Source organism: Acinetobacter tandoii DSM 14970 = CIP 107469 (genome assembly GCF_000400735.1).
Classification (GTDB): Bacteria; Pseudomonadota; Gammaproteobacteria; order Pseudomonadales; family Moraxellaceae; genus Acinetobacter; species Acinetobacter tandoii.
On sequence record NZ_KE007367.1, the window covers coordinates 11,146 to 67,682 of the forward strand.

The 56,537-nt window shown below is 39.9% G+C and carries 64 protein-coding genes and 1 pseudogene (1 of these 65 running past the window's edge); 38 read left to right on the forward strand and 27 right to left on the reverse strand.

Annotation, left to right across the window (positions count from 1 at the left end):
- The first annotated feature begins 133 nt into the window (after window positions 1–133).
- The 8 genes from I593_RS09450 to I593_RS20840 all read left to right on the forward strand — a co-directional run bounded on the left by I593_RS09450 (window position 134) and on the right by I593_RS20840 (window position 3,661).
- Window positions 134–451 (forward strand): head-tail connector protein, encoded by a 318-nt coding sequence (locus tag I593_RS09450; protein ID WP_016167340.1) that lies wholly within the window; start codon window positions 134–136, stop codon window positions 449–451.
- Window positions 448–780, forward strand: coding sequence for a phage head closure protein (locus I593_RS09455; protein ID WP_026440993.1), 333 nt, complete (start codon window positions 448–450; stop codon window positions 778–780). Before I593_RS09450 ends, I593_RS09455 begins: the two co-directional genes overlap by 4 nt.
- 3 nt (window positions 781–783) lie before the next feature.
- A complete protein-coding gene (locus I593_RS09460) occupies window positions 784–1,242 on the forward strand; it encodes an HK97-gp10 family putative phage morphogenesis protein (protein ID WP_016167342.1) in 459 nt (152 codons plus the stop codon).
- Complete coding sequence (locus I593_RS09465; protein WP_016167343.1) at window positions 1,239–1,610, forward strand: DUF3168 domain-containing protein; 372 nt, start codon at window positions 1,239–1,241, stop codon at window positions 1,608–1,610. The genes I593_RS09460 and I593_RS09465 overlap by 4 nt, the downstream gene beginning before the upstream one ends.
- 201 nt (window positions 1,611–1,811) lie before the next feature.
- Window positions 1,812–2,342, forward strand: coding sequence for an antA/AntB antirepressor family protein (locus tag I593_RS09470; protein ID WP_016167344.1), 531 nt, complete (start codon window positions 1,812–1,814; stop codon window positions 2,340–2,342).
- A gap of 106 nt (window positions 2,343–2,448) precedes the next feature.
- Window positions 2,449–2,916: a phage tail tube protein gene (locus I593_RS09475; protein WP_016167345.1), complete on the forward strand. Its 468-nt coding sequence runs from the start codon at window positions 2,449–2,451 to the stop codon at window positions 2,914–2,916.
- A complete protein-coding gene (locus I593_RS09480; RefSeq protein ID WP_016167346.1) occupies window positions 2,916–3,446 on the forward strand; it encodes a phage tail assembly chaperone family protein, TAC in 531 nt (176 codons plus the stop codon). Before I593_RS09475 ends, I593_RS09480 begins: the two co-directional genes overlap by 1 nt.
- 17 nt (window positions 3,447–3,463) lie before the next feature.
- Complete coding sequence (locus I593_RS20840; protein WP_081401261.1) at window positions 3,464–3,661, forward strand: hypothetical protein; 198 nt, start codon at window positions 3,464–3,466, stop codon at window positions 3,659–3,661.
- Between the two features lie 6 nt (window positions 3,662–3,667).
- Here the strand turns inward: I593_RS20840 and I593_RS09485 are convergent, their stop codons facing one another.
- The gene (locus I593_RS09485) at window positions 3,668–4,081 is read right to left on the reverse strand and encodes an Arc family DNA-binding protein (protein ID WP_026440992.1); all 414 of its coding nucleotides are present in this window, start codon (window positions 4,079–4,081) and stop codon (window positions 3,668–3,670) included.
- Window positions 4,082–4,197: 116 nt separating this feature from the next.
- On the opposite strand from I593_RS09485, the gene I593_RS20645 reads away from it, so the two are divergent.
- From I593_RS20645 to I593_RS21090, 16 genes and pseudogenes are all read left to right on the forward strand, one after another.
- Window positions 4,198–4,356 (forward strand): hypothetical protein, encoded by a 159-nt coding sequence (locus I593_RS20645; RefSeq protein ID WP_016167348.1) that lies wholly within the window; start codon window positions 4,198–4,200, stop codon window positions 4,354–4,356.
- Window positions 4,353–5,344, forward strand: a pseudogene (locus tag I593_RS19785) (KilA-N domain-containing protein). Before I593_RS20645 ends, I593_RS19785 begins: the two are co-directional and overlap by 4 nt.
- A gap of 89 nt (window positions 5,345–5,433) precedes the next feature.
- Window positions 5,434–5,850, forward strand: coding sequence for a hypothetical protein (locus I593_RS09495; protein ID WP_016167350.1), 417 nt, complete (start codon window positions 5,434–5,436; stop codon window positions 5,848–5,850).
- Window positions 5,851–5,932: 82 nt separating this feature from the next.
- Window positions 5,933–6,460, forward strand: coding sequence for a hypothetical protein (locus I593_RS09500; protein ID WP_016167351.1), 528 nt, complete (start codon window positions 5,933–5,935; stop codon window positions 6,458–6,460).
- A gap of 60 nt (window positions 6,461–6,520) precedes the next feature.
- The gene (locus I593_RS19790) at window positions 6,521–10,081 is read left to right on the forward strand and encodes a transglycosylase SLT domain-containing protein (protein ID WP_016167352.1); all 3,561 of its coding nucleotides are present in this window, start codon (window positions 6,521–6,523) and stop codon (window positions 10,079–10,081) included.
- 24 nt (window positions 10,082–10,105) lie between these two features.
- Window positions 10,106–11,314 (forward strand): hypothetical protein, encoded by a 1,209-nt coding sequence (locus I593_RS09510; RefSeq protein WP_016167353.1) that lies wholly within the window; start codon window positions 10,106–10,108, stop codon window positions 11,312–11,314.
- A complete protein-coding gene (locus I593_RS09515) occupies window positions 11,311–12,228 on the forward strand; it encodes a phage BR0599 family protein (RefSeq protein ID WP_016167354.1) in 918 nt (305 codons plus the stop codon). Before I593_RS09510 ends, I593_RS09515 begins: the two co-directional genes overlap by 4 nt.
- Before the next feature lie 10 nt (window positions 12,229–12,238).
- Entirely contained in the window at window positions 12,239–12,484 is a 246-nt protein-coding gene (locus I593_RS09520; RefSeq protein WP_016167355.1) for a hypothetical protein, read from the forward strand.
- 11 nt (window positions 12,485–12,495) lie between these two features.
- Complete coding sequence (locus I593_RS09525) at window positions 12,496–12,675, forward strand: hypothetical protein (protein ID WP_228130576.1); 180 nt, start codon at window positions 12,496–12,498, stop codon at window positions 12,673–12,675.
- The gene (locus tag I593_RS09530) at window positions 12,659–15,391 is read left to right on the forward strand and encodes a phage tail protein (RefSeq protein ID WP_016167357.1); all 2,733 of its coding nucleotides are present in this window, start codon (window positions 12,659–12,661) and stop codon (window positions 15,389–15,391) included. The genes I593_RS09525 and I593_RS09530 overlap by 17 nt, the downstream gene beginning before the upstream one ends.
- The gene (locus tag I593_RS09535) at window positions 15,388–16,371 is read left to right on the forward strand and encodes a fibronectin type III domain-containing protein (protein ID WP_016167358.1); all 984 of its coding nucleotides are present in this window, start codon (window positions 15,388–15,390) and stop codon (window positions 16,369–16,371) included. Before I593_RS09530 ends, I593_RS09535 begins: the two co-directional genes overlap by 4 nt.
- Window positions 16,372–16,448: 77 nt before the next feature.
- Complete coding sequence (locus tag I593_RS09540; protein ID WP_026440989.1) at window positions 16,449–16,724, forward strand: hypothetical protein; 276 nt, start codon at window positions 16,449–16,451, stop codon at window positions 16,722–16,724.
- Window positions 16,711–17,214, forward strand: a complete 504-nt coding sequence (locus I593_RS09545; protein WP_016167360.1) for a lysozyme — start codon at window positions 16,711–16,713, stop codon at window positions 17,212–17,214. The genes I593_RS09540 and I593_RS09545 overlap by 14 nt, the downstream gene beginning before the upstream one ends.
- A complete protein-coding gene (locus I593_RS09550; RefSeq protein WP_016167361.1) occupies window positions 17,215–17,532 on the forward strand; it encodes a ubiquitination-like system serine protease family protein in 318 nt (105 codons plus the stop codon). It abuts the gene before it with no gap.
- The gene (locus I593_RS09555) at window positions 17,532–17,948 is read left to right on the forward strand and encodes a hypothetical protein (protein WP_016167362.1); all 417 of its coding nucleotides are present in this window, start codon (window positions 17,532–17,534) and stop codon (window positions 17,946–17,948) included. The genes I593_RS09550 and I593_RS09555 overlap by 1 nt, the downstream gene beginning before the upstream one ends.
- A gap of 4 nt (window positions 17,949–17,952) precedes the next feature.
- Window positions 17,953–18,096, forward strand: a complete 144-nt coding sequence (locus I593_RS21090) for a hypothetical protein (protein WP_457911966.1) — start codon at window positions 17,953–17,955, stop codon at window positions 18,094–18,096.
- Window positions 18,097–18,110: 14 nt separating this feature from the next.
- On the opposite strand, the gene I593_RS09565 is transcribed toward I593_RS21090, so the two are convergent.
- Genes I593_RS09565 through I593_RS09580 form a run of 5 tightly spaced genes read right to left on the reverse strand, consistent with a single transcriptional unit; the run spans window position 18,111 to window position 19,399 of the window.
- The gene (locus I593_RS09565; RefSeq protein ID WP_016167363.1) at window positions 18,111–18,335 is read right to left on the reverse strand and encodes a hypothetical protein; all 225 of its coding nucleotides are present in this window, start codon (window positions 18,333–18,335) and stop codon (window positions 18,111–18,113) included.
- Between the two features lie 50 nt (window positions 18,336–18,385).
- Entirely contained in the window at window positions 18,386–18,610 is a 225-nt protein-coding gene (locus I593_RS09570; protein WP_016167364.1) for a hypothetical protein, read from the reverse strand.
- A gap of 4 nt (window positions 18,611–18,614) precedes the next feature.
- On the reverse strand, window positions 18,615–19,004 hold the full coding sequence (locus tag I593_RS09575; protein WP_016167365.1) for a YkvA family protein: 390 nt from the start codon (window positions 19,002–19,004) through the stop codon (window positions 18,615–18,617).
- Window positions 19,004–19,129 carry a hypothetical protein gene (locus tag I593_RS20985; protein WP_016167366.1) on the reverse strand — a complete coding sequence of 42 codons (126 nt, stop codon included), beginning with the start codon at window positions 19,127–19,129 and terminating at the stop codon, window positions 19,004–19,006. The genes I593_RS09575 and I593_RS20985 overlap by 1 nt, the downstream gene beginning before the upstream one ends.
- A gap of 3 nt (window positions 19,130–19,132) precedes the next feature.
- Window positions 19,133–19,399 (reverse strand): phage protein NinX family protein, encoded by a 267-nt coding sequence (locus I593_RS09580; RefSeq protein ID WP_016167367.1) that lies wholly within the window; start codon window positions 19,397–19,399, stop codon window positions 19,133–19,135.
- Between the two features lie 589 nt (window positions 19,400–19,988).
- On the opposite strand from I593_RS09580, the gene I593_RS09585 reads away from it, so the two are divergent.
- On the forward strand, window positions 19,989–20,561 hold the full coding sequence (locus I593_RS09585) for a hypothetical protein (protein WP_016167368.1): 573 nt from the start codon (window positions 19,989–19,991) through the stop codon (window positions 20,559–20,561).
- 117 nt (window positions 20,562–20,678) lie between these two features.
- On the opposite strand, the gene I593_RS09590 is transcribed toward I593_RS09585, so the two are convergent.
- The 4 genes from I593_RS09590 to I593_RS09605 form a co-directional block, all read right to left on the reverse strand.
- Window positions 20,679–22,022 carry an amidohydrolase gene (locus I593_RS09590; RefSeq protein ID WP_016167369.1) on the reverse strand — a complete coding sequence of 448 codons (1,344 nt, stop codon included), beginning with the start codon at window positions 22,020–22,022 and terminating at the stop codon, window positions 20,679–20,681.
- A gap of 203 nt (window positions 22,023–22,225) precedes the next feature.
- On the reverse strand, window positions 22,226–23,227 hold the full coding sequence (ruvB, locus tag I593_RS09595) for a Holliday junction branch migration DNA helicase RuvB (protein ID WP_016167370.1): 1,002 nt from the start codon (window positions 23,225–23,227) through the stop codon (window positions 22,226–22,228).
- A gap of 285 nt (window positions 23,228–23,512) precedes the next feature.
- Window positions 23,513–24,115, reverse strand: a complete 603-nt coding sequence (gene ruvA, locus I593_RS09600; RefSeq protein ID WP_016167371.1) for a Holliday junction branch migration protein RuvA — start codon at window positions 24,113–24,115, stop codon at window positions 23,513–23,515.
- 109 nt (window positions 24,116–24,224) lie between these two features.
- A complete protein-coding gene (locus I593_RS09605) occupies window positions 24,225–25,562 on the reverse strand; it encodes a deoxyguanosinetriphosphate triphosphohydrolase (protein ID WP_016167372.1) in 1,338 nt (445 codons plus the stop codon).
- Between the two features lie 425 nt (window positions 25,563–25,987).
- Here I593_RS09605 and purL point away from each other — a divergent pair, with 425 nt between their 5' ends.
- The gene (gene purL / locus I593_RS09610; protein ID WP_016167373.1) at window positions 25,988–29,821 is read left to right on the forward strand and encodes a phosphoribosylformylglycinamidine synthase; all 3,834 of its coding nucleotides are present in this window, start codon (window positions 25,988–25,990) and stop codon (window positions 29,819–29,821) included.
- Between the two features lie 94 nt (window positions 29,822–29,915).
- On the forward strand, window positions 29,916–30,569 hold the full coding sequence (locus tag I593_RS09615) for a hypothetical protein (RefSeq protein WP_016167374.1): 654 nt from the start codon (window positions 29,916–29,918) through the stop codon (window positions 30,567–30,569).
- 37 nt (window positions 30,570–30,606) lie between these two features.
- On the opposite strand, the gene I593_RS09620 is transcribed toward I593_RS09615, so the two are convergent.
- On the reverse strand, window positions 30,607–31,476 hold the full coding sequence (locus I593_RS09620) for an alpha/beta hydrolase (RefSeq protein WP_016167375.1): 870 nt from the start codon (window positions 31,474–31,476) through the stop codon (window positions 30,607–30,609).
- A gap of 192 nt (window positions 31,477–31,668) precedes the next feature.
- Here I593_RS09620 and I593_RS20990 point away from each other — a divergent pair, with 192 nt between their 5' ends.
- Complete coding sequence (locus I593_RS20990; protein ID WP_016167376.1) at window positions 31,669–31,794, forward strand: KGW motif small protein; 126 nt, start codon at window positions 31,669–31,671, stop codon at window positions 31,792–31,794.
- A 53-nt stretch (window positions 31,795–31,847) separates the two neighbouring features.
- Here the strand turns inward: I593_RS20990 and I593_RS09625 are convergent, their stop codons facing one another.
- The 5 genes from I593_RS09625 to I593_RS09645 all read right to left on the reverse strand — a co-directional run bounded on the left by I593_RS09625 (window position 31,848) and on the right by I593_RS09645 (window position 36,048).
- Window positions 31,848–32,237: a carboxymuconolactone decarboxylase family protein gene (locus I593_RS09625; RefSeq protein ID WP_016167377.1), complete on the reverse strand. Its 390-nt coding sequence runs from the start codon at window positions 32,235–32,237 to the stop codon at window positions 31,848–31,850.
- An 83-nt stretch (window positions 32,238–32,320) separates the two neighbouring features.
- A complete protein-coding gene (locus I593_RS09630; protein ID WP_016167378.1) occupies window positions 32,321–33,502 on the reverse strand; it encodes a thiolase family protein in 1,182 nt (393 codons plus the stop codon).
- A gap of 81 nt (window positions 33,503–33,583) precedes the next feature.
- Window positions 33,584–34,240, reverse strand: a complete 657-nt coding sequence (locus I593_RS09635; RefSeq protein WP_016167379.1) for a CoA transferase subunit B — start codon at window positions 34,238–34,240, stop codon at window positions 33,584–33,586.
- Between the two features lie 2 nt (window positions 34,241–34,242).
- Window positions 34,243–34,944 (reverse strand): CoA transferase subunit A, encoded by a 702-nt coding sequence (locus tag I593_RS09640; RefSeq protein ID WP_016167380.1) that lies wholly within the window; start codon window positions 34,942–34,944, stop codon window positions 34,243–34,245.
- Window positions 34,945–35,154: 210 nt separating this feature from the next.
- Entirely contained in the window at window positions 35,155–36,048 is an 894-nt protein-coding gene (locus I593_RS09645) for a LysR family transcriptional regulator (RefSeq protein WP_026440987.1), read from the reverse strand.
- Window positions 36,049–36,549: 501 nt separating this feature from the next.
- On the opposite strand from I593_RS09645, the gene I593_RS09650 reads away from it, so the two are divergent.
- A complete protein-coding gene (locus I593_RS09650) occupies window positions 36,550–37,977 on the forward strand; it encodes a GntP family permease (RefSeq protein ID WP_016167382.1) in 1,428 nt (475 codons plus the stop codon).
- Window positions 37,978–38,035: 58 nt separating this feature from the next.
- Entirely contained in the window at window positions 38,036–38,821 is a 786-nt protein-coding gene (locus I593_RS09655; RefSeq protein WP_016167383.1) for a 3-hydroxybutyrate dehydrogenase, read from the forward strand.
- Between the two features lie 140 nt (window positions 38,822–38,961).
- On the opposite strand, the gene I593_RS09660 is transcribed toward I593_RS09655, so the two are convergent.
- Both I593_RS09660 and I593_RS09665 read right to left on the reverse strand, forming a co-directional pair.
- Window positions 38,962–39,249, reverse strand: coding sequence for a hypothetical protein (locus I593_RS09660; protein WP_016167384.1), 288 nt, complete (start codon window positions 39,247–39,249; stop codon window positions 38,962–38,964).
- A gap of 449 nt (window positions 39,250–39,698) precedes the next feature.
- Complete coding sequence (locus tag I593_RS09665) at window positions 39,699–40,931, reverse strand: acetamidase/formamidase family protein (RefSeq protein ID WP_016167385.1); 1,233 nt, start codon at window positions 40,929–40,931, stop codon at window positions 39,699–39,701.
- 362 nt (window positions 40,932–41,293) lie between these two features.
- Here I593_RS09665 and I593_RS09670 point away from each other — a divergent pair, with 362 nt between their 5' ends.
- Entirely contained in the window at window positions 41,294–41,551 is a 258-nt protein-coding gene (locus I593_RS09670) for a hypothetical protein (RefSeq protein ID WP_016167386.1), read from the forward strand.
- A gap of 83 nt (window positions 41,552–41,634) precedes the next feature.
- Here I593_RS09670 and lipA read toward each other — a convergent pair whose 3' ends face one another.
- Window positions 41,635–42,648, reverse strand: coding sequence for a lipoyl synthase (lipA, locus tag I593_RS09675; protein ID WP_016167387.1), 1,014 nt, complete (start codon window positions 42,646–42,648; stop codon window positions 41,635–41,637).
- Between the two features lie 195 nt (window positions 42,649–42,843).
- Here lipA and sthA point away from each other — a divergent pair, with 195 nt between their 5' ends.
- On the forward strand, window positions 42,844–44,259 hold the full coding sequence (gene sthA, locus I593_RS09680) for a Si-specific NAD(P)(+) transhydrogenase (RefSeq protein ID WP_016167388.1): 1,416 nt from the start codon (window positions 42,844–42,846) through the stop codon (window positions 44,257–44,259).
- A gap of 75 nt (window positions 44,260–44,334) precedes the next feature.
- Here sthA and I593_RS09685 read toward each other — a convergent pair whose 3' ends face one another.
- The 6 genes from I593_RS09685 to map form a co-directional block, all read right to left on the reverse strand.
- Window positions 44,335–45,291: a TauD/TfdA dioxygenase family protein gene (locus tag I593_RS09685; RefSeq protein ID WP_016167389.1), complete on the reverse strand. Its 957-nt coding sequence runs from the start codon at window positions 45,289–45,291 to the stop codon at window positions 44,335–44,337.
- 107 nt (window positions 45,292–45,398) lie between these two features.
- Window positions 45,399–45,536 (reverse strand): hypothetical protein, encoded by a 138-nt coding sequence (locus I593_RS20650; protein ID WP_016167390.1) that lies wholly within the window; start codon window positions 45,534–45,536, stop codon window positions 45,399–45,401.
- Window positions 45,529–46,743, reverse strand: coding sequence for an MFS transporter (locus I593_RS09695; RefSeq protein ID WP_016167391.1), 1,215 nt, complete (start codon window positions 46,741–46,743; stop codon window positions 45,529–45,531). The genes I593_RS20650 and I593_RS09695 overlap by 8 nt, the downstream gene beginning before the upstream one ends.
- A gap of 371 nt (window positions 46,744–47,114) precedes the next feature.
- The gene (locus I593_RS09700) at window positions 47,115–48,461 is read right to left on the reverse strand and encodes an MFS transporter (RefSeq protein WP_016167392.1); all 1,347 of its coding nucleotides are present in this window, start codon (window positions 48,459–48,461) and stop codon (window positions 47,115–47,117) included.
- Between the two features lie 429 nt (window positions 48,462–48,890).
- Window positions 48,891–49,961, reverse strand: coding sequence for an OmpW/AlkL family protein (locus I593_RS09705; RefSeq protein WP_016167393.1), 1,071 nt, complete (start codon window positions 49,959–49,961; stop codon window positions 48,891–48,893).
- A 305-nt stretch (window positions 49,962–50,266) separates the two neighbouring features.
- Window positions 50,267–51,112 (reverse strand): type I methionyl aminopeptidase, encoded by an 846-nt coding sequence (gene map, locus I593_RS09710; protein ID WP_016167394.1) that lies wholly within the window; start codon window positions 51,110–51,112, stop codon window positions 50,267–50,269.
- A 208-nt stretch (window positions 51,113–51,320) separates the two neighbouring features.
- Between map and rpsB the strand changes: the two genes are divergently transcribed.
- From rpsB to I593_RS09740, 6 genes are all read left to right on the forward strand, one after another.
- Complete coding sequence (rpsB, locus tag I593_RS09715) at window positions 51,321–52,073, forward strand: 30S ribosomal protein S2 (protein ID WP_016167395.1); 753 nt, start codon at window positions 51,321–51,323, stop codon at window positions 52,071–52,073.
- A gap of 144 nt (window positions 52,074–52,217) precedes the next feature.
- Window positions 52,218–53,093: a translation elongation factor Ts gene (gene tsf / locus I593_RS09720; RefSeq protein ID WP_016167396.1), complete on the forward strand. Its 876-nt coding sequence runs from the start codon at window positions 52,218–52,220 to the stop codon at window positions 53,091–53,093.
- A 64-nt stretch (window positions 53,094–53,157) separates the two neighbouring features.
- Window positions 53,158–53,634 carry a DUF3465 domain-containing protein gene (locus I593_RS09725; protein ID WP_026440986.1) on the forward strand — a complete coding sequence of 159 codons (477 nt, stop codon included), beginning with the start codon at window positions 53,158–53,160 and terminating at the stop codon, window positions 53,632–53,634.
- Between the two features lie 95 nt (window positions 53,635–53,729).
- A complete protein-coding gene (locus I593_RS09730) occupies window positions 53,730–54,560 on the forward strand; it encodes a helix-turn-helix transcriptional regulator (protein ID WP_016167398.1) in 831 nt (276 codons plus the stop codon).
- 176 nt (window positions 54,561–54,736) lie between these two features.
- Window positions 54,737–55,450 (forward strand): AzlC family ABC transporter permease, encoded by a 714-nt coding sequence (locus I593_RS09735; RefSeq protein WP_016167399.1) that lies wholly within the window; start codon window positions 54,737–54,739, stop codon window positions 55,448–55,450.
- Complete coding sequence (locus I593_RS09740) at window positions 55,447–55,761, forward strand: AzlD domain-containing protein (protein ID WP_016167400.1); 315 nt, start codon at window positions 55,447–55,449, stop codon at window positions 55,759–55,761. The genes I593_RS09735 and I593_RS09740 overlap by 4 nt, the downstream gene beginning before the upstream one ends.
- Window positions 55,762–55,823: 62 nt before the next feature.
- Here I593_RS09740 and I593_RS09745 read toward each other — a convergent pair whose 3' ends face one another.
- Window positions 55,824–56,279, reverse strand: a complete 456-nt coding sequence (locus I593_RS09745; RefSeq protein WP_016167401.1) for an Mpo1 family 2-hydroxy fatty acid dioxygenase — start codon at window positions 56,277–56,279, stop codon at window positions 55,824–55,826.
- 180 nt (window positions 56,280–56,459) lie between these two features.
- A protein-coding gene (locus I593_RS09750) for an amidohydrolase (protein WP_016167402.1) crosses the window boundary here: on the reverse strand, window positions 56,460–56,537 show its 3' end. 1,701 nt of this gene lie beyond the right edge of the window; 78 of the gene's 1,779 nt are visible here — the last part of the coding sequence; its start codon lies beyond the right edge, outside the window; its stop codon occupies window positions 56,460–56,462.

The window sequence follows — 56,537 nt, forward strand, 5'->3', positions numbered from 1 at the left end:
GAGCAGCCAGAGCAGCCAGAGCAGCCAGAGCAGCCAGAGCAGCCAGAGCAGCCAGAGCAGCCAGAGCAGCCAGAGCAGCCAGAGCAGCCAGAGCAAAAACCAAAAGCTAAACGTGGTGCAAAGGGTAAAGTAGATGAGCCAATTTCTGACGCTGGAACAGGTGAAGCTGAATCTTAAAGTTGATCATGATGAAGAAGACGATTTAATCCTTTCTTTAATCAGAGCAGCTTTTGATGCCTTTGAACAGGAAACCAACCGCAAGCTTTATGAAGTTGGAGCAGTAATTCCAGAAGATGTACTAAATGGAATGATTGTCACTGATTCAATTATTCAAGGTGCCCATATGTTGATTGGGCACTGGTATAAGAATCGGGAATCGGTTGGCACAGGTACTGAACTTCCAATGGCAACTGCTTGGCTTTGGAAAAAGCATCGATGGGTGAACACATGACATTAGCAGCAGGTGATCTATGCCACCGAGTCACGATCCAAAATAAAACCAGCACTTACGATGAAAACAACTACGAAACAGATCCAATCTGGACTGACTTCAAAAAGCTTTGGGCTAAGGTTGAGTTTTTATCAGTTAAAGACTCAATTAATGCCAAGGCTGCTGGTTCACAAACTACAGCACGCTTAAAACTACGTAAACGTAGTGATATCACCACGGAAATGCGCGTGCTTTGGGATGGATACACCTTTCAGATTGTTTCGCCGCCTAAGCCTGACAATGAGAACGGTAAGATCTACATGACGTTGGAGCTTGCAGTAATGGAGTAGGCTATGGTTGTTGAGGTTGAAATAACGGGGATGGGTGAAATTGAGCGAAAGCTCAGAGCCTTGGCTAATCCACGTTTAGCAAAAAATGCTGCAAGGCGTTCAGCGCGTAAAGCTATGGCAATTGTCCGTGATGCAGCACGTATGAATGCTAAAGGTATCGACAACAGGCTCACTGACGAAAAGATTTGGAAAAATATCGCAATTGCAGCAGGTAAATCGCGTGATGCGAACACAATTATGATGCGTGTAGGCGTGAGAGGCGGTGCATCATTTTCAAATCCAAATCCACCAAGTCTAAGTGGTGGCGATACTCGACATTGGCGCTGGATAGAGTTTGGATCGGCGCATAATCCACCTGTACCATTCATGCGACCCGCTTTAGAAAACAATATTCAGGCTGTGACTGATTCATTTGCACAAAACTTTAGTGCTGAACTCGATAAGGAACTTGCAAAACTATGAATATTCTCCCTGTAGTTCCAACGCTAAGAGCAGATCCAAATGTCACAGCGTTATTGGGAAATAATCCTTTAAAAGTTTTTGAAGATATTGCTCCCACTGGTACTGCATTTCCTTATGCAGTTTGGTCGGTTGTGACTGCAAATCCTGAAAACAACTTGGACTGTGCAGCAAATATTGATCATGTGTCTTTCCAGATTGTTGTTTATGACAGCAATCAAAAGCGAGCTTACGATATTCGAGCAGCCATTCGTACTTCGCTTGAACCATATTGTTATGTGACTAGTATTCACCCCAACCATTTTGAGCGAATTCTCGATACCAATGTTTTTGGACGTGGGTTTGATGCGAATTGGTGGTTGGATCGATAGATATTCAAAATAGGAAAACTGGACAAATCGCTATTTTTTTCGATGAAAGAATAAGCCTTACAGAAATGTAGGGCTTTTTTAATGCCCGCAATTTGGGCAAACCACTGGCTAGGTTGATCCCCGAAAGGAAGATGGTCGTTTCGACTATTCATTGCATCTTCTTGCCAGTGTTTTTTTTTAATGAGTAGTCGGAGCAGATCAATGAATGCAGCAGTAAAGATTGAAGGTGGAACTCCGTTTATAGAAGTAGAATTAAATGGGAAGGTTCAACTGGGTGTGAATGCGCGTGATTTACATAGAATGCTTGAAAGTAAGCAAGACTTTTCTACTTGGATAAAGCGCCGTATTGCACAGTGCGGTTTTGAAGAGAATTATGATTTTATCCTGATCCACCAAAAAGTGGAGCAGGTGTCTGGTGCAAAACATTTGGTTGAATACATTATTTCAGTAGATATGACTAAGCATCTAGGAATGATGGAGCGCAACCATAAAGGTCATGAGATTCGAAAATACTACATTGAACAAGAGGAAATGGCGCGCCACTTGAAAGATGGCATCCAATTGCAAATTGGAAAAATCACAGCTCAAGTAGAAGTCATTACTCAGTCACTATCTATTGCAGGACGCTTTCTTTCAGTTAATGGAAAGCAAACAAAACCAGCATTATTAAAAGAACTGGATGAGCTAATTAATCAGGCTCAACCAAGTTTGGATTTTGAGGGTGGAATTTGAAATGCGACCCTTTTAAATTCCGCATCTCAAATGCTGAAATTAGAAGTTTAAAACCAATGCCACCTTCGGGTGGCTTTTTTATGCCTAAAAAGAGGAGTAGCTACTCATGGCACGTATTAAAGCGCAACGTACGCAAGTATTTGCTGTTATCGCAGGTGCAGTTGTACGCTTCAGTTGCCCTAAAGCATTTACTTTTGGAGATGATTCCTTTTCTAAGATTGATGCAACTTGCTTGGATTCTGACACGAAGGATTATGAGCGCGGTTTACGAGATCCTGGTGAAGGTTCCATTCAGATTGACCTAGATGATGAAAACGCAAGCCATTTACAGCTTATCGCGTTAGCTGATTCTGGTGAAAAGGTTGAGTGGTATGTTGGTTCCAGTCATAACCAAACACCGCCAACTTATGATGTTACGACAGGTATTGATCTACCTGAAACACGAATTTGGTGGTCTTTCCAAGGCTACTTAAACCCAGCAGCACCAACCGTTGAACAGGACTCATTAATTGGTTATACCTTCACCTTGGTACGTACATCCGCTGTCATCACAACCCCGCGAGTGATTCCATAATGGCTAAAACAAATCTTAAAGCCCTTCGAAAAGTTACCCAAAGTGGTGCGCCAATTGAGCGAACAGTAACATGGAAGGTATTTGCTACAGAAGAGAACCTTGAAGACCTTAAAGAGCTTACGAGTAAATCGGAGATGACTGTCGGTGATGAAGTTGAACTTGAAGGACAGGTCTTTATTAAGCGACTTTCATTCATTGCTCAGCAAGAAGTAGCAAAGGCTTTTGAATGGGATGTCGTGACAAACCCAGATGGCCCAGTGTTAAAAGAAATCAATGGTAGTCGTTTGGTCGCTTCACGTTTGATTGGTTCGATTTGTGAAGATGGGAAAGGAACGCCGTTTTTCACTTCACTTACTGATGTATATACTTCTGATCCAAAGTTCATTGATGCGGTATATCAAGAAGCTGACAAGGTGAACAACTTTACGGGAAAGTCACCGAAGAAGAATTCGAGCGAAATGAATTCTGGTGCGAACTTGTCCTCAACGGAATCGGTGGAAGTACCATCGAAGAAGCGCAAGCAAACATAAACAATGCTGAACTAAACATTTGGAGAGCCTACCGTAAAAAGTATGGCTCTTTATTTTTTGGGCGTAGGCTCGAACATGCTTTTGGTAACTGGACAGCGCATTACACTAGCTTGAAGATTCACAAGGAAGTAGATCCTTATGACTTCATGCCAAATGAACAGCGTAAGGAAATATCTCTTGAAGAATATATGGAAGCTAATTTTGGTACTGGGTGAAGCACCTTAGGGTGCTTTATTGCTTTCAGGGATATCTAAAAATTGCAAAGATTTATATGTCTCCGCGTTGCTCTTTTTCAATCTATGCATTTCTGCTTTCAATACTTTATTCACTTGAAGTCGATGCTCTAAAAATTGAATCATTTCAGGGTTTTTTGTTTTTGAAAGTGAATCCTCGATTTGAGATATAGCTTCATCGTAATTGCTTTCCAAGCCAGCACAATATGTTGCAAGAAACATATGTAGATTTTTTTCAAAAAAATCGTGGTCGTAATTCTTTTTTTCAAAAGATTCTTCTAAGCGAGCAATAATTTCAGCATTAATTGAGCGGTTCTGCTCTTTGGCGGAATTCATTACCTTGTCCCTTAGGTCTTCAGGCCATCGCAATTTATATTGAGGCTCTTTCTGGTTTTCGCTCATTTGGAGTGATTACACCTTAAAGTTGATAAATTTATAATAAAGTACCTCTATGATGTTGACAATGACATAAGAGAGGTACATTATAAAACGTACCTAAATGATGTTAAGGAGATACCATGAGAGTACAACGAGGTCAGCAATACAAAATGCGGTTTTTAGACAACAAAGACCATGAAAAGCTAAAACTGAAAGGTGAGCAGGAAGATCGGTCGATTAATTATTTAATTAATCAAGCCATTAAAGAGTTTTTAAATAAAGAGAGTGCGAAAGCATGAAATCAACAGACAACAAAAAAGCCCCTAACTATCTTGGCGGATACGGAGCTTGATTGATGTCAAATCACAGTGAGCATTTAACATGTCTAATTTAACACAAAATTTCTTAAACCCAAACAATCAGCCTTTAGTTATTGGTGAATTTACTATTCGTCAAGATGATGAAGGGCGTTATTGCTTGAATGATTTCCATAAAGCGAGCGGTGGTCTGGATAAGCACTCGCCATTCCGTTTTATGCGTATAGAACAAACTAAGGAACTTATTGAGGAAATTGAGAAATATACTCAAACACCAGAAATGGTGCTTGGTGAAAATTCTCAAACCTCAAATATGAGGAGTGCTGCAAAAGTTATCCATGGTGGTAACAATCGAGGTACTTACGTTGTCAAAGAGCTTGTCTATTCATACGCCATGTGGATTTCTGCAAAATTCCATTTAATGGTGATTCGTGCATACGACTCATTGGTGATGCAATGGAAAATTAATGATCGCCAATCCATCTCACCAGAACAGTGTGGAATTTTATACAACATTGTGCATACACGCGCAGGTGGCAATCAAAGCCTAATCAAACAAATGTGGAGTCGTTTAAAAAACCATTTTAAATATTCTGCAAGCTATCGTGAGTTACGTGCGATTCATTTTGAAGATGCTAAACACTACTTAGAGGTAATGGACTTAAAGGGTAATACTGGAAAGCATGAATCTAAAACCCCATCATCTTCGAACCGCTTGGAAGACCTTGCCTACAATGTTTCTATGAATATGCTATGGGCGAGTGGTTGGTGGCTATGCTACCGAGATGCTATTCAATTGCTTAATCCTCAAATGTTTTCTGAAATAGAAGATCGCTTTAAAAGTGGGTCTACTTATGCATGCCTAATACTAGGTGGAGAAAAAAGCAAAGAAACAAATGCACGTATTGCAGGGGTTTTTCCATTTAACGTACCAGTACGAGACCGTTGCGCATTGTTGCGGTATAAGTGAAAAACATTATTAAGACAGCCTCCTTCGGGAGGTTTCTTTTTGACCAAATAATTAGTATCTTACCCTTGCTTATAAAAAGGGGTAACTTCATGAAAAAATTATTAGTTTTGGCAGCAGTTGGGCTTGGGTTGTCATTAAGTGGCTGTGCGGTGCGAGTTGCGGATTTAACTGTAGCAAGTACGAAGAACTACAATTTAAACTCTAATCAGTTTGTGAAAGGTGAGCGAGTTTCCGCGGATGACTCAGTTCCAGTTATTTTATTCCCGCTTGGCATTCCTGATATGAAAACAGCTATGGACAAGGCAATTGAAAAAAATAACTGTTCAGTAGCTTTAACTGATGTGGTCATTACTAGTCTTAATTATGCATTTTTAGTTGGTAAAATTGGGTATCGTGTTGAAGGGAATCAAGTTATCGATACCAATCAACCTAATTGTGGAAAAAGTAGAAATTTAGCTGATTTGAGCAATGAACGACCTTTGATTTTATCAAAGCCAGCATCATAAGAAGAGCAACCGCCTACATGGCGGTTTCTTTTTGACCGAAGAATTAGTATGTTGTCTTGAATTATAAAAATTGAGGGCAATCATGCAGAAAATTTTAATACTTGTGCTGTCTCTATTGAACACTGTAACTTTTGCAAATGAAATATATGCAATAAAAGATGAGACTGGGGCGACATATTTCTCAGCCAATCCACCCAAAGATCCAAATCACACAATAGAAAAAGTCGAGTCGTATAAATCTTCTCCACTATTGGATTGGAATATTAATTGTACTAAAGATAAATTTAATGGAAAGAAAATTTGTTCATTATCAAAGTATCACAGTGATTTGATGGTCAATATTATTAATGGAAAATACAGTGTTTATATTGGAAGGGATCATTATCCAAATTCACAAAGTGCAATAAAGATTGATGAAAATACACCAATTTATGGGGATGAAGGGTTAAGTCAAACACCTCAAAAAGCTATTGAGCAAATGAAAAAAGGTAAGGTCGCTTATACCCGATACAAAGAATGGCCATATGAATACAACCAAGACGGTGAAACCGATTTAACAGGTTTTTCTGAAAAATTTAGTGAAATGTTAGAGAATTACAAGAAGCTCTAACCAACCTATAAACACCCAAACCTCGCAATAGCGGGGTTTTTTATTGCCTGAGGAAAAGTTATGGCAGCAGCTTCACTGGGCAGACTAACCCTAGATTTAGTCGCAAAAATTGGTAACTTCATTGAGCCAATGACAAAGGCAGAGCGCCAAGCGCAAAAATCAGGTAAAGGAATTGCAGATAGCTTTAATGTGGCAACATTGGCAGCAACTGCATTTGGGGCTGTTGTAGCAGGCATGTCTATTGGTGGTTTAGTAGCTTTTGCGGATCAAACCATCCAAACAGGAAGTGAAATAAAGAAATTTTCACAATTAGCAAATACTTCTTTTCGTGACTTTCAATACTACGCAAAAGGCGCTGAAACTGCAGGTATCTCAATGGAGTCCTTTGCGGACAAAATGAAAGACATGCAGGATCGTATTGGAGATTTTCAACAAACAGGTGGTGGACCATTAGCGGATTTCTTTACTAATATTGCACCATTGGTTGGGGTAACTATTCAACAATTCCAGAAACTATCAGGACCTCAGGCGCTACAGCTTTACTATGACTCCCTTAAGAAAGTTGGAGCCACTCAGAATGACATGAAGTTTTATATGGAGGCGATCATTTCTGATTCCTCTTTGCTTCTGCCATTATTAGAAAATGGTGGTGCAGGGTTTAAGAAATGGGGGGATGCTGCTGAACGTGCAAACGCAATTCTGTCAGATGAAATGGTTCAAAGCCTTGCATTAGCAAAAGAGAATGTACAGCTATTAAATTTACAATGGGAAGGTTTGCAAGCCACTTTTGTGAATGCTGTCGTGCCAGTGGTTCAAACTGTCTCAGACAACATGGGAGATATTAAGGCAGTAGCAGTTGCTGTTGCAGCTGCTATGGCGGTAAAGCTTGTGCCTACGGTGATTGCTACCAGTATTCAGTTAGCACAATTAACCGCATTTTCAGTCCGTGCAGGAATAGGCTTGGTTGGATTGTCTGGATCAATGGGCGCGCTGAGTGGAGCAATGGCTTTTCTTGGTGGTCCCGCTGGATTAGCGATGTTGGCTTTACAAGGTTTGGCTGCTGGGGCTGCATTCTTATACATGAAGAAATCTAGTGATTCATTAGACCCTTCTTTGAGCACCCAAGGCAAATCCATTGCTGATTTAACAGCAGAATATGAAAAGTTAGATGCCACACAAAAGCGTGTACTTACACGAAAAGCAACTGATGAACTTAATGAAGCCAATAAAGTTTATCGGGAACAAAAGAATGAGTTATTAGGGCTTATTGATGCTGTAACACGTAATTCACAAGTTTCTGAAAAAGAGCGAGGTGTGGCTGCGCAACTTTTTGAACAGTATCGACAAGGTAAAATTAGTTCTAACGATTTGGCTACTGCCGTAAATAGCTTGGCTACTGTAAGCGATGCTGCGAAATCAAGTATTGATAGAAAGGCAGAGGCTGTTAGCAAAGAGTCAGATGCTGTCAATAATGCTAAGTCAATTCTCAATGTCTATAGCGGGAAGGTTAAAGAAAACACCAAGACCAATCGAGAAAATGCAAGATCGATATCAGAACAAGCCAGTGCATTATCAACACTTACTCAAAAGCAGCGAGAAGCCCTAAAGGATATTCAGGATCAAGTTGCTAAAGCTAATTATATTGATGCGAATATGGCCGCAGGATGGAGTCGAGAAAAGGCTGAATACTATGCAGATTATCGTCAAAATGCTGGATTAAGTTTTACTGGCGCATCTTTATCTGAATTAGAGAAGAAGCAAGTTGAAGCGGGTTATAAGCTTGAACAGCAAACCAAGGCACGGGAAGAGTCTGAAAAGAAAATTGAAGAGGCTAAGCGAAAACAGATTGAGCAAAGCCAAAAGCAATATTCTTATAGCGCTTCTGAGCTGAAGATGCTGCAAAAAGTGGCTGAAATTAATGCCAAGTTTGGATTGGATAAAATAGGCTCTAAATACGGTATTCCTGAGAATATGCTTGCGGCTGTCATGGCCCAAGAATCAAAAGGGAATATCAATGCTAAAAGCCAAACTGGTGCAATTGGACCATTTCAGACAACGAGTATCTATAGAAAACAACATGGTCTTTCAGTAAGTGACTCTTATGACGTATCAAAAGCGGCTGAAGCAGCTGCTAAAGATTTAGCTTCTTCTTATAAAATATTCGGAAATTGGACTGATGCTGTAACAGCTTACAATGCTGGTGTTAATGGAACTCAAAGCCTACTAGCAAAAGGTTTTACTGGATCAGCGGCAAAAACCAAGGAGGCACTAGAGTATGCAGGAAAGGTTGATAAATGGTTAGTTGGTCTCAGCGGATCTTCTGAAAAAGGATCTAGTCTATTAACAAAAGATGCTGCGACAGGATTAAAAGCATGGGGGGATTACTGGGCTGAAATCGAGGCAATCAAGGCTGAATCGCTGGAGCGCCAAAAGTCTGTTACACAAACCTACTTCACTGCAGAAGAGCAAATGGCCGAAGACAATAAGGAGAAGTTACGCCTTATTAACGAAGCATTTGCAGGCGATAAAACTGCTATCGAGAAGTACACAAAACTTCAGCAGCTAGCCTATCAACAGGATGTTGAAAACTATCGCCGTGCCCAAAAGGAAAAGTTTGATGCCTCAAAAAATGACTTACTTGGACAATTGGCCAATGCTGAAGATGCAATTTCTCTATTTGGTGTTGCAAGCAAGTACGGCAAGAACTCACTTCAATATCAGAATGCAAGTTTAGGTATTACTTCCAAGCAGGCTAAAGCTGCTGAATTTGATCGCTATACAAATAGCGTTAATCAAATTGGGAATGAATATGGTGCACCTGATGAAGTTGAAAAGCGCTATGAGCTAATTGAGTTAGCCAAAAAACTTCATCTTGAAAACATGAAGATGATGGATGCGGAGTATTTTGCTAGCGCCAAGCAAATGTCTTTGGATCAATATCAGCAACAGCTTGATATGTGGCAAGGGCTACTAGCCAACGGTCAAAACACCTTTTCCCAACTTACACAAGCTGTTCAAAGTAGTGCAGGGGAGCAATCTACCGCTTACCAAATCATGTTTGCGGGGCAACAAGCCTTCTCGGTTGCTTCATCAATGATGGCTGCTTGGACTGCATACACTCAGGCGTTTGCAGATCCAAGTGCTATGACTCTACCTCAGAAGTTTGCAGGCGGTATGGCTGTAATGGCTGCTTTGGCACCCGCCCTGGCAACTATTTCATCCATAGCAATTGAAGGATTTGCTGACGGTGGCTTCACTGGTTACGGTGGTAAATATGATGTTGCAGGTTTGGTTCACCGTGGTGAAGGTGTCTTGACCCAAGAGGAAATTGCAGCATTGGGTGGTCCAGCAGGATTCTTTGCATTACGCCAGTCTATTAAAAATGGATTTGCAGATGGTGGATTGGCTTTGGATGCACCAAAAGTTCTGAATATGCAAAATCCGAAAATGAGCGGATATATACAGCAGGCTCAACAATCATCACAAGCAAACGTTAATCTAAATCCAAACTTTGTGATTGTGGATGAGCGTCAGAATTTAAGTGATTATCTATTTAACCCAGATGGAACCAAAGCCTTTGTGAAATTCTTTAAACGTAATCGTGCAGCCTTGGGTGTATAACCTGATGCTTTTTTTGAGGACAAAATGAAAATACAAACGTCATATGGTGAGGTGCATGTATTAACAAATTGCCCTCTGCTTGAATCCACAGAACGGCTTGAGTTCTTAACTGAAGTGCATGAAGCCTTTGATGGTAGTGAAGAGCGTAATGCATTACGTGATGCACCGCGTCAGATCCTCAGTTTTAAGTATGTGCAAATGCAGAAAGTCATGGGTGATCTATTCCATATGCTGTATGCAAATTTGCGTAAGTATTGGGGCATACCGCTGCGACAGGTGAAACGAAGCATTCCCGATATTGCCGATGATGATTTCATTATCCTGGACACTACACCCACTCAAACCGACTTAAAAGTCGGTTTTGCTTTTATAGAGAGTAGTGAAGGTATCCAGGTGGTCGAAATTACCGAGATCGGGCGCTATATCATCACCCAAGAGGAAATCCGAGATCCTGAAACCAATGAAGTGATTCAGCCTATAGAAACTGAATATCAAGACGGCTTTCGACTTTCAGCAAATATCACGGTAACCAATGCTGTGATGATGCCTTTGCGGATCTGCATTATTGATGGCGATGCCTCAATCAATGCAGGTGGCTTCTGGTCCAATGCTTCAATGGTCTTTCGTGTGATTGCTGATGATTTACCAGAACATGATGGCGATGTGCCAACGCAGTACTTGGGCGATGATATTTACTTCAATCCTTTGGTTTTGGATGGTGATTCTTTAGAGATGACCTTGACCCAGCAGCAAAGCATTGTGGATGGCACGATTGGTGGATTTCAGCAATTTACCCATCATGCCAAGCCACGTTACATGAAGCCTTTTAAGTCAGTACTGAAAGACTGGTCAGAATTTCATGAATACCGACGTTTTCTGTTTCGACGCATGGGACGTTTAAAAGCATTTTGGATGCCGTTGTATGAAAAGCACATCCACATTGCAAACACAGGCATGGTTTATAACGTCCTGAATACTGATACAGCGTATTTCTTGGAAGCGGATCGAAAGCATTTAGCCATTAAGATCAATGATGTTTGGACAGCGCATGCCATTACTGCCAGAACAGCAACGACTTTGACAGTTTCACCCGCTTTGAATCTGCCTGTGAGCGATATTCAAAAGGTCTGTTATTTAGGTCTACATCGCTTTGATGCTGACCAAGTTGAATTTCAGTTTTTAGGTGCAGGAATCACACAAGTCACGGTGCCAATAACGGAGCTATCTTCATGAAAACACGTGTCGAACTGTATCAGCTTAAGCATGGGGATAAGACTTGGAATTTTACCAGTGCACGTAAAACTGTGACTCACAACAGTATTGAATATTTACCAGTTCGCGGCTTACAGCGTACTGTGATTGAAGATGAAAGCATTGATAAATGTGATACCGAAGTGACTTTTCCGCAAATTAATTTGCTTAATGCAGATGGGGATGATCTGAAAGCTGTATTCATTAACAAGATATTCTATGGCGGGGTAACGATCACCATTTTAGAGCTGTTGAATGATGAAACACTTGTACTGCATAAAGGTCGAGTAACACAGCCAAAGTTTGATGAATCTGCAGATACGATGACTTTGGTCTGTGAGACTGGGGAGTCTTACTTAAACCGCAATATTCTAACGCGGAAGTTTCAGGCCACATGCCCAAATTCAATTTATGACCGCTTCTGTGGTCTTTCTTTTGAACAATGGTCCTTTGATGTGACCGTTACTGCGATTAGCGGTTTGAATATCACATTCACAGTGAACCCGACTCAAGTTGTCGATGAGAATGGCGACCTCGTGTTTGAACAAGTACCTGTACTTGATGGTGAGGGTAACCCAGTTCTGGATGGTGAAGGCAATCCGACATATGAAAATGGTGATCCAGTGATGGAAACAAAGACTTATGCAGACGGCTATCTGTATCTTGGCTTGCTGGTCAAAGATGGTGTGCATACGCTGTTGACCACAGGGTCTGGAATTGGTGCAAAACTCTTTCGGCAGTATGTCGGGTTGCAAGTAGGTGATGTGGTGCGTGTTGCACCTGGTTGCGATCAATCCTTGAAAACCTGCCATGAGAAATTTGCCAATAATTTACGGTTTGCTGGGCATCCATTTATTCCGAATAGCAACCCAATTTATACGCAATTAATTAAATGAGGAGAGTCAAATGGTTATTGCACCTTGGGTAATTTACGCCATGCTTGCGTTGATGGTGGCTACGGCAGCATATAGCTACTACACCATGCGCAAAATGCAAAAGAAAAATAAGCAAGAGGCTAATCAACTGGATGGAACGATTGCAGATGAAGGCACTTCATTTTCTGACATTGCAGGCAGTCCGCACATGTATGGCAACATGACGCATATTTGGGGGCAGCGAACTACGCCAATTAAATCCAAGTCAGGTAAGTAATGAAAATCTATATGTCTGATTTACGCAAAACCCAGATGTGTGCTCGCGGATCGCGGGCATTTTTTTTGTCCAAAGGTTGGGATTGGAAAGACTTTCTAGAAAATGGAATTGATCTCGAAATTGTCGAGCAGACCAATGATGCAATGGCGCAGCAAGTTGTGGAGTATGTAAAAAATGGGCGGGAGCAGTAAGCAAGTCACAGGCTATCAATACTTTGCCAATTTTCTTTTGTTTATTGGTAATCCGATTGAAAAATTGCTGGGCATTAATTTTGATAAGCGTGGATGGGCGATCCCATTACTTGATGATCAGGGTAATCCGCTGGATGTTGGAATGATCAATAAACCAAATTTATTTGGGGAAAATGAGGGCGGTGTTACTGGGCAAATCCATGCACGTTATGGCACAGCCAATCCTATGCCAGTCTCTTTTTATACAGATTATCTTGCTGAAAATGACTTACCACCATTGGCTTATCCGTTTCAATCCTATCTTGCATTTGAAGATTTTTATCTAGGCAATTCAGGCTACATGAAAGAAATGTTGCTTTGGCCAAAGCGAATTCACATTAAGAATGATTACGGCCTGCAATGGTATGACGCTAAAGCAGAAGTTCCAGATTTAACCAATATTGTAGATTATCAAAATAACTTTGAAATCAATAATGATGTGCCATATCAACCTTTTACTTACTATTTTGCTGATCTTGAAATTGGATATTTGAGAGATGAATTATTTAGGGGATTACCTTTAAGTGATGGTTCAGGTTCAAACGATGCCCAAGGCGATGTGAGTAACTATAAGCAATCTATTTTGAATCGCGTGCAAGGCTCTGGATTTTTACAATTCGAGTTTATAAAAGTAAGCTATTTGATTACGTATCACACAGTTGAAATGGATACCAATTTTCCGCCTGGACTCGAGATTTTTGAACATACAGAAGAAGATGTAAGTAGTGAATATCCAAATACTTCTGGATTTAAAGCAAGACGGGTGACCTATATTTGTCGTTCATCTGCGACTGATATTGGTTTAGATATGCATGGGAAATATGGTTTTGATGGTCGCTTTAAGTTTAATTATGATTTTGTGATCAATAATCTAGATAACCATCAAACCCCAATTTATGCCAATTCTGGTGACATCAATCCGATCCATAAAATCCGTGAGATCCTGACCGACGATACAGCAATGAATAAGCCTGAACATAATGTCAATGTTGCTAATTTCGTTAAAGCTGCTGATCGAGTTTGGGATGAAGGTTTGGGAATTTCATGGGCGATTACTGAAAAATCATGCATTGATGCCATTAATGAATTGTGTTCGCACATTGAAGCGGGGATTCGAGTCAATCGTCAAACAGGCTTATATGAAATGGTACTGTTTCGTGACGACTGGTTTAAAGAAGATGAAATTCACACACTTGCTGAAAGTAAGATTAAATCTATCTCATTTGAAGTCCAAAATGCAGATGATGTTGTGAATCAACTCAATGTGAGTTATTACGATCGCAATAATATTAAAAATGCATCATTTTCAATTTCTGAAAATGCATCCATCAAAAATATGCAAGGTCGGGTCAATGCTGAGAGTTCAGATTTTCCATATTTTATGAATCAGCGTAATGCTGCAGTCGTAGCGCAATGGAAGCTCAAACAATTCACAACACCGTGTTGGAAAGGTTCTTTTACGACTGGCCATAATCAGGCACGTAAGTGGAACCGCTATGACATCGTAAAATTGAATTGGTCCAGAAAAGGCATTGCTGATCTGCCGGTACGGATTATGAATATTAATCTGGGTGATGGGATAGACAATACAGTCAGTATTGATTTTGTTGAAGTTGTACCATTTTCTGATGAATTAACATCTAGTGTGGTCATTGATGACAAGATTGATGTGACACCATTGCCACCGCAACCCATTTTATTTAAAGCTTTTGAGTTATCGTATTTTGAAGCTGTACAAGCTCATGGGCAACGTACAGTAGATGATGAGTTAGCTTTTAATCCATATTCTGGCTATGTTGCTGTCGTAGCACAACGTTCTCAAAATAACTCATTGAATGCTCAAATGCATACAGATGCTGGCACTGGATATGAAAATTCAGCAGTAATTCAGTACTGTGAAACAGCTCAACTTGATCAATCAATAGACAGACTTGCATCATCATTTATTGTCAAAAAAGTTGGAGACTTGGCTTCTGTTCGAATTGGAAGTCAAATCTTTATAAACAATGAAATTATGGTGTTTCAAGGTTTTGATGCAGCATCTAAGTTATTAACAGTAAAGCGCGGTGCGTTGGATACAATCCCGAAAATCCATGCTGATAATAGTGTTTTATTCTTTGCTGATGATTTTGTTGCTGTAGATTCGACTGAGTATGCCTTGGGAGAAGCCATTGATGTAAAAGCATTGAGTACGACACCAAGTGGCATTTTAGATTTATCTGGCTCTGATACTCAAACAGTCACTATACATTCACGTGCTATACGACCATACCCACCAGCAAATGTGAAAATTAATGGTCAATATTTCCCAATAGAAATTGAGACGGATCTAATTTTGACATGGGTGGACCGAAATCGATCACAACAAACAGGTGGTGAAATTCTTGGTTGGTTTGAGAGTGGAGTTGCGATAGAGGCAAATACACAGACCTATTTAACCTTGATTGAGTTAGATGAAGCCAATCTGGTTCTTGCAAGTAATGCCGTCAATGTAACAGGGTCGAGCAGTTATACACTGCCAATGTCCTCGATGCAGCCAGCCACGAGATCGGTGCAAATTGTTTTAAAAACAACGAGAGAGGGATATGACTCGTACCAATATTTCAATCATATTGTTGAGCTTTCTACTTTCTTCAGTGCCCCTTATAACTTAACTGCGATAGTGAATGAAATATGAGTAAAAAAGTTGATTTAAGTTGGCATGTCGATGGTCTAGTTCATAGCTTCAATTACTATAGATATGAAATTTCTACGCCTATAAATGGACTTCCACCTCCAATTGTTACAGGGATAACTGAAACAAGTTATTCAGACTCAACAATTGAGGAGAATAAAAACTATTTCTTTAGGATTGGAGCTGTTCGAGGTAGTAATGAAAAGATTAGTTCGGAGTCAACGTTTACAACAGTCGATTGGTTAAAGAATTGGATATTATCAAATGCATCAGTAGGTGATGCATGGATAGTAAAAGATGCCATACTTGATGGTAGCGGCAATGTATTATCGATACCAAGTAAGGCAGGAAAAGAAGCTGCAATGCTGGTTACATCTTCAACCAAGCCACCAAAAACAGGTAACCATCTAACCAGTGCAAATTCAGTATTAAAGCTGAATGATACAAACAAAACAAAGTGGAGATTTTTACACGAGAGGGATAAAAATAAATACATTGTTTTGGCGATAAAAGTAACAGGTCCATCAACAGCTCAAGTAATAGCTTCAACAGGAGAGCCATCAACTGCCGCGAATGTTGCATGTGCTATATATTTCGACTATAGAACAACAGTTCCTTTTAAAAATACGACATTATTTCAATGCTCAAGAAGTCTCTCATCTGGAACAACTTATACATCGAAATATTTATCTGCAGCACCACCAACATTAAATAAGAATATTGTTTTTGTAATTTCTCAAACCCCTTCTGTCACTAACAATATCCCTGTAATTAAGGAGGATTTGACATCAATTAGTAATAGAGAATTTGAAGCGAATACTATTGATTTTAATGATCCAGCTAGTGTTTTAACCTTGCTAAATTCACCTTCAGGATCAAATCCATTTGTAGGAAATTTCTATGGTGCTATGGTGGTTGATAAAATACCAAACGCAACTGATCAGCAGCTTATATTTGAATATATGAGTGGTCTTTTTGAGTAATTGAATCTTTTATACGAGCCAAAACTATGCAGGCCCCACATCGGGGCTTTTTTTATGTCAAAAATTCGGGGAATAACATGTCTGAAACAACAACTGCAGTTGCTGAAACTTCAGCAGCGATTGCAGGAAAAGTTACTACAGCAACAGGCATAGGGGTAACACTTGTGTCCTGGGCAGCAACATGGGACTGGGGGTTCTTAATTGGTGTAGGTATTGGTCTGGCAGGTTTAATTATCAGCTTTATGAACTTTTTATCGAATCGCCAATTTCAGAAGCGTAAAGATCAACGTGAGCAAGAAATACATGAACTAGAAAAGCGCAAACTTAATGGGGAGTGCAATGTCAAAGACTAAATATTGGGTGATGGGATTAGCAGCTTCGGCTGCTTTTTTTACGTCTTTAGAAGTTAAAGAGGGCTATTCAGCCAAGCCATATAAAGACAGTGGCGGGGTGGTGACCCAAGGTATTGGCTCAACCACAAAACCGAATGGCCAATCGATCAAAATGACAGATCCACCGATCACACGCAAAACTGCATTGGAATGGGCAAAAGCGCATGTGGCTCAAGATGAAATTGCATTCCGAAAATCTATGCCGGGAGTGAAATTGTCCCAAGTTGAATATGACGTGTATCTAGACTTCACCTACAACTTTGGCCAAGCCAATTGGAATCAATCTTCCATGCTTCGAAACTTGAAAGCGGGGCAGTACGTGCAAGCGTGCAAGTCACTTTTGAAGTGGAAGTATGTTGCAAAGCGAGACTGCAGTATTCGGTCCAATAATTGTTATGGCGTTTGGACTCGACAAGTTGAGCGTTATGAAAAATGCATGGGGGCGCAGTAAATGGGTGAGTTTTGGAAAAAAGTAAGTCCGTATTTAGAAAAAAGCGATAATGGTGCTTACTACTTTAAATGTCCTGGCTGCAAGTATCTGCATCCTTTTCATACCAACAAGAATGCACATCCAAATGGCAGTACATGGAACTTCAATGGCGATGTAAATAAGCCAACTTTCACGCCATCTCTTTTAGTGAATGATCATTATCCAGCCAGTCGCTGTCATCTATTTTTAACTGATGGAAAGATCCAGTTCTTGTCTGACTGCCACCATGAATTGGCTGGTCAAACAGTGGATATGATTGAGATTGAGGAGTTTGATTAATGCAAGCATTCTTAGCCAAATTTTATGAAGCCGTCATTGTTGCAATGGCGGTTTTTTTATTACTGACATTGATTGGGTTAGGTGTTCAATCGTGGCGCGCTACTCATTACAAAACCCAGCTCGATAACGCAGAACTCAAATGTAATCAGCAAAAAACCGACATTCATGCTGACTATCAAGCCAAGGCAGTTAAAGCAGCCAAAGATTATCAAGAAGCATTGGCAAAACAGCAATCTACTATCAATCAACTGAGTTCAGATTATGAATCAGAAAAAGCAAAGTACAAAGTTAAAGTCGAAACAGTCACAAAGTTTGTCGATAAAATTGTTGAGCGTGATGTTTATCGTAATGTTTGTTCCGATGATGACGGCTTGCAGTCCATCAACTCGCTTATCAAAAGTCGCAATACCAGCTAATTTGATGCAGCCATGCCCGCAGCTTAATGAAATTCAGGGAAATACTGGTAAGGATTGGATGATCTGGGGCGTGGACACAATAGCAAAGCATAATGAATGTGCATTGCAAAATGATGCTTGGATTAAGATAGGGAAAGCCCTCAAGTGAGGGCTTTAGCAAATTCAAAGAATCGGATTTTTTTTGGCCTCATCAATGTAGCTTTTTAAATGATCAGTACTTTGGAATTTCCAATTTGCATTAGCTCCAGAGATTTTGTTGTCCAAAATTTGGTTTTCGTATTCTTTGAAAATTTGATCTAAGTCATGTCCGTGCAATTTTAAAGAATTAACTAATGCTGATAAGGCAACTTCTGAAAGCTGTAATTTTGTTGGGTTTTCTAATGACATGTTTTACTCTATTAATATAAAAATTGAGATTAAATTTTATATCAACAATTTTACTCCTCTACAACCTTTGCATTCCGCCAAAACTCCCCACGCTTCATGGCCAAGTAACTTTCTGCTCTCATACGATCAATAAACGTATCAGCCAAATCAGGATCATCTACCCATGCCACACCTGTCGTCATTTGAGCCGTGATTTCAGAAGGTTCCCAATAGTCATCTTCATGAACAATAGTTTTACTTGATAAATACAAACCATTCTTTTTGATGTACCACATAGTTTCATCTCAGTGAATGATAAAAATACATCCCCAAATACGCCAATAAAAATAACCATACTAATATGATGAAACCTGCTGCCCAAAGGTTTATTGGTTTCTCAGCTAATCCTGCTGCAATCACTTTACAATCGTCTTTTATGTACTGAGGGGTAAGTTTCATCACTAGTAACAGACCTAATGGCACAATAATAATATCGTCCAAATACCCCAAGATAGGTATAAAATCTGGAATTAAATCAATTGGTGATAAAGCATAAGCAGCAATAATTAAAGCTAAAAACTTAACAAGTATTGGTGTTCGTTTATCTTTTGCGATCAACCAAACTACAATAACATCCTTTTTTATTTCTTTAGCCCATTGCTTAGATTTTTTGTATAGGATAGAGAACATTAGCTTCGCACCTCGGTCAAAACCATATAACTGTCTGAAAAGCCCAATGACCAACCTGGATACTCGTGGAACGGTTCGGCAATACTGAGTAAGAATTTGATATAGACGTAAGGCCAGTCATTCATAACTTAAATCTCATTTCCAAGCTTCTTCTCAATAAAACATTTCACCACTGCTTCTATCGCATTATCACCAACCTGTTCGGCTTCTCTACTATCAGAACGTGGGCCAACATAGAATGCATTCCATCTGGAGTATGAACGAACAATACTAATTTTCTCTTTTTCTACAAGCTTTCCGCAAAGCTCCCAATCAATTACAGGTGTAGTTTTTACTTTCATTGCGATTGCAAGAATACTGGGAAGCTGCTCAAAAGATAATTCTGATACTTTCATTGTCATTCTTATTGTATGGTTAGGTATTAGGGGTAAATATAGCAATTTTTACACGTCAAAAAAGTCAATCTTTTCTATATTTCCGATAATAATATTGCAGGAATTTTGCCAAAGTGTTGTAGGCTCTTTTACCTATGCTAATAGTTCACTCAGACTACAAGTTATAGAGTTTTAAAAAAGTAGACTTATAGTAGACCGTAAATAGACCGATTATTAATTTTAAATATTGCTTAATAGGGTTTATAATTTTCAAGATATTGTTTTAACTACATTAGTTTTTGTATTTTGTTTTTCATTATTGCTTGTTGTTGCTTGATTTTATATAAGTTGTAGAATTTGAAATTCGAATTTATTCGCCATGATAGTGTTCCATGTCTAGATTTAATATGGTGTTTCGAAGCCCGTGCTTGTCCAAAGCTGCGTAGAATAATTGCAGGTACAATGGGGCTGAGTCATGAGCTAGGTAATGCCATGAAGTTTAGCAGTTTGAAATGACCGTCCAATGGCACAAGATTTCAATCTGAAAATGGATGAGGTTAAGTTTGAATAATAAAAATGGATATTTCGATTTACATTTTTTGGGGGAAAGATGAGCCGTCGAGCCTATTTAATTTGGTTGATTGTGATTATTACAGGACTCATTTACTGGTGGAAGCCTAGTCCTACGATTGAAAATGCTAAAGATCATCAACGAGTTAGTGACACAGTTCAAACCTTTAATGGTTATACCATGACCAATTTAGCGAATTATGAGGGACAATTTCGGGTTTTATCACGGGAAAACTACCGTTCTGGACGTGAAGCAGAGCTTAGCCCTGTCGATTTTGCCTTGGGATGGGGCGCGATGGCAGATCCATCCGTTTATAAACAGCTTTCGATACGCCAAAGTAATCGCTGGTATTACTGGCGTTATGAAAATCAGCCACCGATTCCACGCCATGAAATTGAAACGCATAGTGCCAATACACATTTAATTCCTGCCAATGAAACGATTGCCAAACAATTGGCTGATGTGGATCAAGATGACTTGATTTACTTAAAAGGACATTTAGTCGAAGTAAAATCGGCAGATGGCTGGATGTGGCGTAGTTCACTGAGTCGTGAAGATACAGGCAACGGGGCATGTGAGTTAATGTTGGTGGAAGAGGTGAGGGAACTGTAAATTATTGCTTTATCTTGATCTAGACTTCGCAGGAGTGGGGTGATGATCGAACGCATTTTGAATTGAAAGGTGATCTATATAGATCACCTTTTGTCATATTATTTTAATTCGCGTTTTTCATTTAGATGCTGTCGATTGGCTTTGTATTTGATTGGCAAATTTAGGGTAGTCTTGAATAAAACGAATATGGAGTTCTACACCTGTTTTTAGGGTGGCATCATCCACGCTAAAATAAGGATTATGATTCGGAGCAGCCTGATCCATTTTTTGGGATGGAGGCGTTGCCCCTAAAAAAACAAAAAGAGAAGGCATGAGTTGACCATAATATGAAAAGTCTTCACTTGCACTCGCATTATGCGCCAGCACATGTAGTTTATCTTCACCTGCAACCTGTTTGAGTGTCGGTTGCATCAGTCTGGTTAGGGTTGGGTTGTTTGACGTGACAGGTGCATAGGCAGCAATTTCGACTTTTGCCTGTACATCATTGGCTAAAGCATTGTGCTCTAACATGATTGGAATGTTTTTTAATAGGTTCTGGCGAATGTCTTCATTGTTAGAGCGGATGGTACCCACCATATTGACTTGTTCAGGGATAACATTGCCTGTTGTTCCAGCCTGAAAACTACCAATACTAATCACGCCCATACCTTGCGTTAGATTGGATCTGCGGCTAATCAGGCTTTGTAAATTGTTAATCATTTGTGAAGCGGCATAAATTGGATCACGACCATCCCAAGGCATTGAACCATGCACTTGTTTTCCATTGACTTGAATGCGCAGGTGATCCGCGCTGTTAAGCATCACACCTTCTTTATAAAATAAGTTATTACTTGGCATTCCAGCCATCACATGCAAGCCAAAAATTACTTCTGGTTTTGGGTTTTTAAGTGCGCCATCCGTAATCATTTTACGTGAACCAATTTCAGCACCTTGCGTGAAATTATCTACGTCAGCACCACCTTCTTCGGCTGGTTGGAAAATAAACATGACCGTACCCGCCAATTTATCGCGATTTTCTGCTAAAACTTTGGCAGCACCCAGCAACATCGCCGTATGTGCATCATGTCCACAGGCATGCATGACAGGGACTTCTTTACCTTGATAAATGGCTTTCGTTTTGCTGGCAAAAGCAAGCTGCGTTTTTTCTTCTATAGGCAAGGCATCCATATCTGCGCGTAATGCCATAGTCGGACCAGATTTTTTGCCTTTCAATACGCCAATCACGCCTGTTTTAGCAAATCCCGTTTTCACTTCTATGCCATAAGATTTAAGTTGCTGCTGCACTAGTTTAGAAGTCTGAAACTCCATGTTTCCTAGTTCTGGATGCTGATGAATGTGATGACGTAACTGAATAGTTTGTGCTTCATTTTTTTCGACTGCAGTATTAATCCAATCGGCAAAACTTATGGGGCTACAAAGTAGAAGCGATGTAAAAACACAGGATAATTGGAATGGTTTCATGCAATACACAGCCTTGTGATAATTCATTATTGAGCTGTAAAACATGCCATTGTGCTGAAGATAAGGCAAAAACCCTATAGGTATATTTAATTGATTAAAAAGTATGAGTCAAAGTAATAAGAATCAAGTTAAAAGATTGAAAGGAAAATGGTCTTATCTGACTAATTAAAAAAGGGAGACTAAATCTCCCTTTTTAATTATTTTTATTTCTGTTCTGGTGGTGTCATCCCAAACTGTAAATACGCCATATTGGTGGCAATACGACCCCGCGCAGTCCGCATGACATAACCTTGTTGAATTAAATATGGCTCAATCACATCTTCTAATGTGCCTGAATCTTCAGCCATGGCAGCAGCTAAAGCTTCAATACCTGCGGGACCACCATCAAATCGCTCAAGCAGCATGCTTAAATAACGACGGTCTAGAGTATCTAAACCGTCTTTATCAACATTTAGCATATCGAGTGCACGTTGTGCCATGTCTTGCGTTACTTCGCCTGTACCTTTCACTTGGGCATAATCACGAACTCGACGTAATAATCGGTTAGCAATACGTGGTGTTCCGCGTGCGCGGCGTGCAATTTCTGCCGAGCCTTCACGGGTAATCGGTACATCCATTAAATTGGCAGAACGCGTGACAATATGGGTTAAATCGGACACCGAGTAAAATTCAAGACGTTGTACAATCCCAAAACGGTCACGTAGTGGAGACGTCAATAAGCCTGCACGTGTAGTCGCTGCGACAAGGGTAAAAGGGGGTAAATCCAATTTAATTGAGCGGGCTGCTGGACCTTCACCAATCATGATATCGAGTTGGTAATCTTCCATTGCAGGGTACAGAATTTCTTCAATTACAGGTGAAAGACGATGAATTTCATCAATGAACAGCACATCGCCTTCTTCAAGATTGGTCAGCATAGCAGCCAAATCACCTGCACGTTCTAATACAGGTCCTGAAGTCGATTTTAAGTTGCCACCCATTTCACGCGCAATAATATTGGCCAGTGTGGTTTTACCCAAACCTGGTGGACCAAAAATCAAAGTATGGTCGAGTGCTTCGGCACGACCACGCGCGGCACCAATAAAGATTTCCATTTGTTCGCGTACCACTGGTTGACCAATATAGTCATCCAGTGAGGTAGGGCGAATGGCTCGATCGATATGATCTTCGGGTTTTTCGGAACCACCGATGAGACGGTCTTGCATATATTATTTAAACTTTAAGTGAATAGGCTTCGTAGCAAAATGTCAGAAAAGAAATTGTGTACCTTGGTGCAGTATTTCCAGCTTCGAGCGAAATTCAGGCATAACCTGCGGTTCGCCTTACTTTTGTTTTGGCAAAAGTAAGCAAAACCATTGTCATTCGCAAAACTCATCGAATGAAAGTTCGTATCGACTATATCGCAGAAACATTGTTGTGCAAATGTCTCCTGATTCGAACAGTTGCGAATGACGTTTACGTGTATCGAATGACGTCTTAGAGGAAGTACTTTATTTATTCATCGACTTGAGTGCAGCACGGATGATGTCACTGGCTTCAGTAAAATCACCTTTTGCCGCATTTACGAGTTTTTGAGCTTCTAAAGGTTTATAACCCAAAGATTGTAAAGCGGCCTCGGCTTCGGCAACGGCAGAGTTGCCTGTAAATTGAATTTGTTCCACTGTAGAATTGCTTGGAACTGTACCTGTAGACATGGCTTTAAAACGGTCACGTAATTCAATCATTAGGCGTTCAGCAGTCTTTTTACCCACACCAGGGACTTTAACCAGTGTATTCACATCTTCATGTTCAACGGTATGAATCAGCATATCTACGCTTAAAGTCGAAAGAATCCCCAAAGCCATTTTGGGGCCGACACCATTCACTTTTAACAGTGTACGGAAGATGAGTTTTTCTTGCTGATGTAAAAAACCATACAATAATTGTGCATCTTCACGAACTGCCAAATGCGTCCATAACGTGACTTTTTGTCCTTTTTGTAATTGGCAAAATGTCGATAAAGGTGTGTCAATCTCATAGCCAACGCCGTTGACATTGAGCAGTACGGTCGGGGCTTCGAGGGCAAACACTTCGCCAATTAAACATCCAATCATTTTTAAAGCTTCACTATTTTAGGTGTATACGGTTGCCAGTAGGAAAGTTGTGCTTTTAAGCTTACTTATTTAAAAGTCATGTTAAAAGCATGTTTATCTTTAATATGGGTTACATCAAACCAGACTTATTGCCTTGCAATTCTTGTGAAAGATTATAGGCTTGATGATCTGAAAACTTTGAAATAATATCCAGTACTTGCATAATATTTTCATAATGATTGTTGCCAAAACGCGCACCTGAACGCTGTAAAATAGTAAACAGGCGTTGCTCCTTAAAACTTAATGTTTTATGTGGCGTCGTAAGCGGAATGAAAGCATCTAAAATATTCTGCAAACTTTGATGCGCGATAATTTCCAAACCTGCTTTTTGTGGATGTTCAAAAATCTTATCTCGAGCCAGTTCTTTGGCTCGGTTGATTCCCAACTCAATATCTTCGGCACAGTATTGTAATAGGCTGCCTTTGAGCTGTCCTGTCAGAATTTCATAATGATGTTTGGCAAAAGCTGTGGTCACTTCATCGACCAAACGTTTCATTACCCGACCACGCAATGCAGCAATTTTTTGTTGCCAAGTTGTATCCATCGAGAGTTCGGAAGGCTTGCCATAGTCCGCAATTAAGTCAAGAAAAATGGGTTCAACTTCTTCATAGCTGAGCATATTTAAAATAATGCCATCTTCTAAATCAATTAGGGCATAGCAAATATCGTCTGCAGCTTCTAATAGATAGGTCAGTGGATGACGGCAGTAACGATCTTTTGCCAATTGAATGAGTCCAAGTTGCTCTGCAATTTGCCCCAATATTTCTTTTTCAGACTGATAACAACCAAATTTAGCACGCATGCTGGCTGGGGTATTGCCTTGTTCGGCAATGGTTTTGGATAACCACGGATACTTTAGATATGCACCTAAAGTAGCGTAAGTTAAACGCATACCACCATCATTGGGATGATAGTCAATTTTAGTCAGTAAGCGTAAACCTTGCGCATTACCTTCAAATTGACGGACATCCGCTTCTTCTTCTGGAGTGAGTTTCGCCAAAAAATTGCCATGTGAAGCATCATCAAACCATTCACGAATGGCATATTCCCCTGCATGTCCAAAAGGGGGGTTGCCAATATCATGTGCTAAACATGCAGCTTGAATGATGGCACCAACATCGGCAGGAGAAATCCAGACAGGAAGTTCGTCTTTTATTTTCTCTGCTGCGAGCATGCCGAGAGAGCGGCCTATACACGATACTTCAAGTGAATGTGTGAGGCGCGTATGGATGCCATCATGTTGCGTTAGTGGGTGGACTTGGGTTTTACGGTTGAGCTGTCTAAAACTTTGCGAAAAAATAATACGATCATAATCTTTATGAAAAGGGCTTCGAGCTTGTTCTGTACTTTGTTTTTTACTACCAATCCGAACTGTGGAAAGCAGTTCTAACCAACGCATTTGTTCCATTTATTATGTTTCATAGAAGGATTGCTTAAATCATGCCAAAAAATGTTGGGTTGCACTAGAGCAGTGCGACACGATTTGTCGGTTGTAAGGTAAATAAAGTCGCGCTGAGGTTTAAATTGAAGGCTAAAAGAATGATGCAGAATCTTGAGTTGAAGTTTTGTATGTATTTTAAGCAACAATAAATATTTTTTTTGAAAAAATCTCACTATTTCAGCTTTAGTGGTCAATCTAGTTATTTATTTTTAAGTCATTTTATCTAAAAAAGCGTAATAAAACGGTTGTAAGTGAAATTCTTGCAGGATTAGGTTACATAATCAGGGTTATCCATCTAGCTGATTTGACCTTTTCACAGTAGAATATGTGACTCTCTTCAAAGTCACATTGCGGTAAAGTTCAAAAGACTTGCCCGTGGAGCCAAAATCAGCATGTTTATCGTGGCCGGTGCACCAGCACATTCTTCTTTTAAGAAAACTCAACTATTATCACGTCTAGCGTCAATTAGTTCTGTTCAATCAATAGAAAGCCAATGGGTCTATCTGTTTGACCAAGCGCTCAACGAGCAACAGCAGCAATCTGCTTTACAATTATTAAATGAAGGCGAAGTCTTCCAAATTCGTCAAGCTGCGAATGATGAAGTCCAAATTTTAGTGACGCCTCGCGTGGGTACAATTTCACCGTGGTCTTCTAAAGCGACGGATATTTTTGCCAACTGTAATACCCCGATACACCGCCTTGAACGCGGTGTTTTGTTTACTTTAAAAGGTATTTCTGAAGTATCGAATGAAGTAAAGCTGGCGTTACATGACCGCATGACTGAGAGCGTATTTAGCAGCATTGAAGATGCTACGGCATTATTTCAAGAAACTGCGCCAAAACCTTTAAATTCAATTGATATTTTGGGTCAGGGTAAACAGGCATTGGTTCAAGCCAACTCTGAATTTGGTTTTGCTTTGTCTGATGAAGAAATCGACTACTTAACTGAAGCGTTTATCAAGCTTGGTCGTAACCCGCATGACATCGAATTGATGATGTTTGCTCAAGCGAACTCTGAGCACTGTCGTCACAAAATTTTCGGTTCTGAATGGACGATTGATGGTGAAGTTCAACCATTATCATTGTTCCAAATGATTAAAAATACCTATAAAGAATCACCAACTGACGTTTTATCTGCCTATAAAGATAACGCATCAGTGATTGTGGGTTATGACACACAACGTTTCTACCCGAAAAAAGACGAAGACACAGGTCACTATACATATAAGTATAAGAGTCAAGCGGCTCACATCCTGATGAAAGTGGAAACCCACAACCACCCAACAGCGATTGCACCATTTGCAGGCGCAGCAACAGGTTCGGGCGGTGAAATTCGTGATGAAGGTGCGACAGGTCGTGGTGGTAAGCCAAAAGCAGGCTTAACAGGCTTTACTGTATCGAACTTGAATATTCCTGGTTTTGAACAACCTTGGGAAGAAAATTACGGTAAACCATCGCGCATGGCATCTCCACTTCAAATCATGATTGAAGGTCCATTGGGTGGTGCGGCGTTTAACAACGAATTTGGTCGTCCTGCCTTAAATGGTTATTTCCGTACTTTCGAACAGAATATAAACGGTGAAGTGAAAGGCTTCCATAAGCCAATCATGATTGCAGGTGGTTACGGTAATATCCGTCCTGACCATGTAGAAAAAGATGCGATTCAACCGGGCGACTTGCTTATCGTTTTAGGTGGTCCTGCGATGCTGATCGGTCTTGGTGGTGGTGCTGCATCATCTGTAGATAGCGGTACGATGGGTGAAAGCCTAGACTTCGCTTCGGTACAACGTGAAAATCCAGAAATGGAGCGCCGTTGCCAAGAAGTGATTGATACCTGCTGGCGCATGGAAAATGAAAACCCAATCGTGTCTGTACATGACGTAGGTGCGGGTGGTATTTCCAATGCCATGCCTGAATTGGTGAATGACCATGAGCTCGGCGCTATTTTAGACCTTCGTAAGATTCCTTCACTTGAACCTGGTATGTCTCCAATGGAGATTTGGTCAAACGAAGCGCAAGAACGTTATGTACTCGCAATTAAGCCTGAGTCTTTAGAATTATTTGAATCGATTTGTGCGCGTGAACGCTGCCCATTCGCTGTATTAGGCGAAGCGACAGAAGCTCGTCAATTGACTGTAAATGATCCATTGTTCGATAACAAAGCAGTGGATATGCCAATGCAAGTCATGCTTGGTGGTACACCACGTATGAGCCGTTCATACGAAACCATCGAGCGTAAGGGCGATGATTTTGATGCTGCTCAAGTGGACTTGAAAGATGCGATTTTCCGTGTATTAAAGAACCCAACAGTTGCGTCTAAATCATTCTTAATCACGATTGGTGACCGTTCAATTACAGGTATGGTTGCACGTGATCAGCTCGTAGGTCGTTGGCAGGTTCCTGTTGCTGATGCAGCAGTAACCACGACAAGTTTACAAGGTTATACAGGGGAAGCGATGGCAATGGGTGAACGTCCACCTGTGGCATTGTTAAACCCAGCAGCATCTGCACGTTTGGCAGTGGCTGAATCCATTTCAAACATCATGTGTGCCAATATCGAACAGATCAGTGACATTAAATTGTCAGCAAACTGGATGGCAGCAGCAGGGCAAAAAGGTGAAGACCAAGCCTTGTTTGAAGGTGTCAAAGCGATTGGTATGGAAATGTGTCCTGCTTTAGGTATTGCAATTCCAGTAGGTAAAGACTCACTTTCGATGCGTACCACTTGGAATGACGAAGGTCAGGACAAGTCAGTGACTTCGCCAATGAGTGGTGTGATTACCGCATTTGCACCTGTAAATGATGTACGTAAGACCTTAACGCCTGAATTGAAAAATACTGATTCTGTATTGGTTCGTATTGATTTATCTAAAGGTCAATTCCGTTTAGGTGGTTCGATCCTTGCGCAAGTCTATAAAGCGATTGGTTCAGTTACTCCAGATGTTGACAGTTTTGCGGATTTCAAAGCATTCTTTGATTTGGTACAAGACTGGAACAACCGTGGCTTAATTCAAGCTTACCATGACATTGGTGATGGTGGTTTATTGGCAACTGTTGCAGAAATGATGTTCGCTTCACGTTTAGGTGTAGCACTAGAAAATCAATCTACAGCAGCGTTGTTCGCAGAAGAAATTGGCGCAGTCCTTCAAATCAGTACTTCTGACTGGGCGACTCTTGCAGCCGAAGTTGCTGCATCAAGCTTAAAAGACGCCATTTCAGTTGTAGGTTCAGTCAATAACACAGATCAGTTAACGATCAATGGTTTGACTTTACCTCGTGTTGACTTACAACATGCTTGGGCTGAAGTATCACACCAAATTCAACGTTTACGTGATAACTCTGAAACTGCTGATCAAGAGTTTGCCTTAATCGCAGACAATTCACACCAAGGCATCATTGCACAGCCTACTTTTGATTTGAATGAGCCAGTCGAAGCGCCGTTTATTAATTTACGCCGCCCAAGTATGGTGATTTTGCGTGAACAAGGTGTCAATGGCCAAACTGAAATGGCGGCTGCATTTGACAAAGTTGGCTTTAACACAACCGATGTGCACATGAGTGATTTGCTTGCAGGTCGAGTGGATTTAAATGACTTCGAAGGCTTGGTAGCTTGTGGTGGTTTCTCTTATGGTGACGTTCTAGGTGCTGGTGGTGGTTGGGCAAAATCAGTCCTATTTAACCCACGCTTACGTGACCAGTTCGAGAAATTCTTTAACCGTCAAGAAACATTCACTTTAGGTGTGTGTAACGGTTGTCAAATGATGTCACAACTTGCGCCGTTAATTCCTGGTGCAGATGCTTGGCCACGTTTCCATCGCAATACTTCAGAAGTATTTGAAGCACGTGCAGTGAACGTTCGTATTGAAAAATCACATTCTGTATTGCTTGAAGGTATGGAAGGTTCGATTCTTCCGATTGCAGTAGCACATGGTGAAGGTCGTGTGGTGGCAACTGCGGATCAACTTGCTGCGTTAAATGCAGGCAACCAAGTGACTTTACGTTATGTAGATAGTCATGGGAACCCAACTCAGCACTATCCATTGAACCCGAACGGTTCTCCAGAAGCGATTACAGGTGTAACTTCTAAAGATGGTCGTGCAACGATTATGATGCCGCATCCAGAGCGTAATTTCCGCGCTATTCAGCATTCTTGGAAACCTGAAGAGTGGACTGAAGATGGTGCATGGTTACGTATGTTCCGTAATGCACGTAAGTTTATCGGTTAATTGAAAAATTAATCTTTGAGAATGCCACTTTTAAGTGGCATTCTTTTTTTATAAACATAAGAAATTCTAATTATCAAATATAAGAGGATCTAAATTGAAGAAAGTTATCTTATCAATGATTTCTACAGCAGTAGTATCAGGGTTTGGTATTTATTGTTTGTTAAATGGATTATTAGAAGGTGCAGAATCAGTTGTATTAATTTTAGGTGGGGTGTTTGTTGGTTTTATTGTTTATTTTTCTTCTGAAATACAGGAATTCACGATAGCCGGCAATGCTGTCAAATTTAAAGATTTAAAAAATGAAGCTGCACAGACAATTGAAGAATTAAAAGATGCTAGAACAGAATTGTTTCGTTTATTGTTACCACAGGCACTAAAATTAGATGGAAATTTAGGCGGCGGTTCAATAGTTGATGGGCGAGTAAATTACTTTATTAAATTATATGGAAAAATTAAAGAATTTAGATGCGTTGCAGATTTAAAAGATGAAATTATAAAGGTTTTGAGAGTATTAATAACATCACAATACAATAGTTTGAATTTTATACATAAGTCAGAATATCTATATCCTAGAGATAGTTTAGAAAGCTTATGGTTACCCCGAGATTTATCAATCCATTTAAAAGATGAAATGATTCAGAATTTGATAAACCCTCAAGGAAGTCAATCTAGTTATAAAACCGCTAAGGAAGATATTTTCAATGCTATTGAAGCGTATACACAGCTTTATGGTATTTATAAAAAATAGAATAAAGTCAATAATCTAATATTTGTCTACCGTAAGATTATTTAACATTTTGCTGCATAAATTGATCAACTTGACGGGTATAGTCATTATCTTGCCCCAAGTTTCGATTAATTTCGGCATGCGACAAGGGCAGAGGTAAATAGGCTGTCGATGCACCTAAAGCTTTGGCTTGTTGAATAAATGAATGTGCTTGTATACAAGGTTGATCAGGACGAATGGTGGAGCAGACCGCCAGAAAAGCAGGCGAGGAATGTTTTAACTGAACTTTGGGTGAAACCAAACGCCAGTTTTCTTTAGAAGACCCAAAAACACGATCATAAAATTGAGCATGTTGATTGGACATGATGGTTTCTATGTCATAGGCAGCACTATCTAAGGAAATCGTTGCTTTCCATGGTTTGGGAAAATTTGAAATCCATTCTGGGTGAGTAGAAAGTAAGGTGACCAAATGTGCACCAGCAGAATGCCCCATAATCATGATTTTGTGACTATCAGCTTGCCAATTTGAGGCATTCTTTTGCACAAAATTCAGTGCATCGGCAATATCTTGAGTTTGCTGTTGCACTGTGACTTTAGGAACTAAGCGATAATTCACTGAAATCACGACCCAACCTTGTTGATTCCAATAGGTCGCTTTATGCTGTATTAAGCCTTGATGAGACTTATCTCCAATACTCCAAGCTCCACCATGTACAATCATTAAAATGGGTGCAAGTTTTTGATTCGGCAGATTAGATTGTGGGAGATAGAGATCTAATTTTTGTAATGTATTGGGCCCATAAGCAATATTACGTATTGTATTTTTTGCTCGAAAAATCTCTAGATTTTGAAAAAAGTTAGCATAGCTAGTTTGCATATTAAACAATACGAGCAGACAAAAAGTAACAAGGGAAAGAGGACGTTTCATTATTATCCCAACTCTTTTTTTGTGTTGATATTTTAGCACCGCTATAGATGCAGTTGTACGACTTTAAAATCATCAGGATATAGTTTGAAAAATCTGAACGGTATAAAGCGCTAAAAAGTTGGTGTAAAATTTGCTTAATAAATAATCGAAATATGCAGTTTATTAAAATGATAATAGTGTTGGAGATAGCAAATGATAAAAACAGCAACATATCCAAATAAGATGGTGCTTAAGCAAAAGGGCTGGAAGTGGTTCGTGGTTGTGGTCAGTCTGCAATTGAGTTTAATACTCGGTTATGTCATTGCACAAAATCTGTAATGTCTAAAATAAGACATTAAGAGCCATCAAATCTGGCTCTTAATCGTTGTAAATTATGAGTTGTTATTTTGGTATTCGGTAATGACTTCTAATGCTGCGCGGAAGGCTTCTTGTGTTGCAGGCGCGCCACAATAGGGCAAGCTGTGTAGTAACACTTCCTGAATTTCTTCAACTGTCGCTCCATTGTTGAGTGCACCACGGACATGTCCTTTAAGTTCGGTGGGACTTTTGAGTGCAGTTAAAAAGGCAAGGGTAATTAGCGAGCGATATTTACGAGGTAACACACCTTCACGTTGCCAAGTCGAGCCCCAAGCATGTTCATTAATCCAATCTTGTAGCGGTTGAGTAAAAGGTACAGTATTGTCTTGAGCACGTTTGACAAAACTTTCACCCATTACTTCAGTGCGTACTTTTAATCCATTTTCATAATCTTGCTGAGACATTTGAGTCACTCTTCCTCATTAAAAAGTGATAAAAGTTTAACCTTTTATCACTTTGATCTGTATGATTTTTTAAAACTTGACAGTTAATCAACAAGTTCTACGGCAATTGCTGTTGCCTCACCACCGCCAATACAGAGTGTAGCTACGCCTTTGGTTTTACCTAAACGCTTTAATGCATAGATTAAGGTTAAAATGATGCGTGAGCCTGATGAACCCAATGGGTGACCCAATGCACATGCACCACCGTTTACATTAACTTTTTCAGGGTCTAGATTGAAAGCATCAATAGCTGCCATGGTTACAATAGCAAAGGCTTCATTGATCTCCCATAAATCTACATCTTCTATAGACCATCCCGCTTTTTTCAGGACTTTTTCAATTGCAGCCACAGGCGCAATGGTAAATTCTGAAGGATGTTGAGAGTTAGTTACTGTAGCGCGAATATGGGCCAGTGGGGTTAAACTGCGAGCTGCCGCCTGTTCAGCCGACATCACCAACATGGCAGATGCACCATCTGAAATGGAACTTGAATTGGCTGCGGTGATGGTGCCATCTTTGGCAAAGGCAGGACGTAGGTTTGGAATTTTATCAATATTGGCATGAAACGGATTTTCATCTTGTGCCACAATTACTTCACCTTTGCGGCTCGACACGGTAATTGGTGCAATTTCAGCTTGTAAAAAACCATTTTGAATAGCAGCTTGCGCACGAGTTAAAGAACGAATTGCAAACGCGTCTTGTTGCTCGCGAGTGTAGCCTTTTTTATCGGCCATTTTTTGTGCCAGAACACCCATTGAAAGTCCAGTTTCGGCATCTTCTAGACCTTCTTGGAACATGTGATCTTTAATTTCACCATGCCCCATACGGTAACCTGAACGTGCTTTTGGTAGTAAGTAAGGTGCATTACTCATGGATTCCATACCACCTGCCATGATAATTTCTGCATTACCAGCGCAAATAGCATCGGCAGCCTGCATCACAGCTTTCATACCTGAACCGCAAATTTTATTGATAGTGGTTGCACCAACATGATCAGGTACACCTGCAAGGCGCATTGCTTGGCGAGCAGGAGCTTGTTTTAAGCCCGCAGGCAAAACACAGCCCATAATGACTTCATCAATATCCTGAGCGGCAACATTTGCGCGGTTTAAAGTCTCTTGAATAACGGCTGCGCCAAGTTCAGGGGCTGAAAGACTTGATAGTGCGCCTTGAAAACTTCCCATTGCAGTTCGGCTACCAGCAACAATGACGATGTCTTTATTCATGTTTATCTCCGTGTATTTATACCTGTTCCGTTCTTGTTGAATCAAAATTAAAGCAGCCGAAGCTGCTTTAACTCATCTGATTTATGCACTTACCGTTTCTTGAACGTTATCGACAATCAATTGTACGCCAGTAACCGCTTGAATTTGTTCTAAGCTAACATCTTTCGCCAGCTCAATGAGTTTCACACCTTCAGGCGTAATGTCCATTACACCTAAATCACTGATAATACGATTGACTACACCTTGACCAGTCAGTGGTAGGGTACATTGTTCTACAATTTTGGGACTACCATCTTTAGCACAGTGTTCCATCAGCACAACGACTTTTTGCACACCAGCAACCAAGTCCATCGCACCGCCCATACCTTTAACTTTCTTGCCTGGAATCATCCAGTTGGCAAGGTCACCTTGTTCAGAAACTTCCATCGCACCCAAAATGGCAATATTCACGTGACCACCACGGATCATGGCAAAAGATTCTGAACTTGAGAAAAATGCAGCGCCTTTGCGTGCAGTTACGGTTTGTTTACCTGCATTAATCAGGTCGGCATCTACGGTTGCTTCGGTTGGAAATTCACCTATACCCAATAAACCATTTTCAGACTGTAACCAGACATTGATATTCTCTGGAATATAGTTGGCGACCAACGTCGGTAAACCAATACCAAGATTGACATAAAATCCATCTTCAAGTTCTAGTGCAGCGCGTGCAGCCATTTCATTGCGTGTCCAAGCCATGATTAAGCCTCCTGCTTAATGGTTAATTGTTCAATGCGTTTTTCAGGGGTGGCATTCAAGATAATACGATTGACATAGATGCCTGGCAAATGAATGTCATCAGGATCGAGTTCGCCAATTTCAACCACGTGTTCTACTTCAACTACGGTAAATTTACCTGCCATTGCACATTCTGGATTGAAGTTACGTGCGGTTTTACGGAAGATCAAATTACCCGCTTTATCCGCTTTGTAGGCTTTGACTAATGCAACATCTGCCGTTAATGAGTTTTCGAGAATATACGGTTTACCGTCAAAATCGCGTTGTTCTTTGCCTTCGGCAATTAGCGTGCCGACACCGGTTTGAGTAAAGAAAGCAGGAATACCTGCACCGCCAGCGCGTAATTTTTCTGCCAGTGTGCCTTGTGGGGTAAGTTCAACTTCGAGTTCACCATTTAAATATTGGCGTTCAAATTCTTTATTTTCACCGACATAAGATGAAATCATTTTTTTAATTTGTTTGGTTTGTAAGAGTTTGCCTAAACCAAAATCATCGACACCTGCATTGTTGGAAATACAAGTAAGTTCGTTAACCCCAGTTTGTTTAAGTGCTTCAATCAGCGCTTCTGGAATACCGCATAAGCCAAAACCACCGACTGCAATCGTTTGTCCATTTTTAACTACATCTTGCAATGCAAGTGTTGCACTTGAATAGAGCTTATTCATATTAACTTCTCTAAATCCCTTAGTTATCTTGAATCCATTATTAGCACTGCTTTGACAGATAATGAAGTTGAAATTTTCAAACAATTAATCAGAAAAACTCAATAATGGGGCGAAAAATAGGCAAAATTCAGCACAGTCCACGGGTTGAACACCTTGTAATGAGCTAAGCTGAATAGTTTAGAAATTGTTTTTTAATTTTAAGTATTTATTTTATATGTGTTTTTTGTAATTGTATTGCTTAAGTGTTTCAATAAACTGAGCTGTGATGTTGGAAATTTCAAAATTCTTTTTATAAATAATTCCAACAGGTTTAATCAAATCTTGATCTTGTAATTCAATCAGTACATTTTTTTCAGTATCAATAAACTGTTGGAAATGCCGTGGAATTACACTTACTCCAATGCCTAATGCAACAAAACTTGATAAAGAGCTGATTTGATGACATTCAACTTTTAAGTCCAATTGAATGTTATTTTTTTTGCAATTTTCTTCAATCAGATAGCGCACAATCGAAGGCTGTTGCAAGGTCACGAAAGGATTGGCACAGAGGTCTTTCCATGTAATTGAAGTTGTATGCGCTAATGGATGTGCTTTGGGTAATAAGGCAAGAAAATCTTCATTGAATAACGGTAAGAATTCAAGCGTATCGATTTGTTGTGGTTCGAAACATATACCGAGTTCAAAAATACCATCGAGCACATTCTCAATAATTTTTTCATTGGTAATGTCATGAATTGAAAAATTAATATTCGGGTGTAAGCCTAAGAAGTTTTGAATTACATTCGGCATGATGGCATGCGTGACAAAAGGCATAGAGGCAATATTGAGTGTCCCACGCTGTAATTTAAAACGTTGTTTGACATCTTTTTCCATATCTTCCCAATTTGCCAATAGTTTTTTGGCATAAGGAATCAGGGATTTACCCTCGAAAGTTAACTCTACACGGCGTGTGTTGCGCTTAAAAAGTTTTCCACCCAGTTCTTCTTCTAAAGTTTTAATGGTGAGGCTTAATGCAGATTGACTGAGATGAAGTTCATTCGATGCATTGGCATAGTTCAAACTGCGGGCTAGGGCTAAGAAGGCTTTTAGTTGTTTTAAAGTCATAACTAGATGCGTACCATGCGGGCTGAGTGAAATATGAGGTCTGGTTTGATTTTGATCCTTTTTCACATGAAATGCAAAAAAACAATGAAGTTACAGATAATTAAATTTATTTTAATTCTATTTTTTATAATAATTTTAAATATTATTTGGTGTTTAATTTTATTATAATAAAAGAGATTAATGAGTTTTTTAAAATAATTAATCATTTTTTTAAATATATTAAATTTTGTTTATTTTTATTTTATAAATTATTGATATTTATGTTTTAATTTTTAATTAACGATTATTTATAATATTTAAATGTTGTTTTTTGAATTTTTGGTGTTATTTTTTTAAATACTAAAAGTGGTATTAAAAAATTTTCTGCTTGTTGTTTTTATATAGAGTTTAGGATAACTCTTAATAAAATTGAGCATTTTTTCGGTCAAAAAATAAAGGTCTATCACATTGTCTAACGCAATGTGTGCGCCCTTATGTATTCTTTATCAGGGAGAAAAGAATATGTGGGATTTATTTGTCATCCTACTGTCTTTAGGTTTGTTGATGTACACAGCCTATAAGGGATTTTCGGTCATTCTCATGGCACCCCTCTGTGCCTTACTCGCGGTATTTTTAATTGCACCCAACCATGTTTTACCATTCTATTCAGGCGTATTTATGCCCAAAATGGTGAATTTCATTAAAGACTATTTTTTGGTCTTTTTATTGGGTGCAATTTTCGGCAAAGTTGTGGAAATGTCGGGGATTGCCTCCTCGATTGCAAAAACCATTGTCAGTTTAATTGGGGCTAAACGTGCAATTTTAACGGTTGTATTGTTAGGTGCAATTTTGACTTATAGTGGTGTGAGCTTGTTTGTGGTGGTGTTTGCGGTATATCCATTTGCGAATCAACTGTTCCAAGAAGCGAATATTCCAAAACGTTTAATTCCAGGCACAATTGCACTCGGTGCATTTACCTTTACCATGGATGCCCTGCCAGGCACACCACAAATTCAAAATGTGATTCCAACCACGTTCTTTGGCACCAATATTTATGCAGCGCCTTTTTTAGGGATTATTGGTGCAATTTTTGTGCTATGTATGGGGCTGCTTTATCTACAATGGCGTTGTCGTGCTGCTGAACAAGCAGGTGAGGGTTATGCAGGGTTCGCGAATGAACAAGTACAAGCTACAGATTCGACTACGACAGTAAATCTTTTAGATAGTCAAAATGGTTCTAGAGCACGTCAGGCACTGGCTTTTGTACCGCTTATTTTAGTTGCGGTCACGAACAAGTTTTTATCTACCGCAATTCCAAAATGGTATCCAAATGGCTTCGATTTTAATGCAATTGGTTTGGCCAATTACACTGTAGATGTAGCGAAAACAGGTGCAATCTGGGCGGTCGGTTTGGCATTAATTGTCGGCATAATCACTGCATTTTTATATGACTATCAGCGTGTAATTGTGCAGTTTAAAGAAGGTGTGAATACCAGTATTAGCGGTGCTTTACTTGCAGTCATGAATACCGCTTCGGAATATGGTTTTGGTGCCATTATTGCGGCATTACCAGGCTTCGCTTTGATCAGTCACGGTTTAAGTTCAACTTTTACCAATCCTTTGGTGAATGGTGCCGTGACCACGACTGTGCTGGCGGGGATTACAGGTTCGGCATCAGGTGGTATGAGTATTGCCCTGAGTGCGATGGCGGAACAATACAATGCGGCTATTCTCGCGGCAGGTATTCCACCAGAAGTCATGCACCGTGTAGTGTCTATGGCATCGGGGGGGATGGATACCTTACCGCATAATGGCGCAGTAATTACCCTACTTGCGGTGACTGGTTTAACCCACAAGCAGTCTTATAAAGATATTTTTGCTGTCACTATCATTAAAACCACTGCGGTATTTGTTGTGATTGCAGCATTTACAATTTTCGGTATTGTCTAAAATTACGTTAAGGACTAGGCCTGTGCAAGTTGCAGGCTAGATGTAAAAGGAGTAAGTCATGAGCTTGCAATTAGAAAATAAAGTTGCATTTATTACAGGTTCAGCCAGTGGCATTGGTTTAGAAATTGCCAAAAAATTTGCACAAGAAGGTGCAAAAGTTGTGATCTCCGACATGAATGCTGAAAAATGTCAGGAAACGGCTGAAGCACTAAAAGCACAAGGTTTTCAGGCACTTTCAGCCCCTTGTGATGTGACGGATGAAGCCCAGTATCAGGCAGCAATTGAATTAACGCAAAACACTTTTGGTACTTTGGATATCTTGATTAATAACGCGGGCTTTCAACACGTTGCGCCAATTGAAGAATTTCCAACATCGGTGTATCAAAAACTGGTTCAAGTGATGTTGACAGGTTCTTTTATTGGAATCAAACATGCCTTTCCAATTATGAAAGCACAGAAATCAGGTCGTATTATTAATATGGCATCGATTAATGGCTTAATTGGATTTGCGGGTAAAGCGGGTTATAACAGTGCCAAACATGGTGTGATTGGGCTAACAAAAGTTGCTGCTTTAGAATGTGCTCGTGATGGTATTACCGTAAATGCACTGTGTCCAGGTTATGTGGATACGCCATTGGTACGTGGTCAAATTGCGGATTTGGCTAAAACACGCAATGTGAGTTTGGACTCTGCACTTGAAGATGTGATTTTAGCGATGGTGCCACAAAAGCGTTTACTTCGTGTTGAAGAAATTGCTGATTATGCAATTTTCTTGGCCAGTGACAAAGGTGCTGGTATTACGGGGCAGGCTGTAGTTATGGATGGAGGATACACTGCACAATAACAATACTTATAAATTGAGAGACGACTCTATCCAGCCATAAAAGAATCGCTATTCTTTAGATGGAGTCGTCGCTTTTTTCCTTAACCAGTCGGAAACGACTGGTTCTTTTTTAGAAGGTGAGTGTCTATTCGTTTGGCTCTTTATTTTTCGCTTTTAAAAAAAAGTAAGAGTGTAGAAACGAAAGTGAGCATAAAAATAACCGGCCAAATAATCAGTAAGTCTATACGAATATCTGCTTGTGGCGTTTTGAATTGAACCCAAAATTCCCAACATGCATAAAGTAACCATAAAATTGCGGTAAGCCCTAAATATTTCGCACTACGCCGATGGCTAAAATTACGTACGATTAAATAGCCAATAAAAAATACGCAGGCAATCCCAAAAATGAAAAGAGGTTTTGCGACCAATAAATTTGTCAGAAAATTCATATCAACCTCCTATAAAACCTTCCTAGGCGCAAACTTACAGTACTTGAATGATACTTTAAGCAGGATATATTCAGATCAGAATTGAGTCGAGCATTTAAAAGACTTTGAGTTTCAGGGGTAATTAGGCTTTTCGAAACAGATCAATTCGCTCTAACTTACCTGAGATCGAAAATTGTAACTGGCTTAAATTATCTGGGCATCCTTATCGTTAAGTACGCGAAGGGTTTGAATCCTGTCATTATTGTTATCCTCTAGCTTATATAAATAGTTTATGACTTTGAGGATTTTTTAATCAATGATTTGACGTATAAATGTGGTGATGAGATGTAAACAACGGTGAATTTAAACTGGTGTAATGGGTACGAGAACCGCCTCTGTCCATTGTATTGAAACTATTTATTCAGTGAAGGCGATTGTGCAATCACCTTCATTTTCAGTTTAAGGATTCGTTATTTGTTAGGATTGGTTGGCTCAAACTCTTTAAAATCAGCTTTGCGGATTTTGGCATGAATACCTTTAGTGCGGTCAACCACTTGTGAAACTTCAAAATCTGTTGCAGCACTTAAGTAAGCATAGGCAGTCGCTTCATCAATACCATATTCTTGATGTAAAAAACGGATTGCTTCACGGGTAGATTTTTTCATCGCTTCATCTAGATCGGCATCTAAACCAGGAGTAATCCAAAACTCTGCATTTTCGGCTAAAGGTTGTTTAATTTCTTGACCTGGAATCTTGTCCTTACCTGCCTTTAATAAGGTAAATTTGAGGGTTGCACGCGCTGATGCTTCCAATGCTGTCAGTGCGACTTCACCATCACCTTGCGAGAAATGGCTATCGCCTGTGTAAAAAAGTGCACCTTTGACTTGTACTGGATAATAGGCAGTTGCACCCGCACCAAGCTCATTAATATCAATATTTCCACCATACAAGGCTGGTGGTACAGAGTGAACAGGTTCAGAAGTATTTGCAGCTACCCCCATAATGCCCATAAAAGGATAAAGCGGGAAACGAATCGCTTTACCTGATGCAGTTTTTAATACGCCTTCATATTCACCTTGAGCATTCTTTTCAATTGGGGTGAAAATTGAAACATTGCCGAAACGTTCAGGATGTTCAGCAGATGGATTATCTTGTTGAGGTGTCTTTGGAAACTCTCCGACCAATGCTCCTTTTCCATGTCGATTCGAAATTACACCATAGGGTACACGTGGTTCGACCTTAATCACCTCGACTTTTAAAATATCCCCAGGCTCAGCACCTGCAATGGCAACTGGCCCTGTAACAATGTGGGGGCCATCTTTATGGAAGTCATGTGCTAGTTTGGATTGGGTAATTTTTTTGGCTTCATCTAGAATATATTCAGACTTGACCCCTTTAGATTGGAAATATTTGTCTGCATCACGGCCTTGATCTTCAAGTAAACCTTCATGGGAGACCGTATCGAATGTGACAATACTTCCAGAATTTACCGTCAAAACTGCTTTTGCATCTCGATTAGGTAAATAACCCCAAGTAATAGTATTTAGCGTGGATGGTACATAGTAGTTGCCTTTATATGCACCCTCTTTAAGTAAGGTTGGTTTTTCAGATATTTGTTTAAGAATTTTGAAATCATCGGCATAGGTGAATGCTGAGCTCAATGTCGTTAATACAGCCAATGAAATAAGTTTAATTTTCAACATAAGTTTAACCTTTACTTAATCTATCTCCAATCTATGTATTTGATATATAGCAATCCTTATGCCAATTTTGATTTCTTAATCAATTCAATACTTCTAATAAATTATGTGAAAATTAAATTAGTTAATTTGACTTATGATGATGCAATTCATTGGAGGGTTATTTACTCATAGGTAAAATATGCTTAGTTTTAGAGCAACTTTTGAATTGGTCATATTTCTATACAATCACCTCATCATCCCAGTTTTTGAAAATAGATCATGTTAGAAATTTAAAGATAAAAATCTGTACAATTTTTCAACTTTATCTCTATTCTGTTTGCTATGATCAAAAGAAATAATTCATCAATACCAAGAGAACAAGAATGAGCTTTATTACAGCCGAACATGCCAAAATTCTTACGGCAACCGCCAAATTGGATATCAACCTCTATAAAGAGCGTTTAGCAAAATTAATTGAAGAAAGTGCTCAGCAGGGGAATACAGCAGTATTTGCTGTTTTACCTAAGCATTTGCCGCTTAGTGAAATTCGGGAGCTTTCGGCTGAATTGACCCAGTTGGGTTATCAAGTTCGTTTCGAAGTAAATGAGTTCTTTTATAGTTTTAGCGTGTACTGGATATAGCGTAATCGCTTTAATTGATGTTCATGACAATAAAAAACCCTTTAAATTATGTATTTAAAGGGTTTTTAAAATCAAAGACTTAATTAAGCTTCAATTGTTTGCACTGCAATTTTCTTTGCTGGATCTACTTTACGACGCACTGCGGGTACAGGTTCGCCATAGTATTGGCGGTCAGCAAAGTAACTTGATCGAACCATTGGTGCAGACCAGATGTTTCTAAAACCAAGTTTACGACCATGTTCGGCGTAACGCTCGAATTCTTCTGGGCTGACAAAACGGTCAATCGGTGCATGTTCTTTAGATGGCTGTAAATACTGACCGATGGTTACATAGTCTACATCATGGGCACGTAAGTCATCTAATAGTGCAATCACTTCTTCTTCAGTTTCACCAATACCAACCATCAAACCACATTTGGTTGGAACATCAGGGCAGTACTCTTTAAACATTTTCAGTAGGGTTAAAGAGTGCTGGTAGTCTGAACCTGGACGCATAGCTTTATATAAGCGTGGCACAGTTTCAATATTGTGGTTAAACACATCAGGCGGACATTCCGTCATGATGCGTAAGGCAATATCCATACGACCACGGAAGTCGGGCACCAAAATTTCGAGTAGAGTTTTCGGGCTTAAGTTACGTGCTTCTTTAATACAATCCACAAAGTGCTGAGCACCACCATCCAGTAGATCATCACGGTCTACCGAAGTAATCACAGCATATTTCAAACCTAAGTTTGCAATGGTTTCTGCCATATGGCGTGGTTCATCTGGGTCTAACGCATTTGGACGGCCATGGGCAACATCACAGAATGGACAACGACGAGTACAGATGTCACCCATAATCATAAAGGTTGCAGTACCACCGCCAAAACATTCTGGTAAATTTGGGCAGGCAGCTTCTTCACATACAGTATGTAATTTTTGTGCGCGTAAAGTTGTTTTAATGCGTTGAACTTCCTCTGGCGCTGTCATCTTGACACGAATCCAGTCTGGCTTACGAGGCACTTCAACCGTAGGTACAACTTTGACAGGAATACGTGAAACTTTTTCTGCACCACGAAGTTTGACACCCTGTTCAGGTTTACGGCTTTCAGACATATTCAACTTTTCCACTGTTTACACGGAGAGATATTTAAACATTATAACGGAATTGCACATTGATAGGGCGAAAACACTATTCATTTTCTAAATGTCGTTATCATTCAATATATGACTATGAAATACAGCAAAGTCAGCTATTTTCAGTCATAATAGAGTGAAAATAGACACAAATTTATAGAAAAGGAGCGTTGAATGGCACGTAAGAAAGAGGTCGTTAGTGGAACTTTCTTGAAATATGATGCGGTCGTTCTAGGTTCGGGCCCAGCTGGTGAAGGCGCGGCAATGAAACTTGCCAAATCTGGTAAGCGCGTTGCAATTATTGATATGCGAGAGCAACTGGGGGGAAACTGTACTCACGTTGGCACAATTCCGAGTAAGGCATTGCGTCAAACAGTATCGAGCATTATTCGCTATCAACGCGATCCAATGTTCCAAAAAGTGGGGGATTGGAAACAATTCACCATGAAACAAGTACTGCGCAATGCACATAAAGTCATTCAACAACAGGTAGAAACACATTCGCGTTTTTACGATCGTAACAAGATTGATATTTATCATGGGCGTGCTTATATCCAAGATCAAAACACAGTATTGGTCTTTACGCCTGATGGGATTAAAGAAACCATCATGTTCAAGCAGTTGGTGATTGCGACAGGTAGCCGTCCTTATCGTCCTGCGATGCTTGATTTTAATCATCCGCGTGTATTTGATTCAGATAAAATTTTGGATTTGGATTTCTCGATTCAGAAAATCATCATTTATGGTGCAGGTGTAATTGGCTGCGAATATGCGTCAATTTTCATTGGATTGGATCATAAAGTTGATCTGATCAATACCCAAATGAAATTGCTCAGCTATTTAGATGATGAAATTTCAGATGCCTTGTCATATCACTTGCGTGAGCAGGGTGTATTGATTCGTCATAACGAACAGATTGATCATCTTGAAACTTTCGATGATCACGTGGTGATGCATTTGCTCAGTGGTAAGAAAATTAAGGCTGATGCGATTTTATGGTGTAATGGCCGTTCTGGTAATACAGATGGTCTTGGACTAGAGAATGTCGGTATTACGCCAAACAGCCGCGGTCAAATTACTGTAAATGATCAATATCAAACTGAAGTTGAGAATATTTACGCTGCAGGTGATGTAATTGGTTGGCCATCTTTGGCTTCTGCTGCTTATGACCAAGGTCGTTGTGCAGGGGCAAATATGAGTGGTGAAGAAGGTATTGAACCTGTAGTTGATATTCCTACAGGGATTTACACCATTCCAGAAATTTCTTCGATTGGTAAGAATGAACAGCAATTAACGGAAGAAAAAATTCCCTATGAAGTGGGGCAGGCATCTTTCCGTCATTTAGCTCGTGCGCAAATTACAGGCGATACCGTCGGTGAATTGAAGATTTTGTTCCACCGCGATACTTTGGAAATTTTGGGCGTACATTGCTTTGGTAATAACGCTGCGGAAATTATTCACATTGGTCAAGCAGTGATGAACAGTCCAAATAATACGATCAAGTATTTTGTGGAAACGACATTTAACTACCCAACAATGGCTGAAGCCTACCGTGTAGCGACTTTGAATGGTATGAACCGTTTGTTCTAAACATTCAGTGAAGTGAATAAAAAGCCCATTTTAATTAATGGGCTTTTTTATGCGCTGAGGAATGATGAATATCGTTTAGAAAGGTCGAGCACCTGCCAAGCTAATACGTTTTAATAAGCGACGTTGTTCTGCGGGAAAGGGTGTTCTTGAATGTAATGTGACTTGATTGTCCCAAAACACGATATCTCCTGTTTCCCAATGATGTTCGTAACGGAACTCTGATTTTAGAATATGTGCGCGTAACTCTGCGATGAGATCACTCCCTTCAATATCACTCACATTGACCAATTCAACTTCCGAACGCGTATTCAGCCACAATGCTTTACGTCCTGTTTCAGGGTGAATGCGTACAAGTGGATGTGGATAGGCATGTCCTAAAATAGGTTGATCTTTAAAGCGGTAGTAAGGTGAATCTGCATAACCACTTGTCCCTGTATTACTTTGTGCACGGACAAAGGGGTTATAGGTAATGAGCTGTAACGAGTCGATTTTCTTTTTAATCTCATCTGAGAGGGCATCATAGGCTTTAATGGTATTGAACCAAGTGGTTTGTCCACCGTTTTGTGGAAGTTCAATGGCATAAAGCAGTGAGCCGAAAGAGGGAAGAGGTGTCCATTGGTGATCGGCATGTGGGCTTAGCTCGCCGTGACCTGTATAGTCTCCTTGCCCCACTGCATTTGACACAGGGACAACATCAGGTGGGACACCAGTATCCGATTGGCTGGCAAGTACGGGATTATCTGCGCTTGGGCGGAAAATGGAACCAAAGTAGCTGGCAAAAGCTAGATACTGTAAATCATCTAACCTTTGTTGTTTAAAGATCAAAACTAAATGCTCTGCTAGGGCTTGTTTAAGACGGAAAATGGTTTCGCCTGACTGTGCTTTACGTGCATCTAAGCCTGTCACAATCGCGCCTAAAGCTTGATCTTTCAATGGGGTAATTTGAATTTCATTTGGATGTTGAAGAGCTTCAGCTAAATGCCACTGCGGTGCATCATGAATGGCTTGAGAAAGTTGTGTAAGACTGGTCATTGTTATTACTCTAAATTTCTTGTTGTTTTAAACTAAGAAAAACCCAGCATTTTTTGAAATAAGAATAAATGCTGAGTTTATGAAAACTAGAGCCAGTCTTGAAGAGATTAGTGTGGGCAGAATGCTTGATTAAAGTACTCGAAGAGTTGCGGTGTTTGTAGCCAGAGTGCAATGGCAGCAATAATCAGTCCCAGTACAACCGCGCTAATCGATGTCTTAAGCCAAAACAGAGATGAATTATTCATGGACCACCGCCTTTTCATCGACAAAGAAATGAACCAGTACACCTAAAACACTGAGCGCAATTGAAATCATCCAAACTGCTTGATAATTTCCTGTCATGTCATGATTCACGCCACCGAGCCATCCACCAAAAAAAGATCCGACTTGATGGGTAAAAAATACAATACCGCTGAGCATAGACAAATAGCGAATGCCGAACATATTGGCGACAATCCCGTTGGTTAATGGCACGGTAGATAACCATAATAAACCCATAATCACGCCGAAACTATAGATTGTCCATGTACTTAACGGTAAGGCTAAAAAAGCAATAATAGTGATGCCGCGCAGTGCATATAAACCCATGAGCAGTTTAGGTTTGGAAAATTTACCTCCTAACCAGCCCGCGCCGTACGTGCCAAAGATATTGAATAACCCAACAAGGGCTAAAAACACCGTGCCCGTGGTCGCATCAAAACCATGATCAATCAGATAACCAGGCAGGTGAATACCAATAAAGACCACTTGGAAGCCACACACCATAAAACCTAAAGATAAAAACCAGAAAGGTTTATGTGCTTTTGCAATGTTCAAAATTTGTTTAAAACTGAGGGCAGGTGCACTACTTGTGGTTTGGCTATTTGGTGCTACATACATGGGTGCTTTTAGCATCCAAGCGAGCGGAACGATAAAGGCAATTAAAATCGCACTGACAATTAAAGCGGCTGACCAACCAATATTTTGCAATAGCAATAAGGTTGACGGCAGCATAATAAATTGTCCAAACGAGCCTGCTGCACTGGCAATGCCCATAGCCAAACTACGTTTTTCAGGTGGGGCTGCACGCCCAACCGCAGAAAGTAACACAGGAAAAGAGGTTGCAGATAAAGCTAAACCTAAAATCAGACCAACACTGACATTCAGCATAAAGCCAGTTGAGCTGACGGACATGAGTAATAAGCCAATCGCGTAGAGAATACCTCCTACCGTGACAACAACTTTACTGCCATATTTGTCGGCAAAAGCTCCCGTAATTGGCTGTACAGCACCCCAAATCAGGTTTTGTAATGCGATTGCTAAACTAAAGACGTTATGCCCCCAACCAAATTCATGGCTCATAGGAACCAAATAGAGTCCAAATGCATGTCGAACACCTAGCGAAAGCGCCAAAATGATAGCGCTGCCAATCAGCATATAAATAAGGGGTTTTGAAAATTGACTTTGGGTCATTGCCGCATTCGTCTTGAAATATGAGTTTGGCTGTATTGTACGCAATATATCGATTAATTTCGATATTTGATTAAAACATTTGAAAAGTGACGTAATGATTGGGGGATTGGTGCAGCATTATGAATGTGTGAAAACTAATGAAACCGTCATTATTTGCATATTTAGGACATTGTTGGATTAGAAATAGTTCAACATTTGATGCCGTGGATTTGTCATTTATCAGGATTTATACATTCAAGAATTAATTCTATATGCATGAGTGATTTTTGGTTCTACGAATCAAGTGAATATTTTACATAAGAAAGAGTAGGTTATTTTGATCAGGTACAGAGAGTGAATACACCCTCATTTGTACCTGAGGATTTAAAGTTTTACGCTAAACTATTTCGTTCTAATACAGCTTGATCAAAAAGTTGTTTTTCTTTGGTTTTATGTTCAACTGAAAAGCGAATTAAAATGACACTAAAGGCTGCAACTGTGACTAAACCGCCAAGGATGAATAGACAAGTTTGTACATCTAATACGCCTTTCAATAAAAAGCCAGCGGCTACTGCACCTACATTACCCCCAGCACCAATAATCCCTGCAACACCTCCTAAAGCATCACGGTCAATAAAAGGCACCAGTGCATAAGTAGCCCCACATGCCATATGGGTAAAGAGTGCAAATACAGTCATGCTGATAATAGCGAGTGTGACGGTATTCATTTGAGAGAATACGATTAAGAATAAACCTTCAAGTAAGACTAGCGTGAATAACACTTTGGTGCGTCCATCTAGGCCTTTTGCGATTGCAATTTTATCTGAAACAATGCCACCCAAAGCACGAGCGAAAAGTGCCAATAGACCAAAGATACCCGCAGTTAAACCTGCCTCTTTAAGGCCCATATTGAAGTGGTCTACATAATACATTGCAGCAACATTATGAATGAAAATTTCAATACCAAAACATGCAGCATAAGATACAAATAGAATCCAAACGCGGTAATTGCGTGCAGCTTGCAGCAAAATTGCTGTACCGCCTTTTTTACCGCTTCCCACTTCAATGCCTTCTTTACGAAGTTCTTTAAAATTTCCTTGAGGGCAATCTTGAGTGAGCTTCCAATATAAGATGCCCACAATCACCATCATGATGCCTGGTACAAGCAGAGAAATGCGCCATCCCATGCTTTGTTCTACACCAAACATTACAATTGCTCCAAGAATAAGTGGCATGAGAGCTTGTGTTGCACCGCCGCCTGCATTACCCCAACCAGCCGCTGCCGCGTTTGCTGTACCTACTACGTTGGGTGCAAACATAACACTGGTATGATATTGGGTAATGACAAAACTCGCGCCAATGGCACCAATCAGTAAACGGAAAAATAAAAAAGATTCGTAGGTATTGGCAGCGGCAACGCCAAATACAGGAATACTGCCGAGTAATAAAAGGGCTGTATAGGTCTTTCTGGGGCCATATTTATCACACAATGGACCGACAATCAGGCGAATTAAAATAGTAATCGCAACGGCTGCAATATTAATGTTGGCAATTTGATCTTTGGTTAAATTGAATTCGCCTTTAATTACAGGCATAAGCGGTGCGCAAGCAAACCATGCGAAGAAGCAGACAAAGAATGCGAGCCAAGTCATATGGAAAGCACGCATGGCGGGTGTAGAAAAATTAAAAAGTTTAATTTGTGTCGCTTTTTTTGCATCGCTATTTATTGCTGAAGACATAACCATCCCCTGAACTGAGCGTCATTTTGTTTACAAGTTTTTTAAGTTGCTTGTAATCCGATCAGAACGGACATCGTTGGCCGTCTATGTACTATGTGAATCGACGTTGATTCATCTTATAAATTATAAAGTGCAAGCAATATGCCAAAAGTGCGGATTTTGCATTGATTCAACAGATACAGTGATTAAACACTTGAGTCTATTGGTTAATATGAGTTCAGAGATCATGAAATTCTGAGAAAATGCTACTAGATAAAAAGGATAAAATCTGATCAAAAATAATTCATTCTTTAAATCATTCAATAAAAGTGCATCAGAACAATGCACTTTAGATGAGAAGTTGGTTGGATAAAACTCAGGAGTTATTCCACGGTCTTCATACTATTTTAATGAATACCGTGAAGAGAAATCCGAGTGAGTTTTAGTATTTTAGAAGCGATAGCCAATACCGGCATAAGCGAGAATTGGATTGATCTCAATATCGGCTTTGGAGCGGATAAGTTCACCGAGTTTGGCATCGGTCACGGTAATGGTGGTGTCATTACTCAGTTGAGCATAACTGACCGAACCGACAGCAAACCAATTGCTATTAAAATCGTAGGTAAATCCAACTGTGGCAATCGGTGCAAAGGCATCAGATGCTTCAAGATCCACTTGAGGATTGGCTGAACTGGTTTTACCTTCTAAAGATCCGCCAGCATGACCTTCTTTAATATTGGCAATCATATGACCAGCGGCAATTAAATCTTGCTCAATACGTGGGTTCATTTCTAATTCATTAAAATAAGCATACATGACGCCTAAACCAACATAGGGACGAAATTTATTCACCCCAGTTTTGCCAAAGTGATATTGCAATTCAAATGCAGGTGTCCATGCCCGAGCCGAAGCAGCAGCGCCGTGAGCAGACAAATCGGTAATCAAAATATCATTTTCAAGTTCCAGTTGACCCAAAACACTGCCTAAAGGACTGGCAATAGCAGAAAAGGGCGCATAGATTTTTCCTTGACCTTGTAAATCGACCTTAGGGGGAATCCCAGCTTTGACCTCAACTGAAACATGGTCGGTAAAGAAATAATTGCTCATGATGCCTAAAGTTGTAACATCATCTGCTTGAAGTCCAGTACCTGCATTATCCCATTGGCTTAAGCCGTGTATTTCGGCAGTACCACTGAGACTTGAAGGGACGGGAGCATCAATTGCAGCCAATCCTTTAAGAGCTGCCTTTAACAGTGGATTAACGTCACTGCCTGGCCGAATATTGTCTAAAACAGTTTGTGCCTGAATATTGCCGACCTTTGCGGTTTCACCTTCCTTGACTGCTGTATTGACTCGAAACGGTTGAACTTGACCTTGTGGCATAACATGTAATGCACCCACAGAAATGGAAAAACGTTTAAAGCCATCACCATCTTCTAGGCTGAAATAGGGGGATTTAGCATGGCTAAATGTAGGAATAAGGGTAATCGCAATTGAAAATGCTAATCCTGTTTTTTGCATAGGGGACTCCATGTCCATTTTCATCATTTTTATTCAGGGCATTATTCAATAGCGCGGCGAAAGAAAACTGTTGTTTTAAAACAGGCATAGTTTTAAAAAATTGTGAAAATTACCGTAATTTTTTTATGGTTCTGTTACTTATCAATCAATCATGTTATTTATAAAAAGCGTGATAGGGCGTGATAAATCTTGTTTGAGTATTTTTTAAGTTGTTATTAATTAAAAATAAAATAGTTAGGGGATGTTGTTTTTGGATATAAAAAAAGATCACCCGAAGGTGACCTTTTTGACAACTGACTTAGATTTTAAGCCAATGACACTGCTTCAGTCTGAAAACGAGATAAATCTTCTTCAGGACGTGCAGTCAAAATTTCAACACCATCTTTAGTCACTAAAATGGTATGTTCATATTGCGCAGACAATTTATGATCTTTGGTCACAACTGTCCATTTGTCACCCAGTAACTTGGTTTGCCATACGCCTGCATTGACCATTGGTTCAATGGTAAAGGTCATGCCTTCTTCAAGAATCATACCGCTGTTGCCTTGACCATAATGCAATACTTGTGGTTCATCATGGAACACCGTACCAATACCGTGACCACAGTATTCACGTACAACACTAAAACGTTCAGATTCAACATATTTTTGAATAGCCAGACCAATATCACCAATGGTCGAACCTGGTTTAACTGTCGCAATACCACGATACATTGCTTCTTGAGCAACTTTACATAAGCGGTCAGCAAGAATCGAAGTCTCTTCACCCACCACGTACATCATATTGGTATCGCCGTGATAACCATCTTTAATCACAGTGACATCAATATTTAAGATATCGCCTTTCTTTAAGATTTTACTTTCAGATGGAATACCGTGACACACAACATGGTTCACTGAAGTACAAATGGTGTGCTGAAACGCTGGACGACCAGGTGCCGCACCATAACCTAAACATGCAGGGATCGCATTTTGTACGTTCACAATATAATCGTGACAAATCGTGTCTAATTCGAGGGTCGTTACCCCTGGTTTGATATGCGGTTTGATCATATCCAACACTTCTGCCGCCAGTCGTCCTGCCACGCGCATTTTTTCAATTTCATCGGCAGTTTTAATTAATCGACGGGGAGCTTGATAAGTTGTATTCATGATCTCTAAAAACTTTTGGAAATTTGTATGTGACTATGGTATAAATAGCCGCCCATTTTATCAAATGCTTTTTCGTGAATATATTTACGAGTCGTTTGATTGAAATTGGTAAAAATCCGCACATATATCGACACATTACTCTGGGTGCCCTAAAAGGGTGGAGAATGCGGATATATGGAGGCCTAACCCAAACTTTAAGGTAAAGAAAATGGCAGATTACAACGTAAGCATGCGCGACCTTCTTCAAGCAGGTGCGCACTTTGGTCACCAAACTCGTTTCTGGAACCCAAAAATGCGTCAATACATTTTTGGCGCGCGTAACAAAATTCACATCATCAACCTTGAGCACACTGTTCCTGCGTTAAATGATGCTTTGAACTTTGTTAACAATCTTGCAAGCAAAAAGAACAAAGTGTTGTTCGTTGGTACTAAACGTGCTGCTTCTAACATCATCCGTGAACAAGCTCAACGCGCTGGTCAACCATATGTAGATCACCGTTGGTTAGGTGGTATGTTGACGAACTGGAAAACACTTCGCCAATCTATCAACCGTTTAAAAGACCTTCAAACTCAATCTCAAGACGGTACTTTCGCTAAGCTTACTAAACGTGAAGCTTTAGAGCGTACTCGTGAGATGGAAAAACTTGAGCGTGCTTTAGGCGGCGTGAAAAACATGGGTGGTTTACCTGACGCATTATTCGTAATCGACGTTGACCACGAATCAATCGCGATTAAAGAAGCTAAAAACCTTGGTATTCCTGTAATCGGTATCGTTGATACAAATTCTAACCCAGACAACGTTGATTTCGTTATCCCGGGTAATGACGATGCGATCCGTGCAGTAACACTTTACGCTTCTGCTATGGCTGATGCGATCCTTGCTGGTAAAGAGTACGCTCAAACTCAAGCAAATGCACAAGCAAAAGGCGACGAAGCTGCTAAAGAAGCTCCTGAGGCTTAATGCGTTTTGACGCAAGCTTGTCATTTTTGCGACATGTGATGGTGGCAAAGTAAGCGTCATGTATGCAGACGGCCCATGAGCATCCCTCTGGGCCGTTTCTGTTCTAAAAAGAATTCATTTTCTACCGATTTTTAGGAGATACACATGACTGCTATTACTGCAAGCATGGTTAAAGAATTGCGTGACCGTACTGGTTTAGCAATGATGGAATGTAAAAAAGCATTAACAGAAGCGAACGGTGACATCGAATTAGCGATTGATAACCTACGTAAATCTGGTCAAGCTAAAGCTGCTAAAAAAGCGGGTAACATCGCTGCTGACGGCGCGATTACTATCGCTCAAGAAGGCAACAAAGCTATTCTTTTAGAAGTAAACTGCCAAACTGACTTCGTTGCTAAAGACGAAAACTTTGCTGGCTTCTCTGCTAAAGTTGCTGCTGCTGCACTTGCTGCTGGCGAAACTGATGCTGCTAAAATTGCTGAACTTAAACTTGAAGATGGCACGACTGTTGAAGAAGCGCGTATTGCTCTTGTTCAAAAAATCGGTGAAAACATCCAAGTACGTCGTGCTAAAATTGTTGAAGGTGAAAACCTTGCAGTTTACAAACACGGTTTAAAAATTGGTGTTGTAGTTGCTTATACTGGTCAAGCTGACACTGGTAAAGGTGTTGCAATGCACGTTGCTGCGTTCAACCCAGTTGCTGTAACTGCTGAAGGCGTTTCTGCTGAGCTTATCGCGAAAGAGAAAGAAATTGCTGAAGCGAAAGCGATTGAGTCTGGCAAGCCAGCAAACATCGTTGAGAAGATGGTTACTGGTTCAGTTGAGAAATACTTGAACGAAGTTGTTCTTGAGCGTCAAATGTACGTAATCGACAACGATAAGAAAGTTGCTGACGTATTAAAAGCGACTGGTACAACTGTTGCTCAATTCGTACGTTTCGAAGTGGGTGAAGGCATTGAGAAAAAAGCTGAACTTTCTTTTGCTGAAGAAGTTGCTGCTGCTCAAGCTGCTGCAAAATAATTTTATTTTGCAAAAAAAAAGCCCCCAAAGGGGCTTTTTTTATATCGAATAAAAAGGATAAAAAATGATGAATAAAACAAATTTTAGAATTGTTGTGGTGATTCTGGTTCTTATTGCTGCATATCTTGGCATAAATCAACAACAGCAGACGCCTCCTAAAAATGAATCTCCAATTGCAACTTCTCCGGAATCAGTATCTACGGTTGATGACCATCAGAAAATACAACAGGCATTTCAACAGCAACAAAATAATGTGCAAGTCCGTGCGAGTGGCGTAGTTAAAGCAATTCTGGCTGATGATCATGAAGGCTCCAGACACCAGAAATTTATATTGTTATTAAAGGATGGATTAACAGTATTGGTTGCACATAATATTGATTTGGCACCGAGAATAGAAAATCTGCAAAAAGGCGATACGGTTGAGTTTTATGGTGAATATGAATACAACTCAAAGGGAGGTGTTATTCATTGGACGCATCATGATCCGCAGCGGCAGCATATTGATGGCTGGTTAAAATATCAGGGCAGAATGTACCAATAGGGAATTAGAGAGCAATTTTGTTCTATACAGTAAAAATAAACATGATATTTTGCATGTGAAATAGATTTGACTGGCATGAATAAAGAATTGATTGTATGAGCGAAGTGAAGCATGAGTTTGTTAAATTTAAGCATGTCCAAGAATTGGGTGGCTTGGAATTACTGAATGCTTCTTATGTACAAAAACAATTTTCTAAACATGTGCATGAAGGCTATTGCATAGGGGTAATAGAAGAAGGGGCACAGTCGTTTTATCGGACAGGTGCACTGCATATCGCACCTAAAGGGCATATCATTTTGGTGAATGCTGATGAAGTGCATACAGGTTCATCTGCAGTAGAAACAGGGTGGCGCTATCGTGCTATTTATCCAACACCTGAAATGTTAAGGGATGTGAGTCAGGATTTTTTTCAACCTTCAGGAACCATGCCGTGGTTTCCCCACGCAGTGATTCAGGATGAAGGCTTGGCACAACAACTTAGCTTGCTGTTCGATTTACTAGAAAATAAAGATAATCAACTATTTAAACAGACTTTATATCTATCTACGCTGGCTTATTTAATGTCACATCACAGCCGCACTAAGCTAGGTGAGTTGCCATTACCTGAAGCTCAGAATCGTATATTGATGATTAAAGATTTATTAGCGAGTGCACCTGAAAAAGATTATTCCCTGAATGAGTTGGCTGAAACAGCAGGTTTAAGCCCTTGGCATTTTTTGCGACAATTTAAAAAATATACAGGTCTTCCACCCCACGCATGGCTCATTCAGTTTCGTTTGCACCAAGCGAAACAGCTTTTAAAACGTGGTGAAAATATTGCTTTGGTGGCAGATTTATGTGGCTTTTCAGATCAGAGTCACTTTAATCGGCATTTCAAAAAATCGGTAGGTGTGACACCTTTGCAATACGTGATGACCCTACGTTAGAAGAAGTGACTCTCACTTTAATGTGTTATTTAAATAATTCAAATTTATAAAGTTAATGAAGATTATTTGCTTCGTTCTATGTCTTGATTATTTCATGATTATTCAGCAATTTTGTACAAGATCAGCATGCTGCAAAACACCTATTTTATTGGTGTGTTTATTTAGTAGATGTTGTTATGGATCTTTCTCAACAGCAATTAAGGGCTAGGGCCTATAATAAGTCACAAGATTTTATCCAGGGTGCAATCGATATCGTTCCTTTATCGATTGCGGTACTACCATGGGGAATTTTGGCGGGTTCAGTTGCCATTGATGCAGGATTGAGCATTCCACAGGCAGTAGCGATGTCGGCGGTTGTGTTTGCGGGTGCAGCACAACTGGTAAGTTTGGGAATGTGGTCTGCGGATGCAACAGTACTTACAATTGCAATTACAGTATTTTTTTTAACCAGTCAGCATTTTATTTATGCCTTAACCTTGCGCAAAGATATTTCGGTTTTGGCGAGTTATTACCGAATTCCTTTGGGATTTTTATTGACGGATGAGTTATTTGCTGTCGCGATGACCAAACAACTGCATCGTCCATATTATTTATTGGGTGCAGGCTTATGTTTTTATCTCGCGTGGGTGCTATTTAGCCTATTGGGAATTTATTTGGCTTCGACAGTTCCTAATTTGTCGAGCTTGCATTTAGATTTTTCTATCGTTGCTGTTTTGGTGGCGATTATTGTTCCTTTTATTAAAAATTGGAGGAGTTTGATCGGTGTCATCACTACAATTCTAAGCTCATTGTGTTTAACCGCATTGCATGTAGAAGCCTCAATTTTACTCTCAGGCATGTTGGGAATGTTTGTTGCGGTGTGTCTGGAGCGTTGGGAGCAAAAAACATGAGTTGGTCATTTATTTTTTTATTGGCTGCAATTGTATTTTTTAATCGTTATCTATTTTTAGAACCTAAAGTTGCCATTCAGTTTCCAATGTTTTTTGAACGCATGTTGAAATATTCAGCACCGTGTTTATTGAGCGCAATTTGTATGCCGATTATATTTTTTGATCACGGTGAATGGAGAGTATTGCAGGGGAATAGTTATTTTTATGCCACGATATTTTGTATTCTTGCGTCTTTATTTTTAAGAAAAATTTTAGTGAGTTTGGCTTTGAGTTTGCTGTTTTTTTATGCATTGGAAGCTTGGGTGTTTTAATCGAGTTCACAGTGGAAAACATCTAAAAGATCAAATTCCACTGTGAAAATTGGACATGTACGCTAAATGGCGTTCATTTGCGCTCTAGCATGGGTTTCTAATTTGGGTACCAGTTTATTTAGATATGCATCCATACACCAAATTGGGCCAATGAGGAGGAATTGGAGGTCTTTGAAGAAAGATGGTTTCTTTCCTTCAATTTTATGCCCATAAAATTGTCCAATCCAAGCAAAAATGAACAATGCAATATAAAAACCTACACCGACAGGTAAAATCAAAATCAGCCATGCCATTACAAAAATTAGGGCTGCCATTGCCACGGCTAAAACAAGATCCAGTCGACTATAAAAAATAAGAGTGAGGGTCACAATAAGGGCGGTAAGTAGCACACTGAAATGCGCCAAAATACCAATAATGGAAAATAAAATTGTGGGGACACAAAGCCAGTGAATCATTTTATTGGTTTTATTTTGGTGGCTTTCACCGTATTCATCGAACCATTGATTTATTGTTTTCATGTGTTGCTCCTGCAAATGCTTATTGTATTTTTTATATCCTTGTTCCTGAGAGACTATAAAATAGAAAACAAAAGAGGTCAAAATTTGAAATTAAATTTTAGTTCATTTCTATCATTTGTTTTGTTATGCATTAACGCAGCTCAATGATTTTGAACTGCGTTTAGGTATGTATTTACAAATCTAATTTCTTGCGTGAAAAACTTCTTTGCCTTCTTTGAAAGTAGCAAGCACTTTAATATTTTTAATTTGATTACTCGG

Excerpts from the sequence above, each read along its gene's own strand:
- I593_RS21090 (WP_457911966.1), top strand. The coding sequence starts at position 17,953 with ATGCAGCCATGCCCGCAGCTTAATGAAATTCAGGGAAATACTGGTAAG.
- I593_RS09590 (WP_016167369.1), bottom strand. The coding sequence starts at position 22,022 with ATGAAACCATTCCAATTATCCTGTGTTTTTACATCGCTTCTACTTTGT.
- I593_RS09730 (WP_016167398.1), top strand. The coding sequence starts at position 53,730 with ATGAGCGAAGTGAAGCATGAGTTTGTTAAATTTAAGCATGTCCAAGAA.
- I593_RS09470 (WP_016167344.1), top strand. The coding sequence starts at position 1,812 with ATGAATGCAGCAGTAAAGATTGAAGGTGGAACTCCGTTTATAGAAGTA.
- I593_RS09580 (WP_016167367.1), bottom strand. The coding sequence starts at position 19,399 with ATGAAAGTATCAGAATTATCTTTTGAGCAGCTTCCCAGTATTCTTGCA.
- lipA (WP_016167387.1), bottom strand. The coding sequence starts at position 42,648 with ATGTCTGAAAGCCGTAAACCTGAACAGGGTGTCAAACTTCGTGGTGCA.
- I593_RS09725 (WP_026440986.1), top strand. The coding sequence starts at position 53,158 with ATGATGAATAAAACAAATTTTAGAATTGTTGTGGTGATTCTGGTTCTT.
- I593_RS09650 (WP_016167382.1), top strand. The coding sequence starts at position 36,550 with ATGTGGGATTTATTTGTCATCCTACTGTCTTTAGGTTTGTTGATGTAC.
- ruvA (WP_016167371.1), bottom strand. The coding sequence starts at position 24,115 with ATGATTGGATGTTTAATTGGCGAAGTGTTTGCCCTCGAAGCCCCGACC.
- I593_RS09480 (WP_016167346.1), top strand. The coding sequence starts at position 2,916 with ATGGCTAAAACAAATCTTAAAGCCCTTCGAAAAGTTACCCAAAGTGGT.
- tsf (WP_016167396.1), top strand. The coding sequence starts at position 52,218 with ATGACTGCTATTACTGCAAGCATGGTTAAAGAATTGCGTGACCGTACT.
- I593_RS09735 (WP_016167399.1), top strand. The coding sequence starts at position 54,737 with ATGGATCTTTCTCAACAGCAATTAAGGGCTAGGGCCTATAATAAGTCA.
- I593_RS09455 (WP_026440993.1), top strand. The coding sequence starts at position 448 with ATGACATTAGCAGCAGGTGATCTATGCCACCGAGTCACGATCCAAAAT.
- I593_RS09670 (WP_016167386.1), top strand. The coding sequence starts at position 41,294 with ATGAGCTTTATTACAGCCGAACATGCCAAAATTCTTACGGCAACCGCC.
- I593_RS09620 (WP_016167375.1), bottom strand. The coding sequence starts at position 31,476 with ATGAAACGTCCTCTTTCCCTTGTTACTTTTTGTCTGCTCGTATTGTTT.
- I593_RS09500 (WP_016167351.1), top strand. The coding sequence starts at position 5,933 with ATGCAGAAAATTTTAATACTTGTGCTGTCTCTATTGAACACTGTAACT.
- I593_RS09625 (WP_016167377.1), bottom strand. The coding sequence starts at position 32,237 with ATGTCTCAGCAAGATTATGAAAATGGATTAAAAGTACGCACTGAAGTA.
- I593_RS09525 (WP_228130576.1), top strand. The coding sequence starts at position 12,496 with ATGTCTGATTTACGCAAAACCCAGATGTGTGCTCGCGGATCGCGGGCA.
- I593_RS19790 (WP_016167352.1), top strand. The coding sequence starts at position 6,521 with ATGGCAGCAGCTTCACTGGGCAGACTAACCCTAGATTTAGTCGCAAAA.
- I593_RS09565 (WP_016167363.1), bottom strand. The coding sequence starts at position 18,335 with ATGTCATTAGAAAACCCAACAAAATTACAGCTTTCAGAAGTTGCCTTA.
- I593_RS09510 (WP_016167353.1), top strand. The coding sequence starts at position 10,106 with ATGAAAATACAAACGTCATATGGTGAGGTGCATGTATTAACAAATTGC.
- I593_RS20985 (WP_016167366.1), bottom strand. The coding sequence starts at position 19,129 with ATGAATGACTGGCCTTACGTCTATATCAAATTCTTACTCAGTATTGCC.
- I593_RS09645 (WP_026440987.1), bottom strand. The coding sequence starts at position 36,048 with ATGACTTTAAAACAACTAAAAGCCTTCTTAGCCCTAGCCCGCAGTTTG.
- I593_RS09700 (WP_016167392.1), bottom strand. The coding sequence starts at position 48,461 with ATGTCTTCAGCAATAAATAGCGATGCAAAAAAAGCGACACAAATTAAA.
- I593_RS09495 (WP_016167350.1), top strand. The coding sequence starts at position 5,434 with ATGAAAAAATTATTAGTTTTGGCAGCAGTTGGGCTTGGGTTGTCATTA.
- I593_RS09605 (WP_016167372.1), bottom strand. The coding sequence starts at position 25,562 with ATGGAACAAATGCGTTGGTTAGAACTGCTTTCCACAGTTCGGATTGGT.
- rpsB (WP_016167395.1), top strand. The coding sequence starts at position 51,321 with ATGGCAGATTACAACGTAAGCATGCGCGACCTTCTTCAAGCAGGTGCG.
- I593_RS09450 (WP_016167340.1), top strand. The coding sequence starts at position 134 with ATGAGCCAATTTCTGACGCTGGAACAGGTGAAGCTGAATCTTAAAGTT.
- I593_RS09655 (WP_016167383.1), top strand. The coding sequence starts at position 38,036 with ATGAGCTTGCAATTAGAAAATAAAGTTGCATTTATTACAGGTTCAGCC.
- I593_RS09635 (WP_016167379.1), bottom strand. The coding sequence starts at position 34,240 with ATGGCTTGGACACGCAATGAAATGGCTGCACGCGCTGCACTAGAACTT.
- I593_RS09570 (WP_016167364.1), bottom strand. The coding sequence starts at position 18,610 with ATGTGGTACATCAAAAAGAATGGTTTGTATTTATCAAGTAAAACTATT.
- I593_RS09705 (WP_016167393.1), bottom strand. The coding sequence starts at position 49,961 with ATGCAAAAAACAGGATTAGCATTTTCAATTGCGATTACCCTTATTCCT.
- I593_RS09550 (WP_016167361.1), top strand. The coding sequence starts at position 17,215 with ATGGGTGAGTTTTGGAAAAAAGTAAGTCCGTATTTAGAAAAAAGCGAT.
- I593_RS09520 (WP_016167355.1), top strand. The coding sequence starts at position 12,239 with ATGGTTATTGCACCTTGGGTAATTTACGCCATGCTTGCGTTGATGGTG.
- I593_RS09535 (WP_016167358.1), top strand. The coding sequence starts at position 15,388 with ATGAGTAAAAAAGTTGATTTAAGTTGGCATGTCGATGGTCTAGTTCAT.
- ruvB (WP_016167370.1), bottom strand. The coding sequence starts at position 23,227 with ATGCAAGACCGTCTCATCGGTGGTTCCGAAAAACCCGAAGATCATATC.
- I593_RS09555 (WP_016167362.1), top strand. The coding sequence starts at position 17,532 with ATGCAAGCATTCTTAGCCAAATTTTATGAAGCCGTCATTGTTGCAATG.
- I593_RS09660 (WP_016167384.1), bottom strand. The coding sequence starts at position 39,249 with ATGAATTTTCTGACAAATTTATTGGTCGCAAAACCTCTTTTCATTTTT.
- I593_RS09460 (WP_016167342.1), top strand. The coding sequence starts at position 784 with ATGGTTGTTGAGGTTGAAATAACGGGGATGGGTGAAATTGAGCGAAAG.
- I593_RS09475 (WP_016167345.1), top strand. The coding sequence starts at position 2,449 with ATGGCACGTATTAAAGCGCAACGTACGCAAGTATTTGCTGTTATCGCA.
- purL (WP_016167373.1), top strand. The coding sequence starts at position 25,988 with ATGTTTATCGTGGCCGGTGCACCAGCACATTCTTCTTTTAAGAAAACT.
- I593_RS09740 (WP_016167400.1), top strand. The coding sequence starts at position 55,447 with ATGAGTTGGTCATTTATTTTTTTATTGGCTGCAATTGTATTTTTTAAT.
- I593_RS09640 (WP_016167380.1), bottom strand. The coding sequence starts at position 34,944 with ATGAATAAGCTCTATTCAAGTGCAACACTTGCATTGCAAGATGTAGTT.
- I593_RS09745 (WP_016167401.1), bottom strand. The coding sequence starts at position 56,279 with ATGAAAACAATAAATCAATGGTTCGATGAATACGGTGAAAGCCACCAA.
- I593_RS09575 (WP_016167365.1), bottom strand. The coding sequence starts at position 19,004 with ATGTTCTCTATCCTATACAAAAAATCTAAGCAATGGGCTAAAGAAATA.
- I593_RS09515 (WP_016167354.1), top strand. The coding sequence starts at position 11,311 with ATGAAAACACGTGTCGAACTGTATCAGCTTAAGCATGGGGATAAGACT.
- I593_RS09540 (WP_026440989.1), top strand. The coding sequence starts at position 16,449 with ATGTCTGAAACAACAACTGCAGTTGCTGAAACTTCAGCAGCGATTGCA.
- I593_RS20990 (WP_016167376.1), top strand. The coding sequence starts at position 31,669 with ATGATAAAAACAGCAACATATCCAAATAAGATGGTGCTTAAGCAAAAG.
- I593_RS09585 (WP_016167368.1), top strand. The coding sequence starts at position 19,989 with ATGAGCCGTCGAGCCTATTTAATTTGGTTGATTGTGATTATTACAGGA.
- I593_RS09530 (WP_016167357.1), top strand. The coding sequence starts at position 12,659 with ATGGGCGGGAGCAGTAAGCAAGTCACAGGCTATCAATACTTTGCCAAT.
- I593_RS09485 (WP_026440992.1), bottom strand. The coding sequence starts at position 4,081 with ATGAGCGAAAACCAGAAAGAGCCTCAATATAAATTGCGATGGCCTGAA.
- I593_RS20645 (WP_016167348.1), top strand. The coding sequence starts at position 4,198 with ATGAGAGTACAACGAGGTCAGCAATACAAAATGCGGTTTTTAGACAAC.
- I593_RS20650 (WP_016167390.1), bottom strand. The coding sequence starts at position 45,536 with ATGAATAATTCATCTCTGTTTTGGCTTAAGACATCGATTAGCGCGGTT.
- I593_RS09630 (WP_016167378.1), bottom strand. The coding sequence starts at position 33,502 with ATGAATAAAGACATCGTCATTGTTGCTGGTAGCCGAACTGCAATGGGA.
- I593_RS09665 (WP_016167385.1), bottom strand. The coding sequence starts at position 40,931 with ATGTTGAAAATTAAACTTATTTCATTGGCTGTATTAACGACATTGAGC.
- map (WP_016167394.1), bottom strand. The coding sequence starts at position 51,112 with ATGAATACAACTTATCAAGCTCCCCGTCGATTAATTAAAACTGCCGAT.
- I593_RS09685 (WP_016167389.1), bottom strand. The coding sequence starts at position 45,291 with ATGACCAGTCTTACACAACTTTCTCAAGCCATTCATGATGCACCGCAG.
- I593_RS09545 (WP_016167360.1), top strand. The coding sequence starts at position 16,711 with ATGTCAAAGACTAAATATTGGGTGATGGGATTAGCAGCTTCGGCTGCT.
- I593_RS09465 (WP_016167343.1), top strand. The coding sequence starts at position 1,239 with ATGAATATTCTCCCTGTAGTTCCAACGCTAAGAGCAGATCCAAATGTC.
- I593_RS09695 (WP_016167391.1), bottom strand. The coding sequence starts at position 46,743 with ATGACCCAAAGTCAATTTTCAAAACCCCTTATTTATATGCTGATTGGC.
- sthA (WP_016167388.1), top strand. The coding sequence starts at position 42,844 with ATGGCACGTAAGAAAGAGGTCGTTAGTGGAACTTTCTTGAAATATGAT.